This window comes from Mesorhizobium sp. LCM 4576, assembly GCF_001854815.1.
In the GTDB taxonomy this organism is placed as follows: Bacteria; Pseudomonadota; Alphaproteobacteria; order Rhizobiales; family Rhizobiaceae; genus Mesorhizobium; species Mesorhizobium plurifarium.
The window spans coordinates 1-57671 of record NZ_MDDT01000016.1 but is presented as its reverse complement, the minus strand read 5'-3'; the positions used below and the strand labels follow the sequence as shown (position 1 = coordinate 57671).

Genomic DNA, 57671 nt, shown 5'->3' with positions numbered 1-57671 from the left:
CGAGCTGGAYGGCGAAGTTGTCGACCGCGTCGATCCGCATATYGGTCTGCTCCACCGCGGCACCGAGAAGCTGATCGAGGCCAAGACCTATCTGCAGGCCGTGCCCTATCTCGACCGGCTCGACTATTGCGCGCCGATGAACCAGGAGCATGCCTTCGCGCTCGCGGCCGAGCGGCTGCTCGGCATCGAGGTGCCGAAGCGCGGCCAGCTGATCCGCGTGCTCTATTCCGAGATGGGCCGCATCATGTCGCACATCCTGAATGTGACGACGCAGGCGATGGATGTCGGCGCGCTGACCCCGCCGCTGTGGGGCTTTGTCGAGCGCGAAAAGCTGATGGTGTTCTACGAGCGCGCCTCGGGCTCACGCATGCATGCGGCCTATTTCCGGCCGGGCGGCGTGCACCAGGACCTGCCGCAGAAGCTGGTCGAGGATATCGGCAAGTGGATCGACCCGTTCCTGAAGTCGATCGACGATCTCGACGCCCTGCTCACGCCCAACCGCATCTTCAAGCAGCGCAATGTCGATATCGGCACGGTGTCGCTGGCCGACGCCTGGGCCTGGGGGTTTTCGGGCGTGATGGTGCGCGGCTCGGGCGCGGCCTGGGACCTGCGCAAGGCGCAGCCMTATGAATGCTATTCGGAGATGGACTTCGACATCCCGGTCGGCAAGAACGGTGACTGCTACGACCGTTACCTTGTGCGCATGGAAGAGATGCGCCAGTCGGCCAGGATCATGCGCCAGTGCGTCGATCTTCTGCTCGGCAAGGAAAGCGCCGGCCCGGTGTCGAACCTCGACGGCAAGGTGGTGCCGCCGAAGCGCGCGGCGATGAAGCGTTCGATGGAAGCGCTGATCCATCACTTCAAGCTCTATACCGAGGGCTATCGCGTGCCGGCCGGCGAGGTCTACGCGGCCGTCGAAGCGCCGAAAGGCGAATTCGGCGTCTATCTGGTCTCCGACGGCACCAACAAGCCGTATCGCTGCAAGCTGCGCGCGCCTGGYTTCGCGCATCTGCAAGCCATGGATTTCCTGTGCCGCGGCCACATGCTGGCCGACGTCACCGCCGTGCTTGGCTCCCTCGACATCGTGTTTGGTGAGGTCGATCGGTAATGCGGCAGGTGATTGCAGCTTTGTCGCTTACTGCAATAGCCGGTCAATCGGCCCTTGCAGCCGATTGCCCTGCGTCGGTAACGTCTTTGGAATTGGCAAAAAAGCACTACAAGCTGCACTACGTCACTTTGAACATGCGCGACAGTGCGACTAGTGACCAAGCTGTTGTCGACGCGTTCTATTTCGGGGATGCGTCCTGCGAATATCGCTTTATGGCGCCGCAGGATGTGACATTTACCAAAGCCGAGATTTCTGAAGCCGCGCTCAATCGGCAGGGGTTCAAAAAACTTGCCAAGAAGCTGGGTCATCAAGCGGGTGTTTCTCCTGCCGTCATGACAAATTCGCCGACCTTTCAGTGCTTCGACAACCAGTCGAAGGTTTGCAAGGAGGCGGCGGCTCGGCAATGACACCGTTTCCTGACCCCMGCCCTTTCGACTGCTACAACAGAGTTCAAACCTAATGTCAGTCCGCCGTCTTGCAGAAGCCAGCCTCCAGCCAGCCTCGTTCGCCTTCAACAAGGAGAACGCGGCGGCGGCTGAGCAGTGGATCGCCAAATATCCGAAGGGGCGCGAGCAGTCGGCCATCATCCCCTTGCTGATGCTGGCGCAGGAACAGGAAGGCTGGGTCACCAAGGCGGCGATCGAGACGATCTCGGACATGCTCGGCATGCCGCGCATCCGCGGCCTCGAGGTCGCGACCTTCTACACGCAGTACCAGCTCAATCCGGTCGGCACGCGGGCCCATATCCAGGTCTGCGGCACTACGCCCTGCATGCTGCGCGGCTCGGAAGCGCTGATGGATGTGTGCCGGTCGAAGATCCATCACGACCAGTTCCACACCAACGACAAGGGCACGCTGTCGTGGGAGGAGGTCGAATGCCTCGGCGCCTGCGTCAACGCGCCGATGGTCATGATCTTCAAGGATACGTTCGAGGACCTGACGCCCGAGCGGCTGGCCGAGATCATCGATCTCTACGACGCCGGCAAGGGCGCGGAGGTCAAGCCGGGGCCTCAGAACGGCCGCCACGGCTCCGAGCCGGCCGATGGTTTGAAGACGCTAACAAATGAAAAGGCGATCCTGAAGTCGACGCGCGACAAGGAAGCCAAGGCGGCCGCGAAGGCTGCCAAGGATGCCGCCGCCGCAGCGCCGGCTGCCGCTCCTGCGGCCGTCGTCTCGCAGGCGGCACCTGCCGCAGCCCCGGCACCCGCTGCACCGCCGGCCTCGGGTCCGGTTGCGCCGTCCAAGTCCAGCAAGCCGAAGACCGATGCGCCGGAGACCAGCCCGGCCTTGACGACGCCGTCGCCGGTCAAGGTCGCCCCGGCCACCGAGAAGGCGGCCAGCGTCAGGGCGCCGCGCCATTCGGCCGCCAACGCCAACCAGGCCGATCCTGAAGTCGAGGCGGTTTCCAAGCCGCGCAGCGGACCGAAGACGAAAGCCGAGCCGGCCACCGCCTTCAAGGCGCCGGAAACCAAGCAGCCGGTCGCCAAGACAGCGAAGCCTTCGCTGGAGGACAAGAACCGTCCGTCCGGCATCGAGCGGCCGGCAACCGTCGACGATCTCAAGCTGATCTCCGGCGTCGGCCCGAAGATCGAAGGCATTTTGCACTCGCTGGGCATCTACACCTTCGCGCAGGTCGCAGGCTGGAAGAAGGCCGAGCGCGAATGGGTCGACGGCTATCTCAATTTCCGCGGCCRCATCGAGCGCGACGACTGGGTGAAGCAGGCCAAGGCGCTCGCCAAGGGCGGCGTCGCCGAATACATCCGCGTCTTCGGCAAGAAGCCGGTCTGAGGGACGAAAAATGCTTCAGGACAAAGACCGCATCTTCACCAACATCTACGGCCTGTTCGACAAGTCGCTGGCCGGCGCGCAGTCGCGCGGCATCTGGGACGATACGCCCGGCCTCATCGCCAAGGGCCGCGACTGGATCGTCAACGAGATGAAGGCGTCCGGCCTGCGCGGCCGCGGCGGTGCCGGCTTCCCGACCGGGCTGAAGTGGTCGTTCATGCCCAAGCAGAGCGACGGGCGGCCGAGCTATCTGGTCATCAACGCCGACGAATCCGAGCCCGGCACCTGCAAGGATCGCGATATCCTGCGCAACGATCCGCACACGCTGGTCGAGGGCGCGCTGGTCGCCGGCTTCGCCATGGGCGCGGTCGCTGCCTATATCTATGTGCGTGGCGAATTCATCCGCGAGCGCGAAGCGCTGCAGCGCGCTATCGATGAGGCCTACGCGGCCAAGCTGATCGGCAAGAACAACACGTCCGGCTACGACTTCGAGGTCTACATGCACCACGGCGCCGGCGCCTATATCTGCGGCGAGGAGACCGCGCTGCTCGAAAGCCTCGAGGGCAAGAAGGGCCAGCCGCGGCTGAAGCCGCCATTCCCGGCCAATGTCGGCCTCTATGGCTGCCCGACCACCGTCAACAACGTCGAATCGATCGCGGTGGCGCCAACCATCCTGCGTCGGGGAGCGGCCTGGTTCTCGTCCTTCGGCCGTCCGAACAATGCCGGCACCAAGCTGTTCTGCGTCTCCGGCCACGTCAACAACCCTTGCACCTTCGAAGAGGCGATGTCGATTCCGTTCCGCGAACTGATCGAGACGCATTGCGGCGGCATCCGTGGCGGCTGGGACAATCTTCTGGCGGTCATTCCGGGCGGCGCTTCGGTGCCGCTGGTGCCGGCCGAGCAGATCATGGACGCGCCGATGGATTTCGACGCGCTGCGCGACCTGAAATCCGGCCTCGGCACGGCGGCCGTCATCGTCATGGACAAGTCGACCGATGTCGTGAAGGCGATCGCCAGGCTGTCCTACTTCTACAAGCATGAGAGCTGCGGCCAGTGCACTCCGTGCCGCGAAGGCACCGGCTGGATGTGGCGGGTGATGGAGCGATTGGTGCGCGGCGAGGCGCAGAAGCGCGAGATCGACATGCTGCTCGACGTCACCAAGCAGGTCGAGGGCCACACGATCTGCGCGTTGGGCGACGCGGCGGCCTGGCCGATCCAGGGCCTCATGCGGCATTTCCGCGGCGAGGTGGAACGCCGCATCGACGAGTTTTCGCGCAACGCGCACCGGGTCGAGCCGGTGATGGTCGCGGCGGAATAGGATTTTGGAATATGGGCGAAAGCCCAAGACTGACAGCAGGGGCGGGGCATACGAAGAAACGACCAGGAGATCTCTATGGCGCCGTATTCGATACCCTATCCGTTCATGCCTGATTTGGAACAACTCGAGAAGATGAACCAGGACCTGACCAAGATGATGCCGAAGGAGATGGCCAGCGCCGTCAACCTTCTGGCGCATCCGGTCGCGGGCGCCGCTGCGATGTCGGCGCTCAGCATCGGTCTTGCCAATCATGCCGTCGGCATGTGGATGGGCGCCTTCACCGGCGCGCTGGAAGCCTCGCAGCGCATGTTCCAGCCTTTCCTCGACGATCTCGAGGCGCAGAGCGAAGCGGCCGCCAACGCCACCAAGGCGCGCAAGGCGACAGAGACGCTGATCGCCAGGGCGCAGACCTTCGCCAGGGACGTGACCGACATCGCGGCGAACGCGACCGAGAAGGCGCTCGACGCGACCGGGTCCGGTCTCGTCGCCCAACCGGCTGCAACCGGGCTGATGCCTGAGGATTTCAGGCAGCCGAAGGCGCTCGACAAGCCAGCGAAACCGTCGGACCTGAAGGCGATTTCAGGTATCGGGCCGAAGCTGGAGAAGGTGCTCAACGGTCTCGGCATCTGGACCTATGGCCAGATCGCCGCCTGGACGTCGGAAGAGATCGCCTGGGTGGAAGATTATCTGTCGCTCGCCGGCCGCATCGGCCGCGACGACTGGACTGCTCAAGCGGCGGCGCTCGCCGCGAAGAAGTGAATTGAGATGCCAGGCGCGGCGCAAGCCGCGCCCGGAAGATAGAGATTGCGGAAATCCGCAAGGGGTTTGAGGCGAATGGCAAAGCTAAAGGTCGACGGGAAAGAGATCACGGTACCCGACCATTACACGCTGCTGCAGGCGGCCGAGGACGCCGGCGCTGAAGTGCCGCGCTTCTGCTTCCATGAGCGGCTGTCGATCGCCGGCAATTGCCGCATGTGCCTGATCGAGGTGAAGGGCGGCCCGCCCAAGCCGCAGGCGTCCTGCGCCATGGGCGTGCGCGACCTGCGCCCGGGCCCGAATGGCGAGCCGCCGGAAATCTTCACCAACACGCCGATGGTCAAGAAGGCCCGCGAAGGCGTGATGGAATTCCTGCTGATCAACCATCCGCTGGACTGCCCGATCTGCGACCAGGGCGGCGAATGCGACCTGCAGGACCAAGCGATGGCCTTCGGCGTCGATTCCTCGCGCTATCACGAGAACAAGCGCGCGGTCGAAGACAAGTATATCGGCCCGCTGGTCAAGACGGTGATGAACCGTTGCATCCATTGCACGCGCTGCGTCCGCTTCACCACCGAGGTCGCCGGCATTTCCGAGCTCGGCCTGATCGGCCGCGGCGAGGATGCCGAGATCACCACCTATCTCGAACAGGCGATGACGTCGGAGCTGCAGGGCAACGTCATCGATCTGTGCCCGGTCGGCGCGCTGACCTCCAAGCCGTTCGCCTTCCAGGCGCGGCCGTGGGAACTGACCAAGACGGAATCGATCGATGTCATGGACGCCGTCGGCTCGGCGATCCGCGTCGACTCCAGGGGCCGCGAAGTGATGCGCATCCTGCCGCGCGTCAACGAGGCGGTGAACGAGGAGTGGATTTCCGACAAGACCCGCTTCATCTGGGACGGCCTGCGCACGCAGCGCCTCGACCGCCCCTATGTGCGCAAGGACGGCAAGCTCGTTCCGGCAAGCTGGGCCGAAGCCTTCGCCGCAATCAAGGAACAGGTGTCGAAGACCGCGCCCGAGYGGATCGGCGCGATCGCCGGYGACCTCGCGGCCGTCGAAGAGATCTATGCGCTGAAGCTTCTGATGAACGCGCTCGGCTCGAAGAACATCGACTGCCGCCAGGACGGTGCAGCGCTCGATCCCTCGCTCGGCCGCGCCAGCTACATCTTCAACCCGACCATCGAAGGTATCGAGCAGGCCGACGCGGTGCTGATCATCGGCGCCAATCCGCGCTTCGAGGCTTCGGTGCTCAATGCCCGCATCCGCAAGCGCTGGCGCGTCGGCAACCTGCCGGTCGGCGTGATCGGCGAGATCGGCGATACGCGTTACGATTACGAGCTGATCGGCGCCGGCCCGGAATCGCTCAAGGATCTCGCCGACGGCAACGGCAAGTTCTTCGAGGTGCTGAGCAAGGCCACGCATCCGCTGATCATCGTCGGCCAGGGCGCTCTGGCGCGCCCGGACGGCGCGGCAGTGCTCGGCCAGGCGGCGAAGCTAGCCACCGCCGTCAACGCGGTCACGGCCGAATGGAACGGCTTTGCGGTGCTGCACAACGCTGCGGCAAGAGTCGGTGGCCTTGATGTCGGTTTCGTGCCGGGCGAGGGGGGCAAGGATGTCGCCGGCATGCTGGGCGAGACCGATCTGCTCTTCCTGCTCGGCGCCGACGAAATCGACATGGCCAGGACCGGCGGCGCCTTCGTCGTCTATATCGGCACGCATGGCGATGCCGGCGCGCACCGCGCCAACGTCATCCTGCCGGCCGCCGCCTACACGGAAAAGTCCGGCACCTATGTCAACACGGAAGGCCGCGTGCAGCAGACCAACCGCGCCGGATTCGCTCCGGGCGAAGCACGCGAGGACTGGGCGATCCTGCGGGCGCTGTCGGACGTGCTCGGCAAGAAGCTGCCCTTCGATTCGCTGGCGCAGCTGCGCGCCAAGCTCTATGGCGAGTTCCCGCATCTCGCCCGCATCGACCAGGTGCAGGCGGGCAGCGCCGACGATGTCGCTAGGGCGGCAAARCTTGGCGGCCGGCTGAACAAGGGCACCTTCACCTCACCGGTGAAGGACTTCTATCTGACCAACCCGATCGCGCGGGCGTCGGCCGTGATGGCCGAATGCTCGGCGCTGGCCAAGAGCGGCTTCAAGCAGGCGGCGGAATAAGCATGGACACCTTCTTCTCCTTCTACGTGCTGCCGGCGCTGCTGATCCTTCTGAAGTCGGTCGTGCTGATCGTCGTGCTTTTGATCGGCGTCGCCTATCTGCTCTATGCCGACCGCAAGATCTGGGCGGCGGTGCAGCTGCGCCGCGGCCCGAACGTCGTCGGTCCTTGGGGCACGTTGCAGGCTTTTGCCGACCTTCTGAAATTCGTCTTCAAGGAGCCGGTGATCCCGTCGGGCGCCAACAAGGGGGTGTTCCTTCTGGCGCCGCTGGTGTCGGCGGTGCTGGCGATCTCGGCCTGGGCGGTCATTCCGGTCAATGAGGGCTGGGCGATCGCCAACATCAATGTCGGCATCCTCTATGTCTTCGCCATCTCCTCGCTCGAGGTCTATGGCGTGATCATGGGCGGCTGGGCGTCCAACWCGAAATATCCGTTCCTCGGCGCGCTGCGCTCGGCCGCGCAGATGGTGTCCTACGAAGTCTCGWTCGGCTTCGTCATCGTCACCGTGCTGCTCTGCGTCGGTTCGCTCAACCTCTCCGACATCGTCATGTCGCAGCAGGACGGGCTCGGCACCAAGCTTGGCCTGCCGAACACCTTCCTCGACTGGCACTGGCTGTCGCTGCTGCCGATGTTCGTGGTGTTCTTCATCTCCGCGCTTGCCGAGACGAACCGCCCGCCCTTCGACCTCGTGGAGGCGGAATCGGAACTCGTCGCCGGCCACATGGTCGAGTATTCGTCGACGCCGTTCCTGCTCTTCTTCCTCGGCGAGTATGTCGCCGTCGTCCTGATGTGCGCGCTGGCGACCATCCTGTTCCTCGGCGGCTGGCTGCCACCGTTCGATTTCGCGCCCTTCACCTGGGTACCAGGGGTGATCTGGTTCGTGCTGAAGATCTGCCTGATGTTCTTCATGTTCTCGATGGTGAAGGCTTTTGTGCCGCGCTACCGCTACGACCAGCTGATGCGGCTGGGCTGGAAGGTCTTCCTGCCGATCTCGCTGTTCATGGTCGTCGCCACCGCGGCCTTCCTCAAGATCACGGGGTTTGCGTGATGTCCGCTCTGGCCCAGGCCGCAAAGTCGCTGCTGCTGAAGGATTTCGTCAGCGCCTTCTTCCTCTCGATGCGCCAATTCTTCGCGCCGAAGGAAACGATCAACTACCCGCACGAGAAGGGGCCGACCAGCCCGCGCTTCCGCGGCGAGCATGCGCTGCGCCGTTATCCGAACGGCGAGGAACGCTGCATCGCCTGCAAGCTGTGCGAAGCGATCTGCCCGGCGCAGGCCATCACCATCGAGGCCGGTCCGCGCCGCAATGACGGCACGCGCCGCACCGTGCGCTACGACATCGACATGGTGAAGTGCATCTATTGCGGCTTCTGCCAGGAAGCCTGCCCGGTCGACGCCATCGTCGAGGGACCGAATTTCGAGTTCGCGACCGAGACGCGCGAGGAGCTTTACTACAACAAGGAAAAGCTGCTCGCGAACGGCGATCGCTGGGAGCGTGAGCTGGCGCGTAACATCGCGCTGGATGCTCCCTATAGGTGATTAGCGTGCTTCTCCCCGTAAACGGGGGAAGGAACAAGAAAGTGGACGGCGCAACGTCGTCCGTCTAAGGAACACGCGGTTTCGAACCGGAGGCGGGTCGGAGTCGGAATTTGGAACCCGGGGGAACCCATGCTGAGTGGACTAGAGGCGGCCTTTTTCTACCTCTTCGCCTTTATCGCCGTGGCGTCGGCCTTCATGGTCATTTCGTCGCGCAACCCCGTGCATTCTGTGCTCTTCCTGATCCTCACCTTCTTCAACGCGGCCGGCCTGTTCATGCTGACCGGCGCCGAGTTCTTGGCGATGATCCTGCTCGTCGTCTATGTCGGCGCGGTGATGGTGCTGTTCCTGTTCGTCGTCATGATGCTCGACGTCGACTTCGCCGAGATGAAGCAGGGCGCCCTGCAATACGCGCCGATCGGCGCGCTGGTCGGGTTGATCCTGGCGGCGGAGCTGATCATCGTGCTCGGCGGCTACACATTCGCGCCGCAGCTTGCCTCGACGGTCGCCAAGACAACGCCGGATCTTGCCACGCGCTCCAACACGGCCGCGCTCGGYGACATCCTCTATACGGACTACCTCTATTATTTCCAGATTTCCGGCCTGGTGCTGCTGGTCGCCATGATCGGCGCCATCGTGCTGACGCTGCGCCACAAGGAAGGCGTCAAGCGGCAGTCGATCGCCGCACAGGTCGGCCGCACGCCGGCTACGGGCATGGAAATCCGCAAGGTCAAATCGGGCGAGGGCATCTGAGATGGTCGTCGGCATTGCACATTACCTGACCGTATCGGCGATCCTGTTCACGCTCGGCGTGTTCGGCATCTTCCTGAACCGTCGCAACATCATCGTCATCCTGATGTCGATCGAGCTCATCCTGCTGGCGGTCAACATCAATTTCGTCGCGTTCTCGGCGGCGCTGCATGACCTCGTCGGACAGGTGTTCGCCCTGTTCGTRCTGACGGTAGCGGCCGCTGAGGCCGCGATCGGTCTTGCCATTCTTGTCGTCTTCTTCCGCAACCGCGGCTCGATCGCGGTCGAAGACGTGAGCGCGATGAAGGGTTGACGGGAACCATCATGTATCAGGCTATCGTCTTCCTTCCGCTGCTTGGCTTCCTGATTGTCGGCCTGTTCGGCAATTCGCTCGGCGCCAAGGCTTCCGAATACATCACCTCCGGCTTCCTGGTGATCGCGGCGGTGCTGTCGTGGATCGCCTTCTTCACCGTCGGTTTCGGGCATGGCGAGGTGTTCACCGTGCCGGTGCTGCGCTGGATCCAGTCGGGCGGCATCGACACGTCCTGGGCGTTGCGGATCGACACGCTGACGGTGGTGATGCTGATCGTCGTCAACACCGTGTCGGCGCTGGTCCACATCTATTCGATCGGCTACATGCACCACGATCCGAACCGGCCGCGCTTCTTCGCCTATCTGTCGCTGTTCACCTTCGCGATGCTGATGCTGGTGACGGCCGACAACCTCATCCAGATGTTCTTCGGCTGGGAAGGCGTCGGTCTGGCCTCCTATCTGCTGATCGGCTTCTGGTACAAGAAGCCGTCGGCCAATGCCGCCGCCATCAAGGCTTTCGTCGTCAACCGCGTCGGCGACTTCGGTTTCGCGCTCGGCATCTTCGGCGTGTTCGTGCTGTTCGGCTCGGTCAATCTGAGCACCGTCTTCGCCAATGCGGCCTCGTTCCTGCCGGCCGAAGGAGCGCCGGCGGGTGCCGCCGTGCTCACCTTCCTCGGCCATGCGCTCGACAAGCAGACGGCGCTGACCGTGGTATGCCTGCTGCTCTTCATGGGCGCCATGGGCAAGTCGGCGCAGGTGCCGCTGCACACATGGCTGCCGGACGCCATGGAAGGCCCGACGCCGGTCTCCGCGCTCATCCACGCGGCGACCATGGTGACCGCCGGCGTGTTCATGCTGGCGAGGCTCTCGCCGCTGTTCGAGCTGTCACACACCGCGCTGACCGTCGTCACCTTCATCGGCGCCTTCACCGCCTTCTTCGCGGCGACCGTCGGCCTCGTCCAGAACGACATCAAGCGCGTCATCGCTTATTCGACCTGCTCGCAGCTCGGCTACATGTTCGTGGCGCTCGGCGTCGGCGCCTATGGCGCGGCGATCTTCCACCTGTTCACCCACGCCTTCTTCAAGGCGCTGCTGTTCCTCGGCTCCGGCTCGGTCATTCATGCGGTGTCCGACGAGCAGGACATGCGCAAGATGGGCGGGCTCCGCAAGCTGATCCCGACCACCTACTGGATGATGATCATCGGCACGCTGGCGCTCACCGGCGTCGGCATCCCGGCAACGGTGATCGGCACCGCCGGCTTCTTCTCCAAGGACGCCATTATCGAGACCTCCTTCGCCGGCCATAATGCGGTCGCGGGCTTTGCCTTTATCCTGCTGGTGGTCGCCGCCTGCTTCACCAGCTTCTATTCGTGGCGGCTGATCTTCATGACCTTCCACGGCGAGCCGCGCGCCAGCCACGAGGTCATGCATCATGTCCACGAATCGCCGCCGGTGATGCTGGTGCCGCTTTACGTGCTTGCCGCAGGCGCGCTGTTTGCCGGCGTCATCTTCCACGGCGCCTTCATCGGCGAGGGCTATGCCGAATTMTGGAAGGCGTCGCTGTTCACGCTGCCGGACAACCACATCCTGCACGAGATCCACGAGCTGCCGCTCTGGGTGGAACTGGCGCCGTTCGTTGCCATGGTGATCGGTCTGCTCGTCGCCTGGCAGTTCTACATCCGCAAGCCGGAGACGCCGAAGGAACTGGCGGCGCAGCATCGCGGCCTCTATGCCTTCCTGCTCAACAAGTGGTACTTCGACGAGCTCTACGACTTCCTGTTCGTGCAGCCCGCAAAACGTCTCGGCAGGTTCCTGTGGAAGACCRGCGACGGCGCCATCATCGACGGCCTCGGCCCCGACGGTGTCTCGGCGCRCGTCATTGACGTCACCAACCGTGTCGTCAAGCTGCAGACCGGCTATCTCTACCACTACGCCTTCGCCATGCTGATCGGCGTGGCCGCTCTCGTCACCTGGATGATGCTCTGATGACCGACTGGCCAATCCTCTCGCTGGTCACCTTCCTGCCGCTGGTTGGTGTTCTCCTCATTCTGCCGATCAGCGACGACAGCGAAAACGCGCGCCGCAACATCCGCGCCATCGCCTTCATCACGACGGCGTTCACCTTCGTCATTTCGCTGTTCATCTGGACGGGCTTCGACAATTCGCAGGYCGGCTTCCAGTTCGTCGAGAAGCACGCCTGGCTGGATTCAGGCATCTCCTACCATATGGGCGTCGACGGCATATCGATGCTGTTCGTCATCCTGACCACCTTCCTGATGCCGCTTTCCATCCTCGCCTCCTGGGAAGCGATCGAGAAGCGGGTCAAGGCCTATATGATCGCCTTCCTGATCCTCGAGACGCTGATGATTGGCGTGTTCTGCGCGCTCGACATCGTCTTGTTCTACGTCTTCTTCGAGGCCGGCCTGATTCCGATGTTCATCATCATCGGCGTCTGGGGCGGCAAGCGGCGCGTCTATGCCTCGTTCAAGTTCTTCCTCTACACGCTTGCCGGCTCGGTGCTGATGCTGCTCGCCATCATGGCGATGTTCTTCCARTCGGGCACCACCGACATCCCGACGCTTCTGACGCATCACTTCCCGGCCAACATGCAGACTTGGCTGTGGCTCGCCTTCTTCGCCTCCTTCGCGGTGAAGATGCCGATGTGGCCGGTGCACACGTGGCTGCCCGACGCGCATGTCGAAGCGCCAACGGCGGGCTCGGTCATCCTGGCCGCCATTCTCTYGARGATGGGCGGCTAYGGCTTCCTGCGCTTCYCGCTGCCGATGTTCCCGGAAGCCTCGGCGATGTTCGCGCCGCTGGTGTTCACGCTCTCCGTCGTCGCCATCATCTACACCTCGCTGGTGGCGCTGATGCAGGAGGACATSAAGAAGCTGATCGCCTATTCCTCGGTCGCCCATATGGGCTTCGTCACCATGGGCATCTTCGCGATGAACCAGGAAGGCGTGCAGGGGGCGATCTATCAGATGCTCAGCCACGGCCTCGTCTCGGGCGCGCTGTTCCTGTGCGTCGGCGTCATCTACGACCGCATGCATACGCGCGAGATCGATGCCTATGGYGGCCTCGTCAACAACATGCCAAAATACGCCACCGTGTTCATGATCTTCACCATGGCCAATGTCGGGCTTCCAGGCACCAGCGGCTTCATCGGCGAATTCCTGACCATGCTCGGCGTCTTCCGGGTCAACACCTGGGTGGCGTTCTTCGCCGCCACCGGCGTCATCCTGTCGGCGGCTTACGCGCTGTGGCTCTACCRCCGGGTGATCTTCGGCGCGCTGACCAAGGACAGCCTGAAGAACCTGTTGGATCTCTCGCCGCGCGAGAAGGCGATCATGTATCCATTGGTGGTGCTGGTCATCTTCTTCGGCGTCTATCCGGCGCCGGTGTTCGACGCGACCGCCCAATCGGTCAAGGCGCTCGTCACCAACGTCACCRCTTCCATCAATTCCGCGCAGACCGCGGCGGCGAACTGACTGGGGAATAGACCATGACGCYGGACCTTCTCTCCAGCTTTTCGCTTTCGACGCCGGAACTGATCCTGGCGGTCGGCGCGCTGGTGCTCCTGATGATCGGGGCCTATTCGCRCTCCAACAGCACCATGACCGTGACCGGCCTGGCCGTCCTCGTGCTGGTGGTGGCCGGCCTGTGGYTCGCCTTCTCCGGCGGGCAGGGCGCTGCCTATGGCGGCGCCTTCGTGCAGGATTCCTTCAGCGCCTTCATGAAGATGCTGGCGCTGATCGGCTCGGCGGTGACGCTCGTCATGTCGATGCGCTTTGCCAAGCAGGAACATTTCGACAAGTTCGAATTCCCGGTGCTTATCTTGCTCTGCACGCTCGGCATGATGCTGATGATCTCGGCCAACGGCATGATCGGGCTCTATCTCGGGCTCGAGCTRCAGTCGCTGGCGATCTATGTGCTGGCGGCGATCAACCGCGACAATCTGCGCTCGACCGAAGCTGGCCTGAAATATTTCGTCCTCGGCGCGCTGTCCTCGGGCATGCTGCTCTACGGCATCAGCCTCGTCTACGGCTACACCGGCAACACCGGCTTCCAGGAAATCGCGACGGCRCTGGGCAGCGGCGAGCGGCAACTCGGCCTTGTCTTTGGCCTGGTGTTCGTGCTTGCCGGCCTCGCCTTCAAGATCTCGGCCGTGCCGTTCCACATGTGGACGCCGGACGTCTATGAAGGCGCGCCGACGCCGATCACCGCCTTCCTGGCAGCYGCGCCGAAAATGGCGGCGATGGCRCTGATCGTGCGCGTCACCATGGGCGCCTTCAAGCCGATCGCCTCGGACTGGCAGCAGATCGTGGTCTTCATCTCGATCGCCTCGATGGCGCTCGGCGCCTTCGCGGCCATCGGCCAGACCAACATCAAGCGCCTGATGGCCTATTCCTCGATCGGCCATATGGGCTACGCGCTGGTCGGCCTTGCCGCCAACAGCCAGTCCGGCGTGCGCGGCGTCGTCATCTACATGCTGATCTATCTGGTGATGACGCTCGGCACCTYCGCCTTCATCCTCGCCATGCGGCGCAAGGAAGGCAATGTCGAGCAGATCGGCGATCTGGCCGGCCTTGCTTCGACCAACCCGATCATGGCCACCATCCTCACCATCCTGATGTTCTCRCTGGCCGGCATTCCGCCGCTCGCCGGCTTCTGGGGGAAGTGGTACGTGTTCCTGGCCGCCATCAACGCGCATCTTTACGCGCTGGCGATCATCGGCGTGCTGGCCTCGGTGGTGGGCGCCTACTATTACCTGCGTATCATCAAGATCATGTGGTTCGACGAGCCGGTCGGCGGTTTCGTGCCGATGGCGAGCGAACTGCGCCTGGTGCTCGGCGTCAGCGGTGCCTTCGTGCTGTTCTACGTGCTGATCGGCGGGCCGATCGGCAATTATGCCGAAGCCGCCGCGAAGACCTTCTTCTGACCGGATGGCGTTTCGACTGGCTCCAACCGCGGCGTCGGAGGGGTTCCGGCTCGAGACGCATGACAGCGTCGGCTCCACTAACGCGCTGGCGCTGGACCATGCGCGCGCCGGCGATGCGGGAAAACTCTGGGTCGTTTCGAAGAAGCAGGAAAGCGGTCGCGGTCGACGTGGCCGCGCCTGGGCGACGCCGGAAGGCAATCTTGCGGCGACATTGCTCCTGGTTCCGGGCGGCGAGCTGCGGCTTGCGGCGACGCTCGGCTTCGTCGCAGGRCTGGCGCTGGCCGACGCRCTCGACGCCGTCGTGCCGAAAGGCYGGATCGCCGTCGCCGTCGATGGCGCGAGCCAGGGCCGCAACCGTTTCGAGCTGAAATGGCCGAACGACGTGCTGGCTTCGGGCGCCAAGCTTGCCGGCATCCTTTTGGAATCGAGCATGCTGGAAGGCAGCCGTTTCGCGGTCGCCATCGGCATCGGTGTCAATGTCGTGGCTTATCCGCAGGATTTGCCTTATCCGGCGACGTCGCTGCAGGCATTGGGCGCCGATTGCGATGCCGAAACGCTGTTCCTGGCGCTCTCGGATGCCTGGAGCGAGAATGCCCGGCTGTGGGATGACGGGCGCGGGCTCGATGCCATCAGAAGGCGCTGGCTTGCCCGCGCGGCAGGCCTCGGCGGCGAGGTTGCTGTCAGAATTGACGGCAATGTGGTGCGCGGCGTCTTCGAGACCATTGACGAGGACTGCCGTTTCGTGATCCGCGACGATGAGGGATCGGTTTTGACGATCGCGGCCGGCGACGTGCATTTCGGYGCGGTCGCCTCGGCCCGGGTATAGTTTTGTTTTGTGCAATTCCGGACGGAAAACCGTGACACACTTTTCCCGGAACTGCCCCAACGGCTTGGCCTGACGGCCAGGAAGGAAAGAATTCATGGCGAATAGAGAAAACGCCGAGCTCGTCTTCGCGCCGCTGGGCGGCGTCGGCGAGATCGGCATGAACTTCGCCCTCTACGGCTATGGGCCTGCCGACGCGCGGGAGTGGGTCATCGTCGATGTCGGCGTCACCTTTCCGGACTCGGCGCATCCCGGCGTCGACCTGATCCTGCCCGATACGCGCTTCATCGAGGAGAACCTCGACGGCTTGCGCGGCATCGTCATCACCCATGCGCATGAGGACCATTACGGCGCGCTGCTCGACATCTGGCCGAAGCTTAAAGCGCCTGTATGGATGACGCCGTTCACCGCCGGCCTRCTCGAAGCCAAGCGGCAGGGCGAGCAGAACGCGCCGAAGATCCCGGCGTCGATCTACCGGGCCGGCGAGAAATTCACCATCGGGCCGTTCGAGATCGAGGCCATTCCCGTGGCGCATTCGATCCCCGAGCCGATGTCGCTGGCGATCACCACGCCCGCCGGCACCGTGATCCACACCGGCGACTGGAAGATCGATCCGGCGCCGACGATCGGTCCGAAGACCGACGAGGCGCGCTTCCGCGCCTATGGCGACAAGGGCGTGCTGGCGCTGATCTGCGATTCCACCAATGCGTTGCGGGAAGGGGAGTCGCCGTCGGAAGTGGCGGTCGGCGAGGGGCTCAAGGGCGTCATCGAGCAAGCCAAAGGCCGCGTCGCCGTCACCACCTTCTCCTCCAATGTCGGGCGCATCGTCTCGATCGCCAGGGCGGCGCGCGATGCCGGCCGGCAATGTCTCGTGCTCGGCCGCTCGCTGAAGCGCGTCATCGATGTGGCGGGCGAGCTCGGCTACATGGACGGCCTGCCGGAATTCATCGCCGAGGAGGACTATGGCTATATCCMGCGCGAGAACCTGGTGATCATCTGCACCGGCAGCCAGGGCGAGCCGCTGGCGGCATTGGCAAAGCTTTCGCGCGACGAGATGAAGTCGGTGGCGCTGACGGCCGGCGATACGGTGGTGTTTTCCTCGCGCACCATTCCCGGCAACGAAAAGGCGATCCTCGAGATCAAGAACCGGCTGATCGACCTCGGCATGAAGATCATCGAGGACGGCGATGCGCTGGTGCATGTCTCCGGCCATCCGCGCCGCAGCGAGTTGCGCAAGATGTATGAATGGGTACGGCCGCAGATCGGCGTTCCCGTGCATGGCGAGGCGGCGCATCTGGTGGCGCAGGGCTCGCTGATGTCGATGTCCGGCATCGGCCAGGTGGCGCAGGTGCGCGACGGCGACATGCTGAGACTATGGCCCGGCCCGGCGACGATCATCGACCAGGTGCCGTTCGGCCGGCTCTACAAGGACGGCCTGTTGATCGGCACCGACCAGGCGATGGGCATACGCGATCGCCGCAAGCTTTCCTTCGCCGGCCATGTCGCGGTCAATGTCGTTCTCGACGACAAATATGAGCTTGCCGGCGACCCCGACCTGGTGGCGATCGGCGTCGCCGAGGCGGATGCCAGCGGCGAGACGCTGGAGGACCTGATGCTCGATGCGGCAATCGGCGCGGTGGACTCTATTCCGCGTCAGCGCCGAAAAGACCTCGACCTGGTGCAGGAGGCGGTGCGCCGCGCCGTGCGCGCCGCGGCCAACGAAGCCTGGGGCAAGAAGCCGCTGGTGACTGTGTTCGTTACGAGATGAGGCAGTGGGGATTAGGCAATAGGCAATAGGCAATAGGAAGGCGATTGCCTTTCATCTCGCCAAATTTGCTTCTTCTCTAYTGCCTACTGCCTACTGCCTACTGCCTACTGCCTACTGCCTACTGCCTACTGCCTAAGGAAAACCGCCAATGCTTGGACGCCTCAACCATGTCGCGCTTGCCGTGCCGGACCTGGCCGCGGCGATGGCCGCCTATCGCGATACGCTGGGCGCGCGATTGAGCGAGCCRCAGGCGTTGYCGGAGCATGGCGTGACCGTGGTGTTCGTCGATGTAGGCAACACCAAGATCGAATTGCTGGAGCCGCTGGGCGAGACATCGCCCATCGCGGCGTTCCTCGAGAAGAACCCTTCGGGCGGCATGCATCATGTCTGCTACGAGGTCGACGATATCCTTGCTGCCCGCGACCATCTGAAGGCAAGCGGCGCGCGCGTGCTGGGCGACGGCAACCCGAAGATCGGGGCTCACGGCAAGCCGGTGCTGTTCCTGCATCCCAAGGATTTCTTCGGCACGCTGGTCGAACTGGAGCAGGCATGAACTGGGTTCTGTTTGCCGCGCTGTTCTTCGTCACCTGGTGGCTGATGYTGTTCATCGTTCTGCCGTTCAGCCTGCGCACRCAGGACGACGACCAGGATGTCACGCTCGGCACCGTTTCCAGCGCGCCGCGCGGCCCGCATATGCTGCGCGCCTTCATCCGCGCGACGATCGTGAYGGTGGTCGTGATGGGCATCCTCTACGGCCTGACGATGGGCCTGGGATTCAGCTTCGACGACATCATGCGGATCATGCCGGACTTTAGTCCGAACGTCAGTCACTGACAGTTTCCGCAAGTATTGAAGAGCACACGCGCGCCAAGGTTGAAATTGGAAGCCGGCTTCCGATTTCAACGGCTGATCATGCCTGATGCTGTTTGGCAGATGGTCGTGCTAAGCAGATGATTGCACAAAAAAAATGCAAGGCACGAGGCCTTGCAATTTAAACGCGTCCGATCCGTTTCCGGTGTCCGGCGGCAGCGAGTTACCGCGCCTAGATCGCATCCTCCCAAGACTTTGACCGCGTAGGAGAGCAGATTTTTCTCCGCCCTCTCGGTTATCGGCGCACACTAGACCAAGGCAGGTGAAAATGTCACGAAGAATTTTGCCTCGAAACAGGCAATATCGTGCTGCACTGCACAATAGTGCGGCAGCGCTTGCTTGTGAATCGATCAAAAAGCCATTTGCGGCACTTTGCAGCCAAAATCGCCTTTTTGGTAAGGTGCAGAAGGCCCGACACTTTGGGGCACTCGGGTTTCCATTCGGCCATGAAATGGCTATGAAGCCCGGGCAAGCAGCCTGAGGCGCGCCGATTCCCCGCGCCGCCATCTTCATTCACGGACCAGTCCATGCGTTTGTCGCGCTACTTCCTGCCCATTCTCAAAGAAAATCCCCGCGAGGCCGAGATCGTCTCGCACCGGCTGATGCTGCGCGCCGGCATGATCCGCCAGCAAGGGCAGGGCAGCTTTTCATGGCTGCCGCTGGGCAAGCGCGTGCTGGACAAGGTCTGCCAGATCATCCGAGAGGAACAGAACCGCGCCGGCGCGCTGGAAATCCTGATGCCGACCATCCAGTCGGCGGATCTGTGGCGCGAGAGCGGCCGTTACAACGACTACGGCAAGGAGATGCTGCGCATCAAGGATCGCCAGGACCGCGACATGCTCTACGGTCCGACCAACGAAGAGATGGTCACCGAGATTTTTCGCGCTTACGTCAAGTCCTACAAGGACCTGCCGCTCAATCTCTACCACATCCAATGGAAGTTCCGCGACGAGGTGCGCCCGCGCTTCGGCGTCATGCGCAGCAGAGAGTTCCTGATGAAGGATGCCTATTCCTTCGACCTCGATTTCGAGGGCGCGAAGGCCGCCTACAATCRCATGTTCGTCTCCTATCTCAGGACGTTCACGCGCATGGGTCTGCAGGCCATTCCGATGYGCGCCGACACCGGCCCGATCGGCGGCGACCTCAGCCATGAGTTCATCATCCTGGCCGAGACCGGCGAGAGCCAGGTGTTCTGCGACCGCGCCTATCTCGCGCTCGACGTGCCGGGCGCGGACACCAACTTCTCCAACGATGCAGAGATCGGCGACATCGTGAAGAAATGGACGACGCCTTACGCCGCCACCGACGAAATGCATGACGAGGCGGCCTGGGAGAAAGTCGCCGAAGGCGACCGGCTCTCGGCGCGCGGCATCGAAGTCGGCCATATCTTCCATTTCGGCGAGAAATACTCCAAGCCGATGAACGCCAAGGTGACCGGCCCCGACGGCAAGGACCATTATGCATCCGGCGGTTCCTACGGCATCGGCCCGTCGCGCCTTGTCGCGGCGATCATCGAGGCGAGCCATGACGAGAACGGCATCATCTGGCCGGAAGCGGTGGCGCCCTTCGATATCGGCCTGATCAACATGAAGATCGGCGACGCCGAATGCGACCGTGTCTGCGACGAGCTCTACGCGGCGCTTACTTCGGCCGGCAAGGACGTGCTCTATGACGACACCGACCAGCGTCCGGGCGGCAAATTCGCCACCGCCGACCTGATCGGCCTGCCGTGGCAGGTGATCGTCGGCCCGCGCGGCGTGGCCGCCGGCGAGGTCGAGATCAAGAACCGCAAGTCGGGCGAGCGCGAGACGCTGCCGATCGCCGAGGCCAAGAAGCGCTTGGGTATCGCCGCATGAGCGAGGCGGCGGCAGCGGCCAGATCAGGGGCGGGCGCTTTCTCAGGCTTCGAGCGCATGGTGGCGTGGCGCTATCTGCGCTCGCGGCGTAAGGAGACGGTGATCTCGGTCATCGCCTCGATCTCCTTCCTCGGCATCATGCTGGGCGTCGCGACGCTGATCGTCGTCATGGCGGTGATGAACGGGTTCCGCGCCGAGTTGCTCACCCGCATCCTCGGTGTCAACGGCCATCTCATCGTGCAGCCGCTCGATTCRCCACTGGAGGACTACGCCCAGGTGGCGAGCCGCATCAACGGCGTTTCGGGCGTCAAATACGCGATCCCGCTGATCGACGGCCAGGTGCTGGCGCAGGGTAATGTCGGCGGCGGCACGGGCGCGCTGGTGCGCGGCATCCGCGGCGAGGACCTCAATAAGATTTCGATCGTCGCCAGCAACATCAAGCAGGGCACGCTCGACGGCTTCGACACCGGCGACGGCGTGGCGATCGGCAAGCGCATGGCGGAAAGCCTCGGGCTGGTGCTCGGCGACACCATCACGCTGATCTCGCCGGAGGGCGACGTGACGCCGCTCGGCACCACGCCGCGCATGAAGGGCTACAAGGTGGYGGCGATCTTCGAGGTCGGCATGTCGGAATATGAYAGCTCGATCGTCTATATGCCGTTTTCGGAAGCCCAGCTCTATTTCAACATGGACGGGCGCGCGCAGACGATCGAGATCTATGTCGACAATCCCGACAATGTCGACGCRCTGAAGCCGCTGGTCGAACAGGCGGCRCAGCGGCCGGTCGACCTCGTCGATTGGCGCCAACGCAACGAGACCTTCTTCTCGGCCCTGCAGGTCGAGCGCAACGTCATGTTCATGATTCTCACGCTGATCGTGCTGGTGGCGGCGCTCAACATCATTTCCGGCCTCATCATGCTGGTGAAGGACAAGGGCCACGACATCGCCATCCTGCGAACGATGGGCGCCTCGCGCGGCGCGATCCTGCGCATCTTCCTGATGACGGGCGCGGCGATCGGCGTCACCGGCACCATCGCCGGCGTGCTGCTCGGCGTCGTCATCTGCATCAACATCGAATCGATCCGCCAGTTCTTCTCCTGGATGACCGGCAGGATCCTGTTCAACCCCGAGCTCTATTTCCTTAGCCAGCTGCCGGCGAAGATGGATCCGCGCGAGACGACCTATGTCGTGATCATGGCGCTGGCCCTGTCGTTCCTCGCGACGGTGTTTCCGGCCTGGCGGGCGGCCCGGCTCGATCCCGTCGAAGCCTTGAGGTACGAATGATGGCCGAGGCCATTATCGAGTTGAAGGGCGTCGAGCGGCACTATGTCCAGGGGCCGCGCAAGCTCACCATTCTGAACGGTGCCGACTTTTCGCTCAGGCGCGGCGAGATGGTGGCGCTGGTGGCGCCTTCGGGCACCGGCAAATCTACCCTTTTGCACACGGCCGGGCTGCTGGAGCGGCCCGATGCGGGCGACGTGATCCTCGCCGGCCGTGCCTGCGGCCGGCTGTCGGACGAGGAACGCACCGCGATCCGCCGCAACGATGTCGGCTTCGTCTATCAGTTCCATCATCTGCTGCCGGAGTTCTCGGCGCTCGAGAACATCATGATGCCGCAACTGATCAAGGGGCTCGGCCCCAAGGAGGCATCCGAGCGGGCGGCGCAGCTGCTCGACTATATGCAGATCGGCAAGCGCGCGCAGCACCGGCCGGCCGAGCTTTCCGGCGGCGAGCAGCAACGCGTCGCCATTGCCCGCGCCGTCRCCAACGCGCCGCTGGTGCTCCTGGCCGACGAGCCGACCGGCAATCTCGATCCGGTCACCGCTTCCTACGTCTTCGACGCGCTGGAGGCGCTGGTCAGGCAGTCGGGCCTTGCGGCGCTGATCGCCACCCACAACCACGAACTCGCCGGGCGCATGGACCGGCGGGTGACATTGGCAGAGGGCAAGGTGGTGCCTCTCTGAGGCCCCAATGTCGTCATCCTAGGGCGAAGCTCCGCGAAGCGGAGCGAAGACCCTAGGATCCATTCCGTTACCTCTGCCGAAGAATGCAATGCCGCAGAAGGGGCAGAGGCGGCTCCTAGAAGCTTGTTCCGCACCGTAGCGAAGCATCAATTTCACGGAATGGATTCTAGGGTCTGCGCGCGTCGCTTCGCTCCTTGCTCCGCCTAGAATGACGAAGCCATCGGCCGTTGGCCAATCGCAAACGGCTGCGGTGTGCTCGCACAGCAAGCCCGATAACCTTTCCTTAACCCTGCCCAAACGCGCCGCCCAGATTCGTTCCGACGGGCCCTTCGCTATCGTTGACATTCGAACAAAATTAGAACAAATTACGAACATATCAACAACGGAGAGAGTTATGTCTGATCTGGTTCAGGATGTCGTCTCGCTGGTTTGCATGAGCACCTTTCTCGTTTCCATGGCGATCTGGATCGGCGCCATGTGACCAGGCGGCTTTGCCGCTGTACGGGACGGGCAAATGCCCGTCCGTTGTTCGGGCGGGTACAAGCCCGCCCATTGTTGTTAAGTCTTTCTTGGCCGCGCCGGCGCTAGGCTGTTCCTTCAAGACAGGGAGCGAATTCGGTGTCGGTCGTCGTCACGGTCACCCTCGTGGCCGGCAATCTCGGACTGATCTTCCTTTTGATGACTGTACCGCTCGGACTGCGTACGGTGACGGCGAGCCGCCTGATCAAGGCCGACCGCAATCGCCTCTGGCAGGCGCTATGGCCGTTCGGCAGCGATGCCGGATGGTCCGGCGAAATCCTTTCCGCCGAGCTCCTGGACGGCGACGGGACGGCGCTGATCAGATTGTCCTGGGACGGCCGCGACGGGCGGCCGATCGAACGCAAAGCGCGCTTCGAGGACGTCAGCGAGGGCAGCCGCTTCTCGATGACGGTCATCGAGGACACGGCGCTCGATCCCTCGTTCTGGGCGAACTATCGTGAGACCGCCGAGCTCGTGCCGGAGGGGAATGCCACGCGGGTCACGCTTACCCAGACCGATCGCTATCGCGGCGTTGCCTTCCTGGTCTTCCGCTTCTTCGCCGTGCGCCGCGAACTGCGCAAGCTCGACGTCTGGGCGGCAACCGGCACGTATCGCAAGGGCGGCTGGTTCGAGCATCCGCTGAGCCAGATCGGCTTTGCCGTGCTCTCGGCCCTGATCCTGTGGCCGTTCTTCGGCCTCAATATCGGCGGCTTGGCGCTGGCGGCGATCCTGACCTCGGTGGTCGCCCTGCACGAGCTCGGCCATATGGCGGCCTTCCGGCTGACGGGGCATCGCCGGGCGCGGATGATCTTCATACCGCTGCTCGGCGGCATTGCCATCGGCGGCAGGCCCTATGACAGCCGCTTCGAGGTGGCGTTCGTGGCGCTGATGGGCGCCGGCTTCTCCGCTTTCCTGGTGCCGGTGCTGATCGCGGCCAGCGGCCTTGCCAGTACAGAAGGCCATCGATTGGCAGCAGCCCTTTTGGCGACGCTTGCCGGCTGTGCTTCATTGTTCAACATCGCCAATCTGGTGCCGGTGTGGAAATTCGACGGCGGCCAGGTGCTGCGCCAGATCTGCCCGGGACCGGTCCCACTGGCGCTGGCGTCCTTCCTGCTTTTGTCGTCGCTTCTGGCGCTCGRCTGGCGGGCCGGTTTCTCACCGAGCTTCCTGCTGATTGCCGGCGCGGTGTTCGCGATGCTGAGCCTGATCACCGTGGGCAGCGGCGTGAAGCCGCGACACGAGCTGAAGCCGATCAAGACCTTCGACCGGCTGGCCATGGCCGGCGCGCTGCTCGCCGTCTTTGCCATCCATGGCTATGGGATGCTGTGGGCTTCAGCGCAGCTCATGTAGGGACGGCTTAGCCTGCTTTTCTGGCCATCTCGGCAGCCGGGACGGCTGCGGGACCGAACACATCCTCAAAGGCTGATTTTAGCGCCAGGTCCAAGTCGGCCATGGTGACGGGCAGGCCGAGATCGACGAGGCTGGTCACGCCATGGTCCGAGACGCCGCAGGGCACGATGCCGCTGAAATGGCCGAGGTCCGGCTCGACATTGATGGCGATGCCGTGAAAGCTCACCCAGCGCCGCAGCCGGATGCCGATTGCCGCRATCTTGTCCTCGGCCGGCGTGCCGTCGGGCAGGGCCGGTCGGTCCGGCCGCACCACCCAGACGCCGACGCGGTCCTCGCRCCGCTCGCCACGCACGTTGAAGGCGGCGAGCGTGGCGATGATCCATTGCTCAAGCGCCGCGACGAAGGCGCGCACATCCTCGCGCCGGCGCTTGAGGTCGAGCATGACATAGGCCACGCGCTGGCCGGGACCGTGATAGGTGTATTCGCCGCCGCGGCCCGCGGCAAAGACCGGAAAGCGGTCGGGATCGATCAGGTCCTCGATTCGTGCGCTGGTTCCGGCGGTGTAGAGCGGCGGATGCTCGACCAGCCAGACCATCTCGCCGGCAGCTCCGCTGCGGATCGCCTCGGCGCGCGCCTCCATGAAGGCCAGCGCGTCCGGATAGGACGTCAGGCCCGGTTCGATCACCCATTCCACCGGCGCCGAACCGGGGAGAGGAAGGAACGACGTGGCGATCTGGCTGCGTTCTGTCATGGATTGTTCGTTTATCGGCTATGCATGCCGCGATCCCAAAATCGCGTTTCACCTTTGGGTGGCATGCGTCTGCCCTTATATGGCGGCAATCGGCCGAAACGTCCAGTTCCGGCCGTGCGCCGCCGGCCTGTAGGGGGTTATGCAAATGAGCGACGAATATTCCGCTCAGCGCACTTGTTTCGCCGGAAACGATTTGCTACAGGCCCCGGGCCGGACGGTTCCGGCTCCTACCACGTGCGGTCGTGGCGGAATTGGTAGACGCGCAGCGTTGAGGTCGCTGTGGGGCAACCCGTGGAAGTTCGAGTCTTCTCGACCGCACCAATCAAGCCTTGAGTTATCAAGCCGCCAGTTTGCGGCGATGATGCCAAGCTATTCTCATCGCTCTGGTTTCAGTCTCTACTCGGGAAATCTCTTGGGTTGTGAAGAATCGTCGGCTATGGACGAATTCGAACAAGCCGGGGGGACTGATGTCGAGACTATCTAACTGGGCTCGGRGGAAGGGCCTATTTGGCCTGAAGCCGAAAATACCAGACTTTGCTACCGTTGGACGCTACACCTACGGTGTGACCGGCGAAAGTGTCTGGATGGCATCTGAGGACGCTCCGCTGATCGTCGGGTCGTATTGCTCAGTCGYAAGTGGCGTACAGTTTTACTGCAAAAGCGGTCACGTTCACGACTGCGCGACGTCTTTCCCGATCCACTTTTGCGTTCTCAAACAGCCGGCGCCGGCCGCAAGCCTTGGAAAGCGCAAAGGCATTCACGTTGGGCACGATGTATGGATCGGCCGTAACGCCGCCATTATGCCGGGAGTGAAAATTGGCGATGGCGCAGTCATTGGCGCTCATGCCGTCGTGGCAAGAGATGTGCCGCCTTATGCTGTTGCGACAGGCAATCCGGCAAAAGTCGTCAAGTATCGCTTCGACGACCAGGTCATTTCAAAGCTGCTGACCATTCGTTGGTGGGACTGGGACGAAGGCAAGATCAAACGGGAAGCAGAAGCGCTGACCGGCCCTATCGATGTCTTCGTGACACGCCATTTTAGGGCCCCGCGACAGCAATGACAAAGGCCACATACGCTTGGTCGAGGTCAAGCCAAGCCGACGCATCCTCAGCCGCAGACCCTTGTGCGGTTTCCACACAAGGGTAGCCGGTATCGATCGGCGCGCTACGCAGCCTTCTTCGTCCGCGCCAGCGTATCCGCCACCACTTCGCCGAAGGAGGYAGGCGTCGGCACGATGGCGACGCCGGCTTCCTTCAGGATCTCGACCTTCTCCTGCGCCGACTCGCCGAAGGCGGAGATGATTGCGCCGGYGTGGCCCATGCGGCGGCCCTTCGGGGCGGACAGRCCGGCGATGTAGGCGATGAGCGGTTTGCRCATATTGTCGCGCGCCCAGATCGCGGCTTCGGCTTCCTGCGGGCCGCCGATCTCGCCGATCATCACCACGGCGTCGGTGTCGTCGTCGCGCTCGAAGAGCTGCAGAATGTCCTTGAAGGACGAGCCGTTGATGGGATCGCCGCCGATGCCGACGCTGGTCGACACGCCGATGCCCAGCGCCTTCATCTGCGAGGCGGCTTCGTAACCCAGCGTGYCGGAGCGGCCGACGATGCCGACGCGTCCAGGCAGATAGATGCTGCCCGGCATGATGCCCATCAGCGCTTGTCCGGGCGTGATGACGCCGGCGCAGTTCGGGCCGACCAGCCRCATACGGTCCTCGAAGCGGTAGCGGCGCATGTAGCGCTTGACCCGCATCATGTCCTGCGAGGGGATGCCGTCGGTGATGCAGACGCAGAGCTTTATGCCGGCATCCGCCGCCTCCATGATCGAATCGGCGGCGAAGGGCGGCGGCACGAAGACGATGCTCGCCTCGGCGCGGGTCTCGCGCACCGCACCCTTGACGGTGTTGAAGACGGGCAGGCCGAGATGCGTCTGGCCGCCCTTGCCGGGGGTGACGCCGCCGACCAGCTTGGTGCCGTAGCGCTTCATGTCGTCGGCATGGAAGCTGCCGATCTTGCCGGTGAACCCTTGCACGATCACGCGCGTGCTGCGGTTGAGCAGGATTGCCATTTCTCGACCTCCCTCAGGCTGCTTTTTTGTTCTTGGCGGCTTCACGCCAGGCGGCGACAGCCTTTTCGGCGGCTTCGGCCAGCGTGTCGGCGACGATCACGTTCTCGCCGGAATCGGCCAGGATCTTGCGGCCCTCCTCTACCTTGGTGCCGGAAAGGCGCACCACCAGCGGCACGTCGACGCCGACCTCGCGGATCGCCTTGATGACACCTTCGGCGACCCAGTCGCAGCGGTTGATGCCGGCGAAGATGTTGACCAGGATGGTCTCGACATTCTTGTCGCCAAGCACGGCGCGGAAGGATTTCGCCACCCGCTCCGGCGAGGCGCCGCCGCCGATGTCGAGGAAATTGGCCGGCTCGCCGCCGGCGATCTTGATCATGTCCATCGTCGCCATGGCGAGACCGGCGCCGTTGATGATGCAGCCGATATTGCCGTCGAGCCCGACATAGGAGAGGCCGCGGTCGCTGGCGAAAGTCTCGCGCGGGTCTTCCTGGCTCTTGTCGCGCAGCTCGGAGATTTCCGGACGCCGAAACAGCGCGTTCTCGTCGAACGACATCTTGGCGTCGAGCGCGACGAGGCTGCCGTCGCGCGTCACCACCAGCGGATTGATCTCCAGCATCGTGGCGTCGTAGTCGCGGAACACCCGGTAGCAGCCGAGGATGGTTTCGGTCGCCTTGCCGATCAGATTGTCCTCGAGCCCGAGCCCGAAGGCGATCTCGCRCGCCTGGAAGCGCTGCATGCCGACGCCCGGATCGACGGTGGCGCGGATGATCGAATCCGGCGCCGTCTCGGCGATCTCCTCGATCTCCATGCCGCCGGCGGCCGATGCCACGATCATGACGCGCTCTTCCTTGCGGTCGAGCACGAAGCCGAGATAGAGCTCCTGCGCGATGTCGACGGCTTCCTCGAGATAGAGGCGCGAGATCAGCTTGCCGCGCGGGCCGGTCTGCTGGGTCACCAGCTTGCGCCCGAGCATGGCTTCGGCCGCATTGGAAATCTCCTCGTCGTTCGAGCAGAGCTTGATGCCGCCGGCCTTGCCGCGCGCGCCAGAATGGACCTGCGCCTTCAGCACCCATTTCGAGCCGCCGATTTCGCGCGCACGGTAGGTCGCTTGTTCGGGGCTGTAGGCCAGCCCACCGCGCGGCACGTGCACGCCGTGGCGGGCGAGCAGTTCCTTGGCCTGGTATTCGTGGATGTCCATCTTGTCCTCCCGGTATTTTTAGTGCGCCGCGCCACGCACCTGGCTAGCGCGCTCGATCGCCTCGTTCACCACCAGCACGTTGCGCGCCATGCGTTCCGACGCAGCGTCGATCATCTTGCCGTCGAGCGCCGCGGCGCCCTTACCGGCCGCTTCCRCTTCCTTCAGCACCTCCAGGATGCGGCGCGCGCGGGTAACCTCCTTTTCCGGCGGTGAGAACACGTCGTTGGCGAGAGCGATCTGCGAAGGATGGATCGCCCATTTACCCTCGATGCCGAGCGCCGCGGCGCGTCTGGCGGCCGCCTTGTAGCYTTCGGGATCGGAGAAATCGCCGAACGGCCCGTCGATGGCACGCAGGCCATAGGCGCGGCAGGCGACCGTCATGCGCGACAAGGCGAAATGCCATTGGTCGCCGGGATAATCGGGGTTGAGCCCACCGATGTTGACGGTGCGCGCCTTGTTGGAGGCGGCATAGTCGGCGACGCCGAAATGCATCGCTTCGAGCCGGCCCGGCGTGGCGGCGATCGCCTCGACATTGGCCATGCCCAACGCCGTTTCGATCAAGGCTTCGAGGCCGACGCGGGTCTGGAAACCCTTGGCCATCTCGATCTGGTTGACCATGGCCTCGACCATATAGAGGTCGGCCGGCACGCCGACCTTCGGCACCAGTATGGTGTCCAGCCGGTCGCCGGCCTGTTCCATGACGTCGACGACGTCGCGGTACATGTAGTGGGTGTCGAGGCCGTTGATGCGCACCGAGACGGTCTTGCCCTTGGCGCGCCAGTCGATGTCGTTCAGCGCCTGGATGATGTTCTTGCGGGCGCGCTCCTTGTCGGGCGGCGCCACCGCGTCCTCGATGTCGAGGAAGACGAAGTCGGCGGCACTGTTCGCCGCCTTGTCGATCATCTCCGGGCTCGAACCCGRCACGGCGAGCTCGCTGCGCTGCAGCCGCAGTTTCTTCAGATGGTTGATGGTGTGGCTCATGGTCGGCTCCTCACGCAGCCTTGGYGACAGGCACGTCGGCCGTGCGGCGGAAATGCTCGATCGCCGCGGCCACGCCCGAACCCGGCGCCAGGCGCACGCCGCAATCGAGCAACGCCATTTCGGYCGCCGACAGCGAGGCGCAGACCATCACCTCGTTCAGCCAGCCGAGATGGCCGATGCGGAAGACCTTGCCGAACACCTTGTTGAGGCCGCCGCCGAGCGATGTCTTGTAGGCCTGGTAGGCGCGCTTGACGACGTCGCCGCTGTCGATGCCCTCCGGCACCAGGATGGCGCTGACCGTATCGGAATGCCATTTCGGCGCCCTGGCGCAGAGTTTCAGACCCCAGGCGTCGACCGCCTTGCGCACGCCTTCGGCCAGTCGATGATGGCRCGCGAAGATGTTGTCCAGCCCTTCCTCCTCGATCAGGTCGAGCGAGGCGCGCAGGCCGCGCAGCAGCTGCGTCGCCGGCGTGTAGGGGAAATAGCCGGCATCGTTGGCGCGGATCATGTCTTCGAAGGAGAAGTAGCAGCGCCGGTGCGTCGAAACCCGCGCGGCGGCAAGCGCCTTCTTGCTGACCGACAGGAAGCCGAGGCCGGCCGGCAGCATGAAGCCTTTTTGCGAGCCGGAGACGGCGCAGTCGACGCCCCATTCCTCCTGCCGGAAGTCGATCGAGCCGATCGAGGAGACGCCATCGACGAAGAGGAGGGCAGGATGGTTGGCAGCATCGAGCGCGGCGCGGCAGCCGGCGACGTCGCTGGTGACGCCTGTCGCGGTTTCGTTCTGCGTGCAGAACACCGCCTTGATGAGGTGCGCCTTGTCGGCTTTCAGCCGCTCTGCATAGAGCTCGAGCGGAACGCCCGTGCCCCATTCGCAGTCGATGACGTCGACATCGAAGCCAAGACGCTCGGCCATGTCGACCCACAGATGCGAGAACTGGCCGAAGCGCGACATGAGCACCTTGTCGCCGGGGCTGAGCACATTCGTCATCGCCGCTTCCCARGCGCCGGTGCCGGAGGAGGGATAGATCAAGACACGGCCGGTCTCGTTCTTGAAAACTCGCTTGATGTCATCGAACAGCGGCAAGGTCAGGTCGGGGAAGGAGGCGGCGCGCATATCCTCCATCGGCAGGTTCATCGCCTGCCGGACTTGCTCGKGAATGTTGGTGGGYCCCGGGATGAAAAGATGCGTGAACCCAGCCATGYGCGAAACTCCTCCGATCGTTTGGGATAGTGGAGGCAGTTTCGTTTCGACGAGGCCCGGCAACAACACCTTGCCGGGTAAGTTGTTTGCTCTTGCGGGTGGGATGGTCCTACCCGATCAGCCTACCCGACGGGCGATTTGGGCGTGCGTTGTTTCTCGCTGGAATAGAGCGCGACGGCCATGGCGCGGTTGCGGACGTCCAGCTTGTCGTAGAGATTCTTCAGGTGGTACTTCACCGTGTTCTCGGAAATCCCGGTCCGCGTCGCGATCTGCAGATTGGTCCATCCGTCGGAGAGCACCGCCAGCAACTCCCGCTCGCGCACGGTGAGCCGGGACAACGGCGTGTCGTTGACCTTGTTGATGTCGATATAGGGAATGCAGATGCGGCCATGCGCGACCGCCAGGATCGTCTCGAAGATCACAGGCGGCTCGTCGAACTGGAAGCAGTAGCCTTGAGCGCCCAGGCGCACGCATTGCTTGAGAATGCCGATGTCGTGGTCGTTGGAAAAGATCGTGATGCGCACGCCAAGCTCGCGGCTCTGAACTTCCGTAAGCACATCGGCGCCATCCATGTCGGCGAGCTTCCAGCCGACGACGGCGACATCGAACTGCGTAGCGGCGGCCATATCGAGGAATTGCGCGCCGCTGTGCACGGAACCGAGCAAATCGAAACGGCCGTCGCATTCGAGCATTTCGCGCAGCGCCGAAACCACGAATGGATTGCGTTCGGCAACGACAACGCGAACGCGCCGCTCGGCAATTCCTCCGCTCGTCTTTCCAGACTTGATGTTCAAGGGCAGCGTTTGTCCTCGGAGCGTTTAGCGATGCGCTGATCCTGCTGGATCATCCATCACGACAATTCTGCCTCAATGGGGAAGGGGTGCTCTTTCCCCAGCGACATGCGCTGTCGCGCCGGCTGAAGCGATTGTCACGCCTGCGACTCGGATGCGCCGCACTGTTCCTGAGTGGTCGCGAGGCGAAGACAACGCCACATTTCCTTGGCTATTCCGCGCGCTAGAGCGACATCTTTCCAGGACGAATCCCATTGCCGCGCTATCTACCGAACAGGGTTTGGATTTCCCGAAAAGCGGTTTCCCCTTTTCGGGATCATGCACTAGACCTCATTTCGGGATTCCTCGTTGCGGGAGGCGCTGGTGGAAGGCCAGGACAGACAGACGACCGGCGCCGCGCCCGGCGAGGAGCATCACGCCGACATCTATGGCGAGGATGGCGCCGTACGCGCCTCCTTCCTTGCCCAGATCGGCGCGGCGATCGCCGACCGCGACACGATCACCCTCAAGCGCGAAGTCGATGACCTGCACCAGTCGGAACTCGGCGACGTGCTGGAGGCGCTTCACCCTGAACAGCGCCGCGCGCTGGTCGAATTGCTCGGCTCAGATTTCGRCTTCTCCGCGCTGACCGAGGTCGACGAGGCGATCCGCCTCGACATCGTCGATAACCTACCCAACGAGCAGATCGCGCAAGCGGTGCAGGAGCTCGATTCCGACGACGCCGTCTACATTCTCGAGGACCTCGAGAAGGAAGACCAGGACGAGATCCTGTCGCAATTGCCTTTCACCGAGCGCATCAGGCTCAGACGCGCGCTGGACTATCCGGAAGAGACGGCCGGCCGGCGCATGCAGACCGAGTTCGTCGCCGTGCCGCCGTTCTGGACCATCGGCCAGACCATCGACTACATGCGCGAGGACAAGAACCTGCCCGAGCGCTTTAGCCAAATCTTCGTCATCGACCCGAGCTTCAAGCTGGTCGGCGCCATCGACCTCGACCAGATCCTGCGCACCAAACGCGCGGTCAAGGTCGAGGAGGTCATGCATGAAACCTTGCACGCGATCCCGGCCACGATGGATCAGGAAGAGGCGGCCCGCGAGTTCGAGCAATACAATTTGCTCTCCGCCGCCGTGGTCGACGAGAACGGGCGGCTGGTCGGCGTGCTCACCATCGACGACGTGGTCGACGTCATCCAGGAGGAGGCGGAGGAGGACCTTCTGCGCATGGGCGGCGTCGGCGACGAAGAACTGTCCGACACGGTGCTCGCCACCTCGCGCTCGCGCGTGCCCTGGCTGCTGGTCAATCTGCTGACCGCTTTCCTCGCCGCCTCGGTCATCGGCCTGTTCGACCGCACGATCGAGCATATCGTGGCGCTGGCGGTGCTGATGCCGATCGTCGCCGGCATGGGCGGCAATGCCGGCTCGCAAACCATGACCGTCACCGTGCGCGCGCTGGCGACCAGGGACCTCGATATCTACAACGCCGCGCGCATCATCCGCCGCGAGTTGGGTGTCGGCTTCATCAACGGCATGGTGTTCGCGGTGCTGATCGGCATGGTCGCGGGCTTCTGGTTCCACGACCCCAATCTGGGGGGCATCATCGCGGCGGCAATGATCATCAACATGTTTGCCGCCGCGCTTGCCGGCATCCTCATCCCGCTGGTGCTCGACCGTTTCAAGATCGATCCGGCTGTGGCCTCGGCGGTCTTCGTCACGACGGTTACGGACTGCGTCGGCTTCTTTGCCTTCCTCGGACTGGCGACATGGTGGTTTAGAGTGCCCTAAATCACCACGGCCGCGTTAATTGACTTTTACGTAAATGCCGTGCGAGGTTGCCGCGGGGTCACGTGCCGATTCCGGCGCTGCATGGGTATCACCGGAGGGAAGGGCGACGCTTAAGGAGGCGATGCCCGGGCTTGGGAGYAGGAATGCGGGAATATTATACGATCACCGAGCTGACGCGTGAGTTCGACGTGTCGACGCGGACGTTGCGTTTTTACGAGGACGAGGGGCTGGTGCAGCCTGTGAGGCGCGGCCGCACGCGGTTGTTTCGGCCGTCCGACAGGCATCTCATCCGTCAGATCATGYGGGGAAAAAGGCTCGGCTTCTCGATCAACGAGATCCGCGAGATCATCCAGATGTACAAGGAGCCGCCCGGCGAGGTCGGCCAGCTCAAGCTGATGATCAAACGCATCGAGGAAAAGCGCGAGGACCTGCGCCAGAAGCGGSGTGATCTGGAAGAGACGCTGGCCGAGCTCGACCAGGCCGAGGAGTCGTGCGTGGAGCGGCTGGCTGAGCTGGGTGTGAATACCTAGGCGCGATGAGCCGGAGACTTGCAGGGCAACTATCGCAGACGTTCGAGATTAGCCGGTGCCTCTCAGCTTCGTCATCCACGGGCGGAGCGGGAGCGAAGCGGACGCGGAGACCCGAGGATCCATTCCGTGACCTTAGCCGACGAATGCAACGGAGTAGAATTCTGCACCGTGGCGACGCCTTGACGTCACGGAATGGATTCTAGGGTCTGCGCGCGTCGCTTCGCTCCTTGCTCCGCCCTAGAATGACGAAGTCGCGGATGCCCCTGCCAATCGCCGAGGTGTGCGGTCTGATCACACCAAGCAGCCGTCATCGCGGCAGCCGCCTCAAATCCAGCGCCGCACCCTTTTTGCATAGTCGCGGTATTTCTTGCCGAACTTCGCCGCCAGGATCTTTTCCTCCTTCTCGATCGCCAGCTTTTGCGTGGCGAAAGCGGCGAGGAAGGCAAAGAGCAGGAACCAGGCGATGCCGGTGATGAAGGCGACGCCGATCAAAAGCAGSGTGTTGGCGAGATACATCGGATTGCGGGTGATGCCGAAGGGGCCCGACGTCACCAGATGATCGGGCTCGGCGTTGGGGTCGAGCGTCGTCTTGGCCCTGAACATGGTGCGGATCGCGGTGATCCACAGCATGGCGACGCCGAACAGCGCCACCCAGCCGACGCCGAACAACAGATCGCCGAAGATGTCGCCGATCCAGGGCAGCGGGTAGAGTATGCCGAKGGCGACGCTCGCCGCAATCGCCACGACATAGATCACCGGCGGCCAGGGAATGATCCCGTGTCTGGGCTTCACGATGCCCGTCATTGCTGCCCTCCCTCCACCTGGTCCTCGGTCGCGGCGGTGCAGGTTTCCGCGAGGTCGGCCAGATGCGATTTCCAGACGCTGGACTGGTCGTTGGCGTAGAGCTTGTCGAGAGACCCTTCGCCCTTCAGCGTATCCAACATGCAGCCACAATAGCTCGTACAGAACTTGCTGTCCCGCTGCTGTTCGCACTGCGCCTGGCAAGCCGGCAGGAAGCCGGCTTCCTTGTCCTGCGGGGCGGCGGGCATGACCTGCGAGAAAAGCCACACCGAGCCGAACAGAAGCGGCTGGTGGATGAGGTAGAAGGCGAGGCTGTGCCGRCCGATGAAGGTCAGCGGGTTCGACCAGCGGCCGGGCAGCCATGCCCCCAGGCGGGCGAGCAGGCCTGTGGCGGAAGCGAGYTTGACCGCGGCGATGCCCGCAAGCACGGCGCCAAACCACGGGAAAAGCGGCACATAGTCGTTGGACCGCGGGTTGGTCGCGGAAAGGCCGACCCACCACAGCGCCGGATGGTCGAAGAATTCCGAGCGCAGATAGTAGGGGGCTGCAATGACCGCCGCGGCAATGATCGCCGTCAGCAGCCAGGGCAGCCTGAGAAAGGCGAGGCCGAGCAGGCTCGCCAGCGCGATCTCGTGCAGGATGCCGAAGAAGATGAAACCGTCCGGCGTGACGATGTAGGTGACGGCCGAGATAGCGGCCGCGGCGACTGCGACCATGGCGAAGCGCTTCCAGAAGCCCGGCCAGCGGATTTGCTTGCCATGGGCGAGGAAGAGGCTGACGCCGACCAGGAACAGGAAGGTCGAGGCAATGCAGCGCGCGTAGAACTTCCACCAGCCGAAGGCGGTGAGCGCGGGCGTCGTGTAGCCGAAATTTTCGAGATCCCAGGTGAAGTGGTAGCTCGCCATCGCGATCAGCGCGATGCCGCGCAGGATATCGATGGCCTGGATGCGGCCCTGCTTTTGGGTGTCCTGAACGGGTTCGCCGGTCGTTTGAACGCTCATTGATCTCGCAATCCGATTCAGTCCTGCCGAACGACTATCACGGTTCGAGCCGACGACATAAGCAGGCGGCCATCAATGCGTTTCATGGCAGCCATGAAATTCCGCTTTAGGCCAGAGGCGGAAAGCCTTTGGCAGGCTTCGCTTTTCGGCCTCTCCGGGTCGGTTTCCTGCTACTGGCCGGCGGCTGGTCCGGCCAGATTTGACAAAGTTTGGATGCATGTCGTTGCCCCAGAACCGCAGCACACTTCTGGCGACATGCATTGTGATTCACGTCCCGGAGGGCCGATGTCCACCCATGTGCGCCATCCGATCTGGCTTCCGGCCCTGCGGCCGGCGGATGCCCGCACCTTCGCCTCGCTCTATGCGGTGGAATCCTTCGCCCGGGCCACGATCTCCAGCGTGATCCCGATCCAGGCCTACGAGATCCTGCACAACGAGCGGATCGTCTCGATCCTCTACACCATCGTGTCCCTGATGGGCCTTTCGGTCACGCTCTTCATGCCGATGCTGATCCGCCGCTTCGCGCGGCGCTGGGTCTACACGGCCGGCTGCGTGCTGCTGGCGATCGGCTCCGCGTTCTTCGTCACCCATACGCTGCCTGGTCAGATTGCCGRCATGCTGTGCCGCGTCATGGGGGCGAGCGCGCTGTCGATCACGCTCAACCTCTACATCATGGACCACATCCGCAAGACCGACTTCATGCAGGCGGAATCGCTGCGCATGGCTTGGTCGATGTTTGCCTGGACGGGCGGGCCGACGCTCGGCATCTTCCTCTACACACATTTCGGCATCTATGCCGCGCATGGCGCGGTCGCGGTGTTTGCGTTCGCGCTGCTTTGCCTGTTCTGGTTCTATCGGCTGAGCGACAACCGGTCGATCCGGCCTGGCGGCAAGACGCGCCCGGCCAATCCGCTCGCCAATATCGGCCGCTTCGTGAAGCAACCGAGGCTCAGGCTTGCCTGGCTGATCGCTTTCGGTCGGTCCTGCTTCTGGACGACCTTCTTCGTTTACGGCCCGCTGTTCATGGTGATCACCGGCCAKGGCGAGCTCGCCGGCGGCTTGCTGGTTTCGGCCGGCAACGCGCTCCTCTTCGTGGCGATCTTCTGGGGCAGGGCCGGCAAACGCTTCGGTGGAAGGCGCGTCATGACTTTCGCCTATTTCGCCATGTCGGCCGTGCTGTTCGCCGCAGGCGGCGTCGGCGAGGCCGCGCCGCTGCTCACCGGCGCGCTGCTGCTCTGCGGCGCCTTGTTCACCATCGCGCTCGACGCGCTCGGCTCGACCGCCTTCATGCGCTCGGTGCGTTCTTACGAGAAGGCGCAGATGGCGGCGGTCTACCGCACCTATCTCGATTTCTCCGAGCTGACGCCGCCGCTCGTCTATTCGGTCGTGCTTACCTTCTTCGGGCTGGGATCGGTGTTCGTCACGCTCGGCATCCTGGCCGCCTTCTGCGGCTTCGTCACTTGGCGCTATCTGCCGAAGGCGTTTTAATCGGCGACCGGCTTCAGCCCCGACGTCATCCCCTCTTGCAGTCCGCGCAAAAGTGAATAGCATTCTGTTTTGATGCAGGGGGCGTTTCGCACCTGCGTCTAACAATGAATGGGGAACACAGGAGCTTCATATGACCAGGCGTGCATTGCTGACAGCAGCGTGCGTTGCGACTGCTCTATCTGTCGTGTCGTCTTCCGCCCGAGCGCAGGACAAACCGGTCTTTGGTTTGGTGATGTCCTTCAGCGGCTGGTTCCAGCCGATCGATGCGGACACGATTGCCGGTGCCAAGCTGGCCGTCGATGACATCAATGCGGCCGGCGGCGTGCTGGGACAGCCGATCGAGACCGTCGAGTTCGACAACAAATCGGAGCCGCAACTCGGCGCCGACGGAGCGATCGACGTGATCGACAAAGGCGCCAAGGCGATCCTTTTTCCGTCGGACTTCGATTTCGGCGCGCCGGGCGCGTTCGTCGCGCAGCAGAAGAATGTCGTTGCCTTCTCGGCGGCGTCGGACCCGAAGTTCGGCGTGCAGGGCATCGGCCCGCTTGCCTACTCCGTCTCCAATGCCGGCCAGGCGCAGGGCGCATTGATGGCGGAATGGGCTTACAACAAGAAGGGYTGGAAGAAGGCCTATGTGCTGCTCGACAACACCATTTCCTACACCAAGTCGCTTTGCGGGAGCTTCGCCGAGCGCTGGAAGGAAATAGCCGGCGCTGAAGGTTTGCTYGGCCAGGATACTTTCCTCAATGGCGACGCCTCCATCGCCGCGCAGGTGACCCGCATTACCGGTCTTGCGGAGAAACCGGACCTTGTCTTCCTCTGCTCCTATGCACCGGGCGGACCGAGCGCTATCCGCCAGATGCGAGCGRCCGGCATCGAAGCCGCAGTGATGWCCGGGGAGTCCATGGACGGTGACTACTGGATCGGCAGCGTTCCCGGCCTCAGCAACTTCTACGTCGTGAACTACGGCTCCAAATATGGCGACGATCCCGACCCCGACGTAAACGCCTTCTTCGAGCGCTTCGAGAAGAAATACGGCAAGAAGGCTGATGTCTCTTATGGTCTGCGCGGCTATTCCGCAGTCCAGGCCTGGGCGAAGGCGGCCAACAAGGCGGGCTCGCTCGATGGCGACAAGGTGGCCGCGGTGCTCAATACCTTCGACAAGGAGCCACTGGTTCTCGGCCCGACGACCTGGACCGCCGACCGCCATATCGAGACGACGCGCCCGATGGCGATAATCGGCGTGCAAAACGGGAAGTTCGCCGCCGAGGGTCGTTTCTCGGTCGAGAAGTTCCCGCAGTTCTGACAATATTGCCCGGATTGGGAGGCGAGAGCCTTGAAACTCGCGGCCGAACGCGTGTCTGTCCGCTTTGGCGGGCTGGTGGCGAATGACGATGTGTCGCTCGCCATCGCGCCCGGCGAGGTGCTTGGCCTGATCGGGCCGAACGGCGCCGGCAAGACCACGCTGGTCAATATGTTGTCTGGCTTCCAGCGGCCGCACTCAGGTGCGATCACGCTGGCCGGCCGCGACATGACGGGGCGCAGACCGCGCGCCTTCGCTCGCGCCGGCATCGTGCGCAGCTTTCAGGCGGTGCGGCTCTTCCGGGGGCTCACTGTCTCCGAGAATGTCGAGGTTGGCCTTGTCGCGTGCGGTGTCGGCCGCGCAGAAGCGAGACGGCGGGTACGCACGCTGCTAGCTGATTTCGACCTCCTCCATCGCGCGGCACAGCCGGCGAGCGCGCTGAGCTACGGCGAGGAGCGCCGAGCCGGCCTGGCGCGCGCGCTGGCGCTCGCGCCGCGTTTCCTTTTGCTCGATGAACCTGCGGCCGGACTGGCGGCGGCGGAAGCCGAGGAACTGAAGCGCGCGATCCTTTCGATCCGYGACCGCTACGGCTGCGGCATCCTTGTCATCGAACACAACATGGCGCTGGTGATGAGCCTCTGCRACCGCATCCATGTGCTGGGCGGCGGCAAAACGATCGCGTCAGGACAGCCCGACGAGATCATGGCCGATCCGGCCGTGCGCACCGCTTATCTGGGCCGCGCCGCCGCATGAAAGCAACTCCCTATCTCACGTCGCCGGGCGGACGGCTGGTCGAACTTAGCGGTCTGGTCATCCGGTATGGCGCTATCGCCGCCGTGCAAGGCGTCGACCTGGCCGTCGATGCCGGTGAAGCCGTTGCCATCGTCGGACCGAATGGCGCCGGCAAGACCTCGCTCCTGTCGGCAATCGCAGGCATCGTCCGCCCCTCGGCCGGCTCGATCCGCATTGCCGCCAAGCCGCTCGCCGGCATCGCGCTTTCCGATGTCGTGCGCCAGGGCATCGCACTGGTTCCCGAGGGGCGCAACATCTTCGGCAGCCTGACCGTGATGGAGAATCTCCGCCTCGGCACAACGCCGAGATGCGACGCGTCGGTCTCCGCCGACATCGACCGTGTGTTTACCGACTTCCCGATCCTCGGCGAGCGCCGCGATCAGCCGGCAGGCCAGCTTTCCGGCGGCGAGCAGCAGATGCTGGCCATAGCCCGCGCGATGCTCTCCAGGCCGCGCCTGCTGATGCTAGACGAACCCTCGCTTGGGCTTGCGCCCAACATCGTCGACAAGGTCTACGACATCTTGCGCCAGATACGCAGCCAGGGCGTGTCGCTGCTTCTGGTCGAGCAGAACGCGGCGCGCGCCTTTGCGCTTGCCGACCGCGCCTGCGTCATGAGCCGTGGGACTTTCACTCTTACCGGCACGCCGGCGGAGATCGAGCGCCACGAGGCTTTCGATGCGGCCTATTTTGGCGTCGCCATGGCGAAAGCGGGAATGGYATGATCGGGCAGGMAATCCAGGTTCTTGTCGACGCGGTCAGTGTCGGAGGGCTCTATGCGCTCACCGCGCTCGGCATCGGCCTTATCTTCGGGGTGATGCGCCTCATCAACTTCGCGCACGCGCAGCTCATCATGATCGCGGGCTACGCTGTGCTCCTCTTCTTCGCCCAATCAGTGGTGCTTGCGGTGCTCGGTGCCGTCGGCGGCGCGGTGCTGCTGGCCCTTCTCGTCGAGCGCATGGCCTTCCGCCCCTTGCGCGGCGCCGACCCGGCGACACTGCTGATTGCCTCCTTTGCGGTCAATTTCCTTATCGAGAAGGTGATGATCATGCTGGTCGGTTCCCGGCCGAAGGGCGTGGACTTCCTGCCGATGCTCGCGGGCCAGGTCGAGGTCGCGGGCGTCAGGCTGCAGCTTCTCCAACTCGTCACAATCCTTGTCAGCGTCTTGCTCCTGGTGGCGACGACCTGGTTCTTGAAATCGACCCGACTCGGCCTCGAAATGCGTGCTGCCGCCGAGAACTTCCGCATGGCAGAGGTGCTCGGCATCCGCGCCAATCGCGTCATCGCCTCCGCTTTCGCCATCAGCGGGTTGCTCGCCGCGGCGGTCGCTTGCCTGTTCGTCGCCCAGACCGGGCTAGTGCAACCGCGCATGGGGCTGCAACTGGTCATCATTGCCTTTGTCGGCACCGTCATTGGCGGGCTGGGCAGCCTTCCAGGCGCCGCCTTTGGCGGATTTCTCGTCGGTGTTGCCACGATCCTGCTGGAGGCGTTGCTGCCACCCGAGCTGCGCGTCTTTCGCGAAGCCTTCCTTTTCCTGGCCGTCGCTGTCGTGCTGATCTTCCGGCCGCAAGGCCTGATCCCGGCACGTGGCCTCGCGGGGCGCATCTGATGACCACGCTTCCCACCGTTGCCGCAAGCGAGAGCGCCGGCCGCCGCTGGCTTCCACTCGTCGCCCCGATCATCGTGGTACTTGCGCTTGCCGGCGCGGCCGAATTCGCACCGATCGTCATGCAGAGGCGCATCACCCAGGGGCTCATCAACCTCGTCGCGGTGGTCGGGCTCTATGTCTTCGTCGGCAATTCCGGCGTGCTCTCCTTCGGCAATGTCGCGTTCATGGCGATCGGCGCCTATGTCTCTGCCCTGGTGACCATGCCGGCGGCCGCGAAGAGCGTCTTCCTGCCCGATCTGCCCGCCTTGCTTGCCGCCGCCGAATGGCCCRTGCTGGCCGGCGCGCTGGCGGGCGGAGCATCCGCCGCTCTCGTCGCGCTRGTCGCCGGCTTTCCACTGATGCGCCTTTCCGGCATTTCCGCGAGCATCGCCACTTTCGCCATCCTGGTCGTGACCTATGTCGTGCTCGGCAACTGGACCTCGGTGACCGGCGGCCAGAACTCGCTGATGGGATTGCCGATCTATGTCGGCCTGTGGACCGCCGCCGGCTGGGCGGTCGCCGCGATCGTCGTCGCCTTCCTACACCAGGAATCGCGCTCTGGCCTGCTGCTCAGGGCCTCACGCGAGGACGAGGTCGCCGCCATAGCCTCCGGCGTCCACATGGTTTTGCATCGGCTCGCGGCCTTCGTCGTCAGCGCGTTCCTCTCCGGCATCGCCGGCGTGCTGCTTGCTCATTTCCTCGGCACGGTCAGGGTCGAGACCTTCTACCTCGACTTAACCTTCCTCATCATCGCCATGCTGGTGATCGGCGGCATGCGAAGCCTGACCGGCGCGGTTGCCGGGGCGATCGTCATTACCGCGCTCACCGAGCTGATGCGCCAGGCCGAGGTCGGCGTCACGATCGGAACGACGACTTTCGCCGCTCCGGGCGGGCTCGGCGACGTGCTTCTGGCGCTGCTGATGCTCCTCATCATTCTCTTCCGCCCGGACGGCATAGCCGGCGGCCGGGAGATTTCGTGGCCGTTCCGGTCATCTGTCGCCGCTCCGGAAATCCAGTCGAGGAAACTGCAATGACCGATAATCTGCCGCCCGAGGTCGATCCCAACGAAACGACGGAGGTCGCGCCAGGCGTTTACGTCATCGGCGATCGTCGCGTGCCGCTGGTGCCCAATATCGGCATCGTGCTCGGCAAGGACGCCGCGCTCGTTGTCGATACCGGCATGGGGCCGGAGAATGGCTGCAGGGTCCTGGATGTCGCGAGGCGCCTTGCAGGCGACCGAAAACTCATCTTGACGCTCACGCATTTCCATCCCGAGCATGGTTTCGGCGCCCAGGCCTTCAAGGGCGCGGCAACCATCCTCTACAACAGCGCTCAGCGTGACGAACTGGCCGCAAAGGGGGCTGCTTATCTTGGCATGTTCCGCGGCTTTGGTCCCGGCGTCGCCGCCGCGCTCGAAGGCACCGCGCTCGTCATGCCGGACGAGGTCTACGAGGGGCCGTCAAAGACGATCGATCTTGGCGGCCGCGGGGTGACCCTCAGCACATACGGCCTCGCGCATACCAGGGGCGACCAGGTCGTAAGCGTCGACGACGCAGGCGTCGTCTTCGTCGGTGATCTCGCCGAGGAGCGCATTTTCCCTATCTTCCCCTGGTTCCCCCCTGACGATGCGGACATCGATGCCGACAACTGGGCGTCCGTGCTCGCTGCGATCGAGGCGAAAGGGCCTAAAATCGTCGTTCCCGGTCATGGCTCGGTCGGCGGCGTCGAGATCCTGTCGGCCGYGCGCGGCTATATGCTCGACCTCGGATCGCGCGTCGCCGCCGAGTTGAAGGCCGGCAAGGGCGCGGACGAGATTGTCGCCACCCTCGGCCCTCGGGTGCGCGCCCAGCATCCCACCTGGGACGCGCCGGAATGGATCGATTTCGCCATACGCTATTTCGCCGCGAAGGCTTGAGGCGGGCTTCGCCAGCGACGGTATGAGGATGGAGCGATGAAGGCGCTGATCGCCTTGCACTTTCAGAACGACATCTGCCATCCGGAGGGGTTGATCCCCTTCGCCGTCGATCGCTCGGGGCCGGCCCCTGACCTGTTCCTCGACAGGYCACGAGCGCTGATCTCCCGCGCCCGCGAAGCGGGCTGGCTGGTGGCCCATGTGCACATAGCCTTCCAGCCGGACTATTCGGATCTGTTGCGCAACGCCCCGCTGTTCAGGGCGGCGGGCGAGTTCGGTGCGCTGAAGCGTGGCACGTGGGGCGCAGCGCCCATGCGGGGCTTCGAGCCGGCGTCGGGCGACGTAACGTTGATCCACACCTGCAACAACGCTTTCCAGGGCACCGGCCTCGAGGATATCCTGCGCGAACGCGCCGTCACCCATGTCGCCGTCGCAGGCCTGGCCACGCAATACTCGGTCGAGCACACCGTCAGGCATGCCGCCGATCTTGGTTATGTCGTCACCATGGTGCGTGACTGCTGCGGCTCCGCCAACAACGCGGCCGCGCAGGCCTCCTTTGCGGCGATGGCAATGCTCGCCGAAGTCGTCACGCTCAACGAGATGGAATTGTGAGGCCTGCGGTCAGCCTTTGACCGGCTTCAGGTCGGGCGCCGACGCGCCGACGATGAGGTCAGTCATCGCTTCGATGGCCGGCACGGTTTTCTCGCCGCGCACCCCGAGATAGGCGCCAACGACGAAGCCGTTGAACGACATGAAGAGCACATGCGCCAGGCTGGAGTAGTGCGCCAGGCCATGCAGYGGCTTTGGTTCGRCCRCTTTCAGCATCCGCGCCACGTGTTGTTCGCACCATTCAAGCAGATTGCCGCTGTAATGATCGGCGGGGGTGGCCGTCGATACGGCCTGCATCAGATTGTTGGCAAAGAAGTTCTGTTCATTCGGGATTTCGTGCCAAATCGTCGCGACGATGTGCTGCACCTTCGCCCTATGGCCGTCGATCGATTTCAGCTCCCGTTCAAGCTGGTCAAGCCTGGCCTTCAGCCAGGGACTGTATACCTGAAAGAAAAGATCGAGCTTCGAGTCGAAATATCTGTAGATGGCCGAGGGCGCGACGCCGGCGCGCTGACCGATCTCGCTCGCCGAGGTGCCAGCATAGCCGTTTTCGAAGAAGAGCTGCGTGGCGGCTTCGAGGATCGCCCCGCGCACCTCCGCCTTCTTTACCTGCACCATGGAGCACCTCAGACATTCGACATTCTGCCCTAGCTGCTTGCCAAATCCCGATCAAGGTGCAGCCCTTCTGTCAAAACCCCTCTGCTATGGCCACGCCCGCTTCTTAACCGGCGCTATATGCCGAAGTCATTTTGATTGCTGGAACTCCGTGTGGTGCCCGCGCAGCCAATCATGGAAGCGGTGCAAATCGTATTCCTCCGGCATGAGCACGCCGGTCTGATGGCGCATCGAGCGGAGCCCCTTCTGGTTGACCTCGCAGATCGCGGCGTCTTCCTCCAGCACCTGGGTGCCGAAAACGACGATGTTGTCGATATCGGTCTTTCCCAGCGCATCCGGGGCGAACAGCCATTCGGCGGTGAGCTCGGTCTGCTCGGGGCCGAGCGGGGCCAGCCGCACGGTGCGCATGTAGTCGATGTGTCCGACGACGAACATCGAGGGCAGCGAGGTGGCATAAGTCTGGCCGGCGGCGCGTTCGGCTGGAGTCAGGCCGGAAAAGACAGGGCCATGGACATGGCCATCCCGCGACCATGTCTCGGCGCCGGCGCGCAGGCGGCCGGAAAACTCCGGACCGTCATTGTCGGCGTGGCGCGCCCATTCGGGATCGTCATGCCTCGCCATCAGGCCGCGCCCATAGATCGGCACCAGCCGCGACAGATCCTTATGCACGCCCGGGCAGTGCAGGCATTCGTTGAAGTTCTCCCAGAAAATCTTCCAGTTGCAGTTCATCACCTTGGTGAGCCGGTGGCCGGTGACGAGCGTTTCCAGCGGCCAGTTGGAAAGATCGCCGGAGGCCCGATCGAAGGAGCTTTCCGCCGAGCCGGCGGAATCCTCGGCAAGGTTGATGAAGACGAGGCCGCGCCAGACAGAGAGCGCTACGCGGTAAAGCGGGTAGTCGGCCTTGTCGAAGCCCTCGGGCAGCGATTTCGACGGCACGCGTACGAGATCGCCGCGCAGCGAATAGGACCATGCATGGTAGGGACAGGTGAGCAGCCTGGCCTTCAGCCGTCCGGCGCTCTCCTGGCAAAGCTGCGAGCCGCGATGACGGCAGGTGTTGTGGAAGGCGCGCAGGGCGCCGGTCTCGTCGCGCAGCACGACGATTTCCTGGCTGCCGATGCGCACCGTGCGGAAGGCGAGGGGTTCCGCCAGGTCGGCCTCGCGGCAGACCATCAGCCAGCTTCGGTACCAGATGGCGTCCAGATCGCGCCGGTAGGCGTCGGCGTCCCAATAGGCGGCCGAGGGCAAGGTCGGCTGCAGGCTGGTCAGGCCGTTGTAAGGATCGCGTTCGCTCGGATTGGGCTGCATCGGCTTCTCCTTGGCTGACGACCAGCCGACACCCAGGCCAGGGAGTTGTCAATCGAAAGGCGGCCGCATTGTTTCGATCGCGCAGGAACTTTAAGGTCGCGCGCATGCTGCCAAGAACCATGTCGCTCACCGAGGAACTGGTCGCCCGCTGCTTTCGGGTTGTCGAGGACAGCGGGCCCGATCCCGATGCCGAGCATCTGGATGACGCCGACTATGACGCGATGGCGCGCACGCTGGAGGCCCAGCTTCCCGCCGATGAACCGCTCTGGCTGTTTGGCTACGGCTCCCTGATCTGGAAACCCGAGATCGAGCATGTCGAGGAACGCGTAGCCCTGCTGCGAGGCTGGCACAGATCCTTTTGCATGAAGATGACGCGTTGGCGCGGCACCAAGGAAAGCCCGGGCCTGATGATGGCGCTGGACCGCGGCGGACAGTGCAAGGGCGTCGCCTTTCGGCTCGGCGACGGCGACCGGCGCGAGCAACTCGACAAGCTCTTGCGGAGAGAGGTGACGCTGAAGCCGACCAGCTACCATCCGCGTCTGCTCAATATGACGAGCGATGGCGGGCCGCTGCGGGCGCTGGCCTTCGTCATCAACCGGCACGGGACCACCTATGCCGGTCCGTTGAGCGAGGAGGCGGTTGTCGAAAGGCTGGCGACCTCCTGCGGCCATTGGGGCTCGGGCGCCGACTATCTCTACAACACGGTGAAGAATCTCGAGCAGCGCGGCATCCATGACGCGCATCTGTGGCGGTTGCAGCAGCTGGTCGCCGCCCGGATCGCCAGCTCGTAGCGGTCGTGCCGCAATCGCGCCGAGCGGTGGCGGAATTTGGTTTGCCGGCAGGAGGGGTTCTGCCTAAAGTCGCGCCGTYGGCCCGATGGTAACGACAATGTTCATCCAAGGTGAAGGCAGGAATGACCGGCGCGACAGYCGCGAGCGGCAATAGAGCTTCCGATCGGAAACTGACCTTCATCCTGGGCGGCGCCCGCTCGGGAAAAAGCTCTTATGCCGAGAAGGTGACGACTGCTAACCCGTCGCCCTGGACCTACATCGCCACGGCGCAGGCTTATGACGACGAGATGCGCGAGCGCATCGCGCTGCATCGATCGCGGCGGGGCGAAGGCTGGGTCACCGTCGATGCGCCGCTCGATCTGGTCGGCGCAGTCGAGGCCTTGCCGAATCACGAACCTGCGCTGATCGATTGCCTGACATTGTGGCTCACCAATCACATGCTGGCCGAACATGATATCGAGGCCGAATGCCGGCGGCTCAAGGATGCGCTGTCGCGGCCGCGTGGGCCGTGGTTCGTGGTCTCCAACGAAGTCGGATTGGGCATCGTGCCCGACAACGCGCTGGCGCGCCGCTTCCGCGACGCCGCGGGCCGGCTCAACCAGCAGGTCGCGGCCGCTGCCGACAGCGTTCTCATGATGGTGGCGGGGCTGCCGCTCAAGGTGAAATGACATGGCTGAAATCGAAGACAAGCCGATCGACGAAAAGGACGCAGAGCGCCATCGCGCCAAGATGGCCAAGCGCAAGGCGGTGCAGGATGCCGAGGTCGCCGGCAAGACGATCGAGAAGGGGCTGCTGATCGTCAACACCGGGCCGGGCAAGGGCAAGACCACGGCGGCCTTCGGCCTGGCGCTGAGAATGCTCGGCTATGGCAAGCGCGTCGGCGTCGTCCAGTTCATCAAAGGCAAATGGCATACCGGCGAGAAGGACGCCTTCGCTGCTTTCGGCGACCGCGTCGTCTGGCATGCGATGGGCGAGGGGTTTACCTGGGAGACGCAGGACCTCAAGCGCGACATCGCCGCCGCCGAGGCCGCCTGGGCCAAGGCGCTGGAGCTGATGGCCGATCCGTCGATCAGCCTGGTGGTGCTCGACGAGCTCAACATCGCGCTGCGCTACGACTATCTCGATCTGGAAAAAGTGGTCGCGGCGCTGAAGGCGCGCCGCGACGATCTGCATGTGGTCGTCACCGGCCGCAACGCCAAGCCGCTGCTCGTCGAGGCGGCCGACCTCGTCACCGAAATGGGGCTGACGAAGCACCATTTCTCCGCCGGGGTGAAGGCGCARCAAGGCATCGAATTCTAGAGCAGGATGACGTTTCGTTGAATCGTCACCCTGCTCTAACTCTTTGTTGGAGCATGATCTTTTCCGAAAACCGGTTCCCACTTTTCGRGATCATGCTCTAAAGTGTGCTGGCGCCTTGGCCGCTGATCAGAATGGTCAGATAGATCACGATTGCCGACAGGATCGCGAACAAGCCCAGCAGCAGCCAGTCGGCGACACGGTAGAGTTTGAGCGCCTGGYGGATGTCGGTGCTTTCGGCCTCGCGGCGGCCRCCTTCGCCCATGAAGGCGTCCTCTACGACTTCGCCGCCATAGCTGCGCGGTCCGGCCAGCGATAAGCCGAGCGCGCCGGCCATCGCCGCCTCCGGCCAGCCGGCATTGGGCGAGCGATGTTTCCTGGCGTCGCGCCGCATGACTTGCCAGGCAGCGCGCGGATCGGCGCCGGGGACCAGAAAGGCAGCCAGCACGATGAGCAGGCCAGTCAGCCGCGATGYGGGCAGGTTGATCAGATCATCGAAGCGGGCAGCCGCCCGGCCAAAGGCTTCGTGTTTCGGCGTGCGGTGGCCGATCATCGAATCGGCGGTGTTGGCGGCCTTGTAGGCAGCACCGCCGCCAAGCCCGCCGATGCCGGTCCAAAAGGCGGGCGCGACGATGCCGTCCGAAAAATTCTCGGCCAGGCTTTCGATCGCCGCGCGCGCGACGCCGGCCTTGTCGAGCTTTTCGGGATCGCGGCCGACGATGCGCGAAACGGCGATGCGGCCAAGCGTCAGGCCGCCGGTCTCCAGCGCGTTGGCGACGTCCTCGACATGCTCGGCGAGGCTTTTCTGCGACAGCAGCGTGGAGCCGAGGATGGYGGCAATGACCAGACCCGTCGGGAACATCAGCCACAGCAGGACATGCAGCGCCAGGCCGATCAGGCCGGGGACCAGCAGAATGACAAGCAAGGCCTGGACGCCGCGTCGGCGACGCAATTCGTCGGAATCCGTCGCGCGGTTGAGCCGGCGATCGAGAAAGGATATCAGCCTGCCGATCCAGGTTACCGGATGGCCGATGGCGTTGAACAGCCAGTCCGGGTAGCCGAGGGCGCGTTCGACGGCGAGTGACAGGAAAGCGATCAGAACAGACATGAAGCTTCTAAGCGGCGCGATTGCGGCGGTTGATCATGGCGGCAGCCTTGGCCGGGCAAGCGCGCTTTTTCCTCATGCGCCACAACCTTTCGTGGACCTCTCGACAGGTATCAACCCGCACTCCTATCCGCTTTTCGAACTGCCCGCCACCGCCCTGACCCGATTGCCGGAGGCAGGACAACTGCGCGAATTGGCCGAAATTGCGGCTGGAGCCTATGGCGCGCCGTCGGYGGCGCATGTGGCGGCGGCACCCGGCACACAGATTCTTTTGCCGCGCGCTGCTTCGCTGGTACGGCCCGGCAAGGCGCTGGTGCTTGGCCCGACCTATGCCGAACACGCCCGCGCTGCGGCCATAGCCGGCCATGCGGTCGCAGAAGTCGGTGATTTCGACTCGCTGGTCGAGGCGGACCTTGCGGTGCTGGTCAATCCCAACAATCCTGACGGGCGGGTGATCGAAAAGGCCCGCCTGCTCGACCTTGCCGCGCGRCTTCGCGCCAAGGGCGGGCTGCTGGTCGTCGACGAAGCCTTCATGGATGTCGGCCCGATCGAGCAAAGCCTGGCGGGGGATGTCGCGGAAGGCGGCATTGTCGTGCTGCGCTCGTTCGGCAAGTTCTTCGGGCTTGCCGGCGTCAGGCTCGGCTTCGCGCTGACGGATCCGCTGACGGCTGAGCGGCTGGATGCGCAGCTCGGGCCTTGGGCGGTAGCCGGTCCTGCGCTCGAATATGGCATTCGTGCGCTGTCGGATGCGAATTGGCAGGCYGATATGCGCAAACGCCTGGCACAGGATGCCGGACGGCTCGACGCGCTGCTTGACCGATTCGATGTCCCGGTCTCCGGCGGCACCAGCCTGTTCCGCTATCTGTCATCTCCTGAGGCTTCGAGCCTGTTTTCTGCACTCGGCGAGTGTGGCGTGCTGGTCCGTCATTTCGCCGAGCGGCCGCAAGTCTTGCGCTTCGGCCTGCCGGGCAATGACGCCGAGTGGCAGCGTCTTGAAAGCGCGCTTGCCGCCTGGGCCTCACGGCGCGAGGATGGGCCGAAGGAGATCGAAAGATGATCCACGTCTGTTCGCTGTCGAAGGTCGACGAAACGGTGGCAAGGACCGGTGCGCAGCGCTTGCTGTCGCTGCTTGCAGCCGGCACCGAGGTGGTCCGCCCGGCTTCGATCCCGGCGGAAAACCACCTGCATCTCGTCATGCACGACATCGCCGTCGCGCAGGAAGGCATGACGATGCCCGGCGAGGAGCATGTGCGGGCCTTGCTCGATTTCGCCTATCGCTGGGACCGGGCAAAGCCGATGGTGGTGCATTGCTATGCCGGCGTCAGCCGCTCGACCGCGTCGGCCTACATCATCGCGACGGCACTTTCGCCAAAGCGCKACGAGATGGAACTCGCCAAGACGCTGCGCTTTCTCTCGCCGACGGCGACACCCAATCCGCGGCTGATCGCCGTCGCCGACATGCTACTTCAGCGCGACGGCCGCATGATTACGGCGATCGAGGCGATCGGGCGTGGCGCTGATGCTTTCGAAGGCATTCCCTTTGAACTGGGGATTGAGGCCTAAGTCAAAGCGGACCAGCCGCTACGGCAGCCATTCGGCAAGCTTCGCCTTACGCACATCCCTGACCAGGTTAATAAAACCGTCGGCCTGCATTTCCGCCGTCAGGCGGCCCTTCTCGGCCGTAGCGATGGAGGCGTCGCCGACCACGCCGTTCGGATTGAGGTCGCTGGCGATCCAGGCGAAGGCGTGCGTTCCKGTGTGGCGCAGCAGGGCGAATTCCTTTTCGGCGCGGCCGACATTGGAGACGAAATTGTCCGCCTTGCTCATGTCGACGAGGTCGGGCCGGAAGTGCAGCATCAGCGAGGTCTCGACATCGCCGCCATGGATGCCGTGACGGTCCTCGAGCTCGGTATACATGCCGGYCGGTCGACCGAAACGCTGCCAGCTCGTCTTCACCGACAGCATTTTGGCGCGCACGCGCAATTCGCGCGAAACGATGCCCATGATCTCTTCATTGCCGCCATGCGAATTGACGATGATCAGCTTTCTCACCCCGGCGCGGGCGACCGACAGGCCGAGTTCCGTCCAGGCTTCGACCAAGGTGGTGGCGGGCAAGGTGAGCATTCCCGGCGCATGCAGGTGCTCGTTCGACTTGCCGACCGCCTGCACCGGCAGGATGYGGATGTCGAGGTCGTCGGGCAGGCGCGCGATCACCGTCTCCARCATGCCCATCATGATCGATGTGTCGGTCGATACAGGCAGATGCGGGCCATGCTGTTCGATTGCCGCAACCGGCAGCACGGCGATGGTCGCCTCGGCATCGATCGAGGCGTATTCGGTCGTCCGGTAGTCACCCCACCACACGCGTTTTGTCGTCACTTTTCGTCTCCCGAAGGTCTGATTGGGATGATCTAAAGCGCCTCGCGGTTGCGGGCAACCATCAGCCGGCGGCAAGCACCTCGACCTCGACCTTGAACTCGGGACGGGCGAAGCCGGAAACGATCATCAGTGTCGATGCCGGCGCGGGATCGGAAAAGAGCCGGTTGCGGACATCCATATAGGCCTGCAGGTGCTCGCGGCCGGTGACGAAAGCGTTGATGCRCACGGTGTCGTTCAAGGTCAGCCCGGCCTCACTGAGGATTGCGGCGATGTTCTTGAAGCAAAGCTCGGTCTGCGCCCCTGCATCCTCCGGGACGGTGTCGTCGGGGCCGATGCCCAACTGCCCCGAGCACAGCACCAGCCGTTTTCCGGCGGGTATTTCAACGCCGTGGCTATAGCGGGCAAAAGGGGGCTTGATGGTCTTGGGGGCGAGGTATTTCAGCATCGCATTCTCCTGTGCGCCTGCAGACTAAGGCTCGATTCATGAAACCTTCAAGATGCGGTGCATGCCGCCAGAGCCGGATGATTTCAGGTCTGTTCGACCTGAAATCTGAATCCGGCTCCAAATCAAAGAGATAGAGCATGATGTCGCCCGAAAACCGCTTCACACTTTTCGGCATCATGCTCTAGGAGCGATTATGGACAGGCGTTCAAAAAATAGGCACGATGCCTCGCGTACGGCATGACCCGTCCGGTCTCGGCAATGACTGCCGCACAAGCAGGCGGCCCAGGCGGTGGCATGTGTCTTGCTTCTTGAATCAACGGTGTCGAGCCCAGCGCGTCGCGCGCCCGGGCCAAGAGAGGGTGATGTTTATGATCGGACAAGGAAAGATGCTGGCGGGTGCCGCCGTCCTGCTGGCGGCGGGCACGCTGAGCGCGGCCGCGAACGAGAAGGTTACGTTCGGCACCAACTGGCTGGCCGAGCCGGAACATGGCGGCTACTACCAGRCCATCGCCGACGGCACCTATGCCGCCTGCGGCCTCGACGTCACCATCATGCAGGGCGGCCCACAGGTCAGCGGGCGGCCGATGCTGCTTGCCGGCAAGATCGATTTCTACATGGGCGGCAATCTGCTTTCGGCCTTCGATGCCGTGCAGCAGGGCATTCCGATGCGCGTCGTTGCCGCCGACTTCCAGAAGGATCCGCAGGTCATCATGTCCCACCCGGGAGAGGGGTTGGACAAWTGGGAGGACCTGAAGAACGCCGACCAGTACATCATGGGCGACGAGGGCGCGCAGACCTTCTTCCAATGGATGGTCACCGATCTCGGCTTCGATGYCGCGAAGCGCGTGCCTTACACGTTCAATCCGGCGCCCTTCATCRCAAACAAGAAGTCGATCCAGCAGGGCTATGTGACGTCCGAGCCGTTCGCGGTGCAGAAGCAGGGCGGCTTCATGCCGAATCAGTTCCTGCTTGCCGATAATGGCTGGGACACCTATGCGACGACCATCGAGGTGATGCAGGATACGATCGACAAGCGACCGGAGGTGGTGCAGTGCTTCGTCGATGGCTCGGCCAAGGGCTGGTACAAGTACCTCTACGGCGACAACAAGGCCGCCAACGACATGATCAAGAAGGACAATCCGGACATGACGGATGAGCAGATCGCCTTCTCGATCGAGCAGATGAAGAAGTTCGGCGTGGTCGATTCCGGCGACTCCGAAAAGCTCGGCATCGGCACCATGAACGAGGCCCGCATCCAGAGTTTCTACGACAAGATGGTCAAGGCCAAGGTCGCGCAGCCGGGCCTCGACATCAAAAAGGCCTATACGCTGGCCTTCATCAACAAAGGTGTCGGGCTGGAGCTGAAGAAATAAGGCGGCCTGCCTGAGATGATCCAGGAGAAAGTGCCGGAGACGCGGGCGGCATCGGGCGAGGCCGCGATGCTGCTTGCGTTGCGCAATGTCGGCAAGGTCTTTTCCAATGGTGTGACGGCGCTGAGCAAGGTGGATCTTGCGATCCGCGAAGGCGATTTCCTCAGCCTGCTCGGCCCCTCGGGCTGCGGCAAGTCGACGGCGCTCCGGTTGATCGCGGGCCTGTCGACGCCGACCTCCGGCCAGCTCGACTGGCGCGGCTCGATAGACCGCTCGAACACCGGCTTCGTCTTCCAGGAGCCGACGCTGCTGCCTTGGGCCAGCGTCTTCGACAATGTCTGGCTGCCGCTCAGGCTGAAGGGCGTGTCGCGCGCCAAGGCGGAGCCGGCCGTGCTGGAGATGCTGTCGCGCGTCCATCTCACCGGCTTCGAGAACGCCGTGCCGCGCGAGCTTTCCGGCGGCATGAAGATGCGCGTCTCGATCGCGCGGGCCATGGTGACGAAGCCGCGCATCCTTCTGATGGACGAGCCGTTCGCGGCGCTCGACGAGATCACCCGCTTCAAGCTCAACAACGATCTCCTGGAACTGTGGCAGGACGAGCGCTTCACGGTGGTCTTCGTCACCCACAGCGTCTTCGAGAGCGTCTTCCTGTCCAGCCGCGTCGTCGTCATGGCCGCGCGCCCTGGCCGCGTCCATGGCGAGCTTGCCATCGACGCGCCCTATCCGCGCGACGAGGCGTTCCGAACCTCGCCCGACTATGCCGCGCTTTGCCGGCAGGCCTCGGACGCGCTGGTCGACGCCATCAACTCAACCGCCGGATCCCATCATGACGGCCATTGACGACACCACGCTGAAGCTCGATCCGGAAGAGGCGCGCCGCGCCCGCCAGGAGCGGCTGGAACGCATCGGCAAATGGGTGCTGCCGCTGGCGATCATGGTGCTGGCGATCGYACTGTGGGACCGCATCTGCGTCTGGAACGAGATCCCGCAATATATCCTGCCGCGGCCGGGCGTGGTGCTGCAGACGCTGCACAACGACGCGGGCCTGCTCTTCTCCTCTCTGCTGGTGACGCTCAGGATCACCTTCCTCAGCTTGGCCCTCGCCGTCATCGGCGGCGTCGGGCTGGCGGTGCTGTTCGCGCAATCGAAATGGGTGGAGATGTCGTTCTTCCCCTTCGCCATCGTGCTGCAGGTGACGCCGATCGTCGCCATCTTCCCGCTGATCAACATCTATGTGAACAACCAGACCGTCAAACTGCTACTCTGYGCCTGGATCGTCGCCTTCTTCCCGATCCTGTCCAACACCACGCTCGGGCTGAACTCGGTCGACCGAAATCTGCGCGACCTGTTCAAGCTCAACGGCGCGACGCGCTGGCAGCAATTGCGCTATCTGCGGCTGCCGGCGGCGATGCCCTATTTCCTCGGCGGRCTGAAGATCGCCGGCGGCCTGTCGCTGATCGGCGCGGTGGTTGCGGAATTCGTCGCCGGCGCGCAGGGACAGTCGTCGGGGCTTGCCTCGCGCATCATCGAGGCCGGCTACCGGCTCAACGCGCCGCGCCTGTTCGCGGCGCTGATCCTGATCTCGCTCACCGGCATCCTGATCTTCCTGGTGCTGTCGCTGGTTTCGCATCTCATCCTGCGCCGCTGGCACGAGAGCGCTCTGAAACAGGAGCGCTAGGGTGGTAGCAGGGAAAATCGCGAAGAGGACCAGATCTTGATACCTGCCTCTGGATCCTACCAGCTCGCCAATGCCCGTGTTCATCGGTCACTGACGCCCGGCCTTGCGGCACCGTTCGATGCGGATGGTTTCGCGCTGGCCGAACTGCTCGTCGCCGACGGCAAGATCGCGAGCATTGTCGCCCAAGCCAAGTCGAAGGCGCCGGCCGACGCGATCGACCTTGCCGGCCGGATCGTGCTGCCGTGTTTCGTCGACTGCCACACCCATATCGACAAGGGGCATATCTGGCCGCGGAAGYCCAACCCCGACGGCACCTTCATGGGCGCGCTCAACGCCACCGGCGCCGACCGCGCCGCGCGCTGGAGCGCCGAGGATGTCGCGCGCCGCATGGATTTCTCGCTGCGCTCGGCCTACGCGCACGGCACCAAGGCCCTGCGCACGCATCTCGACAGCGTGCCGCCGCAGGAGGAGATCTCCTGGCCTGTGTTCGAGACGATGYGGGAGAAATGGCGCGGGCGCATCGATTTGCAGGCGGCCTGCCTGCTCGGCATCGAGGGCGTGCGCGACAAGGCCTGGTTCGAGCGGCTGGCGAAGCGCGTCGCGGCGGCCWAGGGTGTGCTCGGCGTCGTCACCTATATGGTGCCCGATCTCGAGGAACTGCTCGACCAGGTGTTCGCGCAGGCGATCGAACACGGGCTCGACCTCGATTTCCATGCCGACGAGACCGACGACGTCGCGGCGATCTCGCTGAAAAAGATCGCCGAGGCGTCGCTGTGGAACAGTTTCGAGGGCAACATCCTGGTCGGCCATTGCTGTTCGCTGGCGCGCCAGCCGGACCTCGAGGTGCTCGACACGCTGGACAAGGTGGCGAAGGCGCGGCTCGCCGTGGTGTCGCTGCCGATGTGCAACCTCTATCTGCAGGACCGCCGCAACAACGGCACCACCCCGCGCTGGCGCGGCGTGACGCTGCTGCACGAGATGAAGGCGCGCGGCATCAAGGTGGCGGTCGCTTCCGACAACACGCGCGACCCGTTCTACGCCTATGGCGATCTCGACATGCTCGAAGTCTACCGCATGGCGACACGCATCCTGCATTTCGACCACCCGGTTGGCGACTGGCCTAGGGCGGTGGCGGCAACGCCGGCCGAGGTGATGCGGCTCGATGGCGCCGGCACGCTGGCCGCGGGCGGCAGCGCCGATTTCATCGTCTTCAAGGGACGGAACTGGACGGAATTGCTGTCGCGGCCCGAATCGGATCGCATCGTGGTGCGCGAGGGCAGGGCGATCGAACGCCAACTGCCCGATTATGCCGAACTCGACGAATTGATGGTGGGATGATGGATATCGCAGCGCTGAAGCGCGATCTCGACGGGATCAAGGTCGACGACCATCCGGCCATCGTCCAGCAGAAGAGCCGCGACTTCTACTGGTACAGCCCGGTGCTGAAGGCGCAGCTCGATCACATCAAGGGCGACCTGATCGTCACGCCGAAGAACGAGGCCGAGGTCATCCGCGTGCTTGCCGCGTGCCACCGGCATGGCGTTCCGGTGACGCCGCGCGGCAGCGGCACCGGCAATTACGGGCAGGCGATGCCGCTGTCGGGCGGTGTGGTGCTGAACCTCGCCGAGATGAACGAAATCAAGACGATCGCCTCAGGACGGGTGGTGACTGGGCCGGGCGCAATCCTTGCCGACATCGACAAGGCGACGCGGGCGCATTCCGGACAGGAGCTCAGGCTCTCGCCCTCGACATACAACACCGCCTCGATAGGCGGCTTCATCGCCGGCGGCTCGGGCGGGGTCGGCTCGATCAATTTCGGCGGCCTGCGCGATTTCGGCAATGTGCTGCGGCTGCGCGTCGTGACCATGGAGGCCGAACCGAAGGCGATCGAGCTCACCGGCGAGGATCTGCATAAGGTCACGCATGCCTATGGCACCAACGGCATCATCACCGAGGTCGAGATGCCGCTGACCGCCGCCTATGAATGGGTCGACGTCATCGTCGGCTTCGATACTTTCATGGGCGCTGCCCGCTACGGCAACGCGCTGGCCTGCCAGGACGGCATCCTGACCAAGCTGATCACGCCGATCGCCRCACCCGTGCCGCAGCTCTATTTCAAGYGGCACCAGAAATTCCTGCGCGAAGGGCAAAGCATCTGCGTCGTCATGGTCGCGAAGCACGGGCTCGACGCCTTCCTTGCCTTCACCCGGCGCGCCGGCGGCGAGGTCATTCTCAACGCGGCAACCGCGACGGACGAGGACAAGAAGGGCCTCCCGCCTGCCTATGAGCTCGCCTGGAACCACACGACGCTGAGGGCGCTGCGCGTCGACCCCTCGATCACCTATSTGCAGTCGCTCTATCCGTTCCCCAACCAGCTGGCGCTGGTCGAGAAGATGGATGCGATGTTCCCGGGCGAGGTGTTCTCGCATCTGGAATTCGTGYGGCTCGACGGCAACATCACCTGCTTCGGCCTGCCGCTGGTCAAGTTCACCACCGAGGCGCGGCTGGACCAGATCATCCGCCTGCATGAGGAGAATGGCTGCCCGATCTTCAATCCGCATCGCTACACGCTGGAAGAGGGCGGCATGAAGCAGACCGACGAGATCCAACTTGCCTTCAAGCGCGAGACCGATCCGCAAGGGCTGCTCAACCCCGGCAAGATGATCGCCTGGGAAAATCCGGACTACGATTATCGCTCCGGCCGGACGTTCCTGTTCAAGGGCCTGCAAAGGGCGAGTTGATGAACATCCTCGTGCTCTTCGCTCATCCGGTGGAGACCAGCTTCAACGCCGGCCTGCACAAGACGATCGTCGAGCGGCTCGCCGCGGCGGGCCATGCGGTCGACGACTGCGACCTCTATGCCGAGGATTTCGATCCGCGGCTGACGCGCRCCGAACGGCTCGGCTACCACAATCCGCGCGGGCCGAACGACGMGGTTGCCGGCTACGTGGAAAGGCTCCAGAGAGCCGAGGCGCTGGTGCTGTCATTTCCGGTCTGGAACTACGGCTATCCGGCGATCCTGAAAGGCTTCTTCGACCGCGTCTTCCTACCCGGTGTGTCGTTCAAGCTGGTCGACGGCAAGGTGCGGCCGACGCTGCACAACATCCGCAAGATGGCGGCCGTCACCACCTATGGCGGCAGYCGTTTTCGCGCCGTGCTGATGGGCGACCCGCCGCGCAAGATCGTCAAGCGCATGCTGCGGGCCACCATCAAACCCGGCGCTCCCGTTTCCTATCTCGCGCATTATTCGATGAACCTCTCCACCGACGAGACGCGCAACGCCTTCATGGCGAAGGTCGCGGCCAACATGGATCAATTCTGATGCGCGTGCTGGTGGTCTATTGCCATCCGGTGCCGGAAAGCTATTGCGCGGCGATCCGCGACACGGCGGTGGAGGTGCTGAGGGGGCGAGGTTGGGATGTGCGGCTGCTCGACCTCTATGCCGAGGATTTCGATCCGGTGATGAACTGCGAGGAGCGGCGCTTCTACAACGACGGGGCGCCGGACGACCCGGCGCTCAAGCCGCATTTCGAGCACCTGCAATGGGCCGAGGCGATCCTGTTCATCTATCCGACCTGGTGGTACGGCCTGCCGGCGATGCTGAAGGGCTGGTTCRACCGGGTCTGGGCCACCGACATCGCCTTCAAACTGCCCGCCGGCAAGGGGCGGATCACGTCGCTGATGCGGCATGTCACCAGGGTCGGCGTCATCACCACCTGCGGCGCGCCGACCTGGTGGAGCGTGGTCGTCGGCCAGCCGGGCCGCAAGACGATCCTGCGCGGCATGCGGGCGCTGTGCGCCACGCGCTGCAAGACGTTCTTCCTGGCGCATTATCTGATGGATTCGTCCACGCCGAGGAGCAGGGTGGCGTTTCTGTCGAAGGTAAGGGCGAGGCTGGAGCGGTTTTGAGGGCCAGTTTTCCCTTCTCCCCTTGTGAGGGCTTTGCACGGGAAGCGAAGTCGGGTTCGGTGTGTTAATAGAGCTTTTTAAAAGGGCAGCGGAACGGTTTTCGGCGGTCTT

The 57671-nt window shown here is 63.8% G+C and carries 57 protein-coding genes and 1 tRNA gene (1 of these 58 running past the window's edge); 45 read left to right on the top strand and 13 right to left on the bottom strand.

Annotated elements, in window-relative coordinates; all coding sequences use genetic code 11:
- The 21 genes from LCM4576_RS08000 to LCM4576_RS07900 all read left to right on the top strand — a co-directional run.
- A protein-coding gene (locus tag LCM4576_RS08000) for an NADH-quinone oxidoreductase subunit D (protein ID WP_040999123.1) crosses the window boundary here: on the top strand, positions 1 to 1108 show its 3' portion. Its footprint begins 83 nt before the window's first position; the window shows 1108 of its 1191 coding nt (coding positions 84-1191); its start codon lies beyond the left edge, outside the window; it ends in the stop codon at positions 1106 to 1108.
- Positions 1108 to 1515 carry a hypothetical protein gene (locus LCM4576_RS07995; RefSeq protein ID WP_041007657.1) on the top strand — a complete coding sequence of 136 codons (408 nt, stop codon included), beginning with the start codon at positions 1108 to 1110 and terminating at the stop codon, positions 1513 to 1515. The genes LCM4576_RS08000 and LCM4576_RS07995 overlap by 1 nt, the downstream gene beginning before the upstream one ends.
- 52 nt (positions 1516 to 1567) lie before the next feature.
- Positions 1568 to 2896 carry an NADH-quinone oxidoreductase subunit E gene (locus LCM4576_RS07990; RefSeq protein ID WP_071031579.1) on the top strand — a complete coding sequence of 443 codons (1329 nt, stop codon included), beginning with the start codon at positions 1568 to 1570 and terminating at the stop codon, positions 2894 to 2896.
- Between the two features lie 10 nt (positions 2897 to 2906).
- The gene (gene nuoF / locus LCM4576_RS07985; RefSeq protein ID WP_041007653.1) at positions 2907 to 4211 is read left to right on the top strand and encodes an NADH-quinone oxidoreductase subunit NuoF; all 1305 of its coding nucleotides are present in this window, start codon (positions 2907 to 2909) and stop codon (positions 4209 to 4211) included.
- Positions 4212 to 4286: 75 nt separating this feature from the next.
- Positions 4287 to 4970 (top strand): NADH-ubiquinone dehydrogenase, encoded by a 684-nt coding sequence (locus LCM4576_RS07980; protein ID WP_041007651.1) that lies wholly within the window; start codon positions 4287 to 4289, stop codon positions 4968 to 4970.
- 75 nt (positions 4971 to 5045) lie between these two features.
- Positions 5046 to 7127: an NADH-quinone oxidoreductase subunit NuoG gene (gene nuoG, locus LCM4576_RS07975; RefSeq protein WP_071031577.1), complete on the top strand. Its 2082-nt coding sequence runs from the start codon at positions 5046 to 5048 to the stop codon at positions 7125 to 7127.
- Positions 7128 to 7129: 2 nt separating this feature from the next.
- Positions 7130 to 8173, top strand: coding sequence for an NADH-quinone oxidoreductase subunit NuoH (gene nuoH, locus LCM4576_RS07970; protein ID WP_071031575.1), 1044 nt, complete (start codon positions 7130 to 7132; stop codon positions 8171 to 8173).
- Complete coding sequence (gene nuoI / locus LCM4576_RS07965) at positions 8173 to 8664, top strand: NADH-quinone oxidoreductase subunit NuoI (protein ID WP_040982026.1); 492 nt, start codon at positions 8173 to 8175, stop codon at positions 8662 to 8664. Before nuoH ends, nuoI begins: the two co-directional genes overlap by 1 nt.
- Before the next feature lie 129 nt (positions 8665 to 8793).
- Positions 8794 to 9414: an NADH-quinone oxidoreductase subunit J gene (locus LCM4576_RS07960; protein WP_071031573.1), complete on the top strand. Its 621-nt coding sequence runs from the start codon at positions 8794 to 8796 to the stop codon at positions 9412 to 9414.
- Position 9415: 1 nt separating this feature from the next.
- Positions 9416 to 9724 carry an NADH-quinone oxidoreductase subunit NuoK gene (gene nuoK, locus LCM4576_RS07955; RefSeq protein ID WP_027168992.1) on the top strand — a complete coding sequence of 103 codons (309 nt, stop codon included), beginning with the start codon at positions 9416 to 9418 and terminating at the stop codon, positions 9722 to 9724.
- An 11-nt stretch (positions 9725 to 9735) separates the two neighbouring features.
- Entirely contained in the window at positions 9736 to 11709 is a 1974-nt protein-coding gene (nuoL, locus tag LCM4576_RS07950; protein ID WP_071031571.1) for an NADH-quinone oxidoreductase subunit L, read from the top strand.
- The gene (locus LCM4576_RS07945) at positions 11709 to 13214 is read left to right on the top strand and encodes an NADH-quinone oxidoreductase subunit M (protein WP_071031569.1); all 1506 of its coding nucleotides are present in this window, start codon (positions 11709 to 11711) and stop codon (positions 13212 to 13214) included. The genes nuoL and LCM4576_RS07945 overlap by 1 nt, the downstream gene beginning before the upstream one ends.
- Before the next feature lie 14 nt (positions 13215 to 13228).
- Positions 13229 to 14665 carry an NADH-quinone oxidoreductase subunit NuoN gene (gene nuoN, locus LCM4576_RS07940; RefSeq protein WP_071031567.1) on the top strand — a complete coding sequence of 479 codons (1437 nt, stop codon included), beginning with the start codon at positions 13229 to 13231 and terminating at the stop codon, positions 14663 to 14665.
- Positions 14666 to 14669: 4 nt separating this feature from the next.
- Positions 14670 to 15491 carry a biotin--[acetyl-CoA-carboxylase] ligase gene (locus LCM4576_RS07935; protein ID WP_071031565.1) on the top strand — a complete coding sequence of 274 codons (822 nt, stop codon included), beginning with the start codon at positions 14670 to 14672 and terminating at the stop codon, positions 15489 to 15491.
- Between the two features lie 94 nt (positions 15492 to 15585).
- Positions 15586 to 17256 carry a ribonuclease J gene (locus LCM4576_RS07930; RefSeq protein ID WP_071031563.1) on the top strand — a complete coding sequence of 557 codons (1671 nt, stop codon included), beginning with the start codon at positions 15586 to 15588 and terminating at the stop codon, positions 17254 to 17256.
- A 148-nt stretch (positions 17257 to 17404) separates the two neighbouring features.
- On the top strand, positions 17405 to 17809 hold the full coding sequence (gene mce, locus LCM4576_RS07925; protein ID WP_071031561.1) for a methylmalonyl-CoA epimerase: 405 nt from the start codon (positions 17405 to 17407) through the stop codon (positions 17807 to 17809).
- On the top strand, positions 17806 to 18090 hold the full coding sequence (locus tag LCM4576_RS07920) for a DUF1467 family protein (protein ID WP_071031559.1): 285 nt from the start codon (positions 17806 to 17808) through the stop codon (positions 18088 to 18090). The genes mce and LCM4576_RS07920 overlap by 4 nt, the downstream gene beginning before the upstream one ends.
- A gap of 563 nt (positions 18091 to 18653) precedes the next feature.
- On the top strand, positions 18654 to 19982 hold the full coding sequence (gene proS, locus LCM4576_RS07915) for a proline--tRNA ligase (protein ID WP_071031557.1): 1329 nt from the start codon (positions 18654 to 18656) through the stop codon (positions 19980 to 19982).
- On the top strand, positions 19979 to 21265 hold the full coding sequence (locus LCM4576_RS07910; protein WP_071031556.1) for a lipoprotein-releasing ABC transporter permease subunit: 1287 nt from the start codon (positions 19979 to 19981) through the stop codon (positions 21263 to 21265). The genes proS and LCM4576_RS07910 overlap by 4 nt, the downstream gene beginning before the upstream one ends.
- On the top strand, positions 21262 to 21945 hold the full coding sequence (locus tag LCM4576_RS07905) for an ABC transporter ATP-binding protein (RefSeq protein WP_198540221.1): 684 nt from the start codon (positions 21262 to 21264) through the stop codon (positions 21943 to 21945). The genes LCM4576_RS07910 and LCM4576_RS07905 overlap by 4 nt, the downstream gene beginning before the upstream one ends.
- 618 nt (positions 21946 to 22563) lie before the next feature.
- A complete protein-coding gene (locus tag LCM4576_RS07900; protein WP_071031554.1) occupies positions 22564 to 23814 on the top strand; it encodes an SRPBCC family protein in 1251 nt (416 codons plus the stop codon).
- A gap of 7 nt (positions 23815 to 23821) precedes the next feature.
- On the opposite strand, the gene lipB is transcribed toward LCM4576_RS07900, so the two are convergent.
- Positions 23822 to 24565, bottom strand: coding sequence for a lipoyl(octanoyl) transferase LipB (lipB, locus tag LCM4576_RS07895; protein WP_071031552.1), 744 nt, complete (start codon positions 24563 to 24565; stop codon positions 23822 to 23824).
- A gap of 236 nt (positions 24566 to 24801) precedes the next feature.
- Here lipB and LCM4576_RS07890 point away from each other — a divergent pair.
- Together LCM4576_RS07890 and LCM4576_RS37480 are read left to right on the top strand one after the other, a co-directional pair.
- Positions 24802 to 24886 (top strand) — tRNA-Leu (locus LCM4576_RS07890).
- Between the two features lie 263 nt (positions 24887 to 25149).
- Positions 25150 to 25626: a CatB-related O-acetyltransferase gene (locus LCM4576_RS37480; RefSeq protein WP_083361349.1), complete on the top strand. Its 477-nt coding sequence runs from the start codon at positions 25150 to 25152 to the stop codon at positions 25624 to 25626.
- A 104-nt stretch (positions 25627 to 25730) separates the two neighbouring features.
- Here the strand turns inward: LCM4576_RS37480 and sucD are convergent, their stop codons facing one another.
- The 5 genes from sucD to LCM4576_RS07860 all read right to left on the bottom strand — a co-directional run bounded on the left by sucD (position 25731) and on the right by LCM4576_RS07860 (position 30807).
- A complete protein-coding gene (gene sucD / locus LCM4576_RS07880; protein WP_071031548.1) occupies positions 25731 to 26630 on the bottom strand; it encodes a succinate--CoA ligase subunit alpha in 900 nt (299 codons plus the stop codon).
- A gap of 13 nt (positions 26631 to 26643) precedes the next feature.
- Positions 26644 to 27831: a malate--CoA ligase subunit beta gene (locus LCM4576_RS07875; RefSeq protein ID WP_071031546.1), complete on the bottom strand. Its 1188-nt coding sequence runs from the start codon at positions 27829 to 27831 to the stop codon at positions 26644 to 26646.
- A gap of 18 nt (positions 27832 to 27849) precedes the next feature.
- Entirely contained in the window at positions 27850 to 28812 is a 963-nt protein-coding gene (locus LCM4576_RS07870; RefSeq protein ID WP_071031544.1) for a CoA ester lyase, read from the bottom strand.
- 10 nt (positions 28813 to 28822) lie between these two features.
- Positions 28823 to 30013: an aminotransferase class V-fold PLP-dependent enzyme gene (locus tag LCM4576_RS07865; protein ID WP_071031542.1), complete on the bottom strand. Its 1191-nt coding sequence runs from the start codon at positions 30011 to 30013 to the stop codon at positions 28823 to 28825.
- A 122-nt stretch (positions 30014 to 30135) separates the two neighbouring features.
- On the bottom strand, positions 30136 to 30807 hold the full coding sequence (locus LCM4576_RS07860; RefSeq protein ID WP_073985920.1) for a response regulator transcription factor: 672 nt from the start codon (positions 30805 to 30807) through the stop codon (positions 30136 to 30138).
- A 360-nt stretch (positions 30808 to 31167) separates the two neighbouring features.
- Between LCM4576_RS07860 and mgtE the strand changes: the two genes are divergently transcribed.
- Together mgtE and LCM4576_RS07850 are read left to right on the top strand one after the other, a co-directional pair.
- Positions 31168 to 32586 (top strand): magnesium transporter, encoded by a 1419-nt coding sequence (gene mgtE / locus LCM4576_RS07855; protein ID WP_071031730.1) that lies wholly within the window; start codon positions 31168 to 31170, stop codon positions 32584 to 32586.
- A gap of 143 nt (positions 32587 to 32729) precedes the next feature.
- Positions 32730 to 33116, top strand: coding sequence for a MerR family DNA-binding transcriptional regulator (locus LCM4576_RS07850; protein WP_071031540.1), 387 nt, complete (start codon positions 32730 to 32732; stop codon positions 33114 to 33116).
- 324 nt (positions 33117 to 33440) lie between these two features.
- On the opposite strand, the gene LCM4576_RS07845 is transcribed toward LCM4576_RS07850, so the two are convergent.
- Positions 33441 to 33920 (bottom strand): isoprenylcysteine carboxylmethyltransferase family protein, encoded by a 480-nt coding sequence (locus LCM4576_RS07845; protein WP_071031539.1) that lies wholly within the window; start codon positions 33918 to 33920, stop codon positions 33441 to 33443.
- Positions 33917 to 34918: a heparan-alpha-glucosaminide N-acetyltransferase gene (locus LCM4576_RS07840; RefSeq protein ID WP_071031537.1), complete on the bottom strand. Its 1002-nt coding sequence runs from the start codon at positions 34916 to 34918 to the stop codon at positions 33917 to 33919. The genes LCM4576_RS07845 and LCM4576_RS07840 overlap by 4 nt, the downstream gene beginning before the upstream one ends.
- Positions 34919 to 35203: 285 nt before the next feature.
- Here LCM4576_RS07840 and LCM4576_RS07835 point away from each other — a divergent pair, with 285 nt between their 5' ends.
- From LCM4576_RS07835 to LCM4576_RS07800, 8 genes are all read left to right on the top strand, one after another.
- Positions 35204 to 36406, top strand: a complete 1203-nt coding sequence (locus LCM4576_RS07835) for an MFS transporter (protein ID WP_071031534.1) — start codon at positions 35204 to 35206, stop codon at positions 36404 to 36406.
- Positions 36407 to 36638: 232 nt separating this feature from the next.
- The gene (locus LCM4576_RS07830) at positions 36639 to 37712 is read left to right on the top strand and encodes an ABC transporter substrate-binding protein (RefSeq protein ID WP_157901203.1); all 1074 of its coding nucleotides are present in this window, start codon (positions 36639 to 36641) and stop codon (positions 37710 to 37712) included.
- A 30-nt stretch (positions 37713 to 37742) separates the two neighbouring features.
- The gene (locus LCM4576_RS07825) at positions 37743 to 38462 is read left to right on the top strand and encodes an ABC transporter ATP-binding protein (protein WP_071031530.1); all 720 of its coding nucleotides are present in this window, start codon (positions 37743 to 37745) and stop codon (positions 38460 to 38462) included.
- Positions 38459 to 39223, top strand: coding sequence for an ABC transporter ATP-binding protein (locus LCM4576_RS07820; RefSeq protein WP_116397905.1), 765 nt, complete (start codon positions 38459 to 38461; stop codon positions 39221 to 39223). Before LCM4576_RS07825 ends, LCM4576_RS07820 begins: the two co-directional genes overlap by 4 nt.
- Positions 39220 to 40107, top strand: coding sequence for a branched-chain amino acid ABC transporter permease (locus tag LCM4576_RS07815; RefSeq protein WP_071031528.1), 888 nt, complete (start codon positions 39220 to 39222; stop codon positions 40105 to 40107). The genes LCM4576_RS07820 and LCM4576_RS07815 overlap by 4 nt, the downstream gene beginning before the upstream one ends.
- Entirely contained in the window at positions 40107 to 41180 is a 1074-nt protein-coding gene (locus LCM4576_RS07810; RefSeq protein ID WP_071031527.1) for a branched-chain amino acid ABC transporter permease, read from the top strand. The genes LCM4576_RS07815 and LCM4576_RS07810 overlap by 1 nt, the downstream gene beginning before the upstream one ends.
- Positions 41177 to 42061, top strand: a complete 885-nt coding sequence (locus tag LCM4576_RS07805) for an MBL fold metallo-hydrolase (protein ID WP_071031525.1) — start codon at positions 41177 to 41179, stop codon at positions 42059 to 42061. Before LCM4576_RS07810 ends, LCM4576_RS07805 begins: the two co-directional genes overlap by 4 nt.
- Before the next feature lie 36 nt (positions 42062 to 42097).
- Entirely contained in the window at positions 42098 to 42670 is a 573-nt protein-coding gene (locus LCM4576_RS07800) for a cysteine hydrolase family protein (protein WP_071031523.1), read from the top strand.
- Between the two features lie 9 nt (positions 42671 to 42679).
- Here LCM4576_RS07800 and LCM4576_RS07795 read toward each other — a convergent pair whose 3' ends face one another.
- Both LCM4576_RS07795 and LCM4576_RS07790 read right to left on the bottom strand, forming a co-directional pair.
- Positions 42680 to 43285, bottom strand: a complete 606-nt coding sequence (locus LCM4576_RS07795) for a TetR/AcrR family transcriptional regulator (RefSeq protein ID WP_071031521.1) — start codon at positions 43283 to 43285, stop codon at positions 42680 to 42682.
- Between the two features lie 126 nt (positions 43286 to 43411).
- The gene (locus LCM4576_RS07790) at positions 43412 to 44587 is read right to left on the bottom strand and encodes an aromatic ring-hydroxylating dioxygenase subunit alpha (protein WP_071031519.1); all 1176 of its coding nucleotides are present in this window, start codon (positions 44585 to 44587) and stop codon (positions 43412 to 43414) included.
- A gap of 104 nt (positions 44588 to 44691) precedes the next feature.
- Here LCM4576_RS07790 and LCM4576_RS07785 point away from each other — a divergent pair, with 104 nt between their 5' ends.
- The 3 genes from LCM4576_RS07785 (at position 44692) to cobO (ending at position 46677) form a co-directional block, all read left to right on the top strand.
- Positions 44692 to 45378, top strand: a complete 687-nt coding sequence (locus LCM4576_RS07785; protein WP_071031517.1) for a gamma-glutamylcyclotransferase — start codon at positions 44692 to 44694, stop codon at positions 45376 to 45378.
- Positions 45379 to 45500: 122 nt separating this feature from the next.
- Positions 45501 to 46046, top strand: coding sequence for a bifunctional adenosylcobinamide kinase/adenosylcobinamide-phosphate guanylyltransferase (cobU, locus tag LCM4576_RS07780; RefSeq protein WP_071031516.1), 546 nt, complete (start codon positions 45501 to 45503; stop codon positions 46044 to 46046).
- Position 46047: 1 nt separating this feature from the next.
- Positions 46048 to 46677 (top strand): cob(I)yrinic acid a,c-diamide adenosyltransferase, encoded by a 630-nt coding sequence (gene cobO / locus LCM4576_RS07775; RefSeq protein WP_071031514.1) that lies wholly within the window; start codon positions 46048 to 46050, stop codon positions 46675 to 46677.
- Positions 46678 to 46774: 97 nt separating this feature from the next.
- Here the strand turns inward: cobO and cbiB are convergent, their stop codons facing one another.
- Positions 46775 to 47782, bottom strand: coding sequence for an adenosylcobinamide-phosphate synthase CbiB (gene cbiB, locus LCM4576_RS07770; RefSeq protein WP_071031512.1), 1008 nt, complete (start codon positions 47780 to 47782; stop codon positions 46775 to 46777).
- Here cbiB and cobD point away from each other — a divergent pair.
- Together cobD and LCM4576_RS07760 are read left to right on the top strand one after the other, a co-directional pair.
- On the top strand, positions 47781 to 48836 hold the full coding sequence (cobD, locus tag LCM4576_RS07765) for a threonine-phosphate decarboxylase CobD (RefSeq protein ID WP_071031511.1): 1056 nt from the start codon (positions 47781 to 47783) through the stop codon (positions 48834 to 48836). The genes cbiB and cobD overlap by 2 nt on opposite strands.
- Complete coding sequence (locus LCM4576_RS07760; protein WP_071031509.1) at positions 48833 to 49342, top strand: tyrosine phosphatase family protein; 510 nt, start codon at positions 48833 to 48835, stop codon at positions 49340 to 49342. The genes cobD and LCM4576_RS07760 overlap by 4 nt, the downstream gene beginning before the upstream one ends.
- An 18-nt stretch (positions 49343 to 49360) precedes the next feature.
- Here LCM4576_RS07760 and LCM4576_RS07755 read toward each other — a convergent pair whose 3' ends face one another.
- Together LCM4576_RS07755 and LCM4576_RS07750 are read right to left on the bottom strand one after the other, a co-directional pair.
- A complete protein-coding gene (locus LCM4576_RS07755) occupies positions 49361 to 50158 on the bottom strand; it encodes a creatininase family protein (protein WP_071031507.1) in 798 nt (265 codons plus the stop codon).
- 61 nt (positions 50159 to 50219) lie between these two features.
- The gene (locus LCM4576_RS07750) at positions 50220 to 50603 is read right to left on the bottom strand and encodes a RidA family protein (protein WP_071031505.1); all 384 of its coding nucleotides are present in this window, start codon (positions 50601 to 50603) and stop codon (positions 50220 to 50222) included.
- Positions 50604 to 50971: 368 nt separating this feature from the next.
- Here LCM4576_RS07750 and LCM4576_RS07745 point away from each other — a divergent pair, with 368 nt between their 5' ends.
- Genes LCM4576_RS07745 through LCM4576_RS07715 form a run of 7 tightly spaced genes read left to right on the top strand, consistent with a single transcriptional unit; the run spans position 50972 to position 57560 of the window.
- Positions 50972 to 51976 carry an ABC transporter substrate-binding protein gene (locus LCM4576_RS07745; protein ID WP_071031503.1) on the top strand — a complete coding sequence of 335 codons (1005 nt, stop codon included), beginning with the start codon at positions 50972 to 50974 and terminating at the stop codon, positions 51974 to 51976.
- A gap of 15 nt (positions 51977 to 51991) precedes the next feature.
- Positions 51992 to 52813: an ABC transporter ATP-binding protein gene (locus LCM4576_RS07740; RefSeq protein WP_040981960.1), complete on the top strand. Its 822-nt coding sequence runs from the start codon at positions 51992 to 51994 to the stop codon at positions 52811 to 52813.
- Positions 52800 to 53651 carry an ABC transporter permease gene (locus LCM4576_RS07735; RefSeq protein WP_071031501.1) on the top strand — a complete coding sequence of 284 codons (852 nt, stop codon included), beginning with the start codon at positions 52800 to 52802 and terminating at the stop codon, positions 53649 to 53651. The genes LCM4576_RS07740 and LCM4576_RS07735 overlap by 14 nt, the downstream gene beginning before the upstream one ends.
- Before the next feature lie 36 nt (positions 53652 to 53687).
- Positions 53688 to 54989, top strand: a complete 1302-nt coding sequence (locus LCM4576_RS07730) for a cytosine deaminase (RefSeq protein WP_071031500.1) — start codon at positions 53688 to 53690, stop codon at positions 54987 to 54989.
- Positions 54989 to 56392 (top strand): FAD-binding oxidoreductase, encoded by a 1404-nt coding sequence (locus LCM4576_RS07725; protein ID WP_071031498.1) that lies wholly within the window; start codon positions 54989 to 54991, stop codon positions 56390 to 56392. Before LCM4576_RS07730 ends, LCM4576_RS07725 begins: the two co-directional genes overlap by 1 nt.
- On the top strand, positions 56392 to 56973 hold the full coding sequence (locus LCM4576_RS07720; RefSeq protein ID WP_071031496.1) for an NAD(P)H-dependent oxidoreductase: 582 nt from the start codon (positions 56392 to 56394) through the stop codon (positions 56971 to 56973). Before LCM4576_RS07725 ends, LCM4576_RS07720 begins: the two co-directional genes overlap by 1 nt.
- Positions 56973 to 57560 carry an NAD(P)H-dependent oxidoreductase gene (locus LCM4576_RS07715; protein ID WP_071031494.1) on the top strand — a complete coding sequence of 196 codons (588 nt, stop codon included), beginning with the start codon at positions 56973 to 56975 and terminating at the stop codon, positions 57558 to 57560. The genes LCM4576_RS07720 and LCM4576_RS07715 overlap by 1 nt, the downstream gene beginning before the upstream one ends.
- The last annotated feature ends 111 nt before the right edge of the window (positions 57561 to 57671 follow it).

Bases quoted from the DNA above. Each gene is read 5' to 3' on its own strand.
- LCM4576_RS07995 (WP_041007657.1), top strand. From the start codon at position 1,108: ATGCGGCAGGTGATTGCAGCTTTGTCGCTTACTGCAATAGCCGGTCAA.
- nuoF (WP_041007653.1), top strand. From the start codon at position 2,907: ATGCTTCAGGACAAAGACCGCATCTTCACCAACATCTACGGCCTGTTC.
- LCM4576_RS07980 (WP_041007651.1), top strand. From the start codon at position 4,287: ATGGCGCCGTATTCGATACCCTATCCGTTCATGCCTGATTTGGAACAA.
- nuoI (WP_040982026.1), top strand. From the start codon at position 8,173: ATGTCCGCTCTGGCCCAGGCCGCAAAGTCGCTGCTGCTGAAGGATTTC.
- LCM4576_RS07790 (WP_071031519.1), bottom strand. From the start codon at position 44,587: ATGCAGCCCAATCCGAGCGAACGCGATCCTTACAACGGCCTGACCAGC.
- LCM4576_RS07785 (WP_071031517.1), top strand. From the start codon at position 44,692: ATGCTGCCAAGAACCATGTCGCTCACCGAGGAACTGGTCGCCCGCTGC.
- LCM4576_RS07740 (WP_040981960.1), top strand. From the start codon at position 51,992: ATGATCCAGGAGAAAGTGCCGGAGACGCGGGCGGCATCGGGCGAGGCC.